The organism is Paraburkholderia sp. J12 (assembly GCF_905220215.1).
Lineage (GTDB): Bacteria > Pseudomonadota > Gammaproteobacteria > Burkholderiales > Burkholderiaceae > Paraburkholderia.
The window spans coordinates 1-57309 of the sequence record NZ_CAJMZC010000002.1 but is presented as its reverse complement, the minus strand read 5'-3'; the positions used below and the strand labels follow the sequence as shown (position 1 = coordinate 57309).

Annotated in this window: 46 protein-coding genes and 1 pseudogene (1 of these 47 only partly in view); 19 read left to right on the top strand and 28 right to left on the bottom strand. The window is 67.5% G+C overall.

What is annotated here, in order from left to right; translation table 11 throughout:
* The 4 genes from U5760_RS05165 to U5760_RS05150 all read left to right on the top strand — a co-directional run.
* Positions 1 to 1044, top strand: the 3' portion of a protein-coding gene (locus tag U5760_RS05165; RefSeq protein WP_322010109.1) for a polysaccharide biosynthesis tyrosine autokinase. It extends 1182 nt beyond the left edge of the window; the window shows 1044 of its 2226 coding nt (coding positions 1183-2226); its start codon lies beyond the left edge, outside the window; the stop codon is at positions 1042 to 1044.
* Between the two features lie 126 nt (positions 1045 to 1170).
* Positions 1171 to 2289: a GDP-mannose 4,6-dehydratase gene (gene gmd, locus U5760_RS05160; protein ID WP_322010107.1), complete on the top strand. Its 1119-nt coding sequence runs from the start codon at positions 1171 to 1173 to the stop codon at positions 2287 to 2289.
* A gap of 5 nt (positions 2290 to 2294) precedes the next feature.
* Positions 2295 to 3257 carry a GDP-L-fucose synthase gene (locus U5760_RS05155; protein ID WP_322010106.1) on the top strand — a complete coding sequence of 321 codons (963 nt, stop codon included), beginning with the start codon at positions 2295 to 2297 and terminating at the stop codon, positions 3255 to 3257.
* A gap of 241 nt (positions 3258 to 3498) precedes the next feature.
* Complete coding sequence (locus tag U5760_RS05150) at positions 3499 to 4839, top strand: glycosyltransferase WbuB (RefSeq protein ID WP_322010104.1); 1341 nt, start codon at positions 3499 to 3501, stop codon at positions 4837 to 4839.
* Positions 4840 to 4852: 13 nt separating this feature from the next.
* On the opposite strand, the gene U5760_RS05145 is transcribed toward U5760_RS05150, so the two are convergent.
* Positions 4853 to 5512, bottom strand: coding sequence for a hypothetical protein (locus tag U5760_RS05145; RefSeq protein WP_322010101.1), 660 nt, complete (start codon positions 5510 to 5512; stop codon positions 4853 to 4855).
* A gap of 217 nt (positions 5513 to 5729) precedes the next feature.
* On the opposite strand from U5760_RS05145, the gene U5760_RS05140 reads away from it, so the two are divergent.
* Complete coding sequence (locus U5760_RS05140; RefSeq protein ID WP_322010099.1) at positions 5730 to 6437, top strand: DapH/DapD/GlmU-related protein; 708 nt, start codon at positions 5730 to 5732, stop codon at positions 6435 to 6437.
* Here U5760_RS05140 and U5760_RS05135 read toward each other — a convergent pair.
* The 3 genes from U5760_RS05135 to U5760_RS05125 form a co-directional block, all read right to left on the bottom strand.
* Positions 6421 to 7650, bottom strand: a complete 1230-nt coding sequence (locus U5760_RS05135) for a polysaccharide biosynthesis/export family protein (RefSeq protein WP_415914045.1) — start codon at positions 7648 to 7650, stop codon at positions 6421 to 6423. The genes U5760_RS05140 and U5760_RS05135 overlap by 17 nt on opposite strands.
* A 61-nt stretch (positions 7651 to 7711) precedes the next feature.
* A complete protein-coding gene (locus U5760_RS05130) occupies positions 7712 to 8983 on the bottom strand; it encodes a glycosyltransferase (RefSeq protein ID WP_322010098.1) in 1272 nt (423 codons plus the stop codon).
* Positions 8980 to 10392, bottom strand: a complete 1413-nt coding sequence (locus U5760_RS05125; protein WP_322010097.1) for a hypothetical protein — start codon at positions 10390 to 10392, stop codon at positions 8980 to 8982. Before U5760_RS05125 ends, U5760_RS05130 begins: the two co-directional genes overlap by 4 nt.
* Before the next feature lie 308 nt (positions 10393 to 10700).
* Between U5760_RS05125 and U5760_RS05120 the strand changes: the two genes are divergently transcribed.
* The gene (locus U5760_RS05120; RefSeq protein WP_322010095.1) at positions 10701 to 11864 is read left to right on the top strand and encodes an acyltransferase; all 1164 of its coding nucleotides are present in this window, start codon (positions 10701 to 10703) and stop codon (positions 11862 to 11864) included.
* 76 nt (positions 11865 to 11940) lie between these two features.
* Here U5760_RS05120 and U5760_RS05115 read toward each other — a convergent pair whose 3' ends face one another.
* Positions 11941 to 13266: a glycosyltransferase gene (locus tag U5760_RS05115; RefSeq protein WP_322010093.1), complete on the bottom strand. Its 1326-nt coding sequence runs from the start codon at positions 13264 to 13266 to the stop codon at positions 11941 to 11943.
* A gap of 353 nt (positions 13267 to 13619) precedes the next feature.
* Between U5760_RS05115 and U5760_RS05110 the strand changes: the two genes are divergently transcribed.
* The gene (locus tag U5760_RS05110; RefSeq protein WP_322010091.1) at positions 13620 to 14867 is read left to right on the top strand and encodes an oligosaccharide flippase family protein; all 1248 of its coding nucleotides are present in this window, start codon (positions 13620 to 13622) and stop codon (positions 14865 to 14867) included.
* 22 nt (positions 14868 to 14889) lie between these two features.
* On the opposite strand, the gene U5760_RS05105 is transcribed toward U5760_RS05110, so the two are convergent.
* Positions 14890 to 16080 carry a glycosyltransferase gene (locus U5760_RS05105; RefSeq protein WP_322010090.1) on the bottom strand — a complete coding sequence of 397 codons (1191 nt, stop codon included), beginning with the start codon at positions 16078 to 16080 and terminating at the stop codon, positions 14890 to 14892.
* Between the two features lie 475 nt (positions 16081 to 16555).
* Here U5760_RS05105 and U5760_RS05100 point away from each other — a divergent pair, with 475 nt between their 5' ends.
* The gene (locus U5760_RS05100) at positions 16556 to 17488 is read left to right on the top strand and encodes a glycosyltransferase family A protein (RefSeq protein ID WP_322010089.1); all 933 of its coding nucleotides are present in this window, start codon (positions 16556 to 16558) and stop codon (positions 17486 to 17488) included.
* A gap of 45 nt (positions 17489 to 17533) precedes the next feature.
* On the opposite strand, the gene aroG is transcribed toward U5760_RS05100, so the two are convergent.
* The 4 genes from aroG to U5760_RS05080 form a co-directional block, all read right to left on the bottom strand.
* Positions 17534 to 18607: a 3-deoxy-7-phosphoheptulonate synthase AroG gene (gene aroG, locus U5760_RS05095; RefSeq protein ID WP_322010088.1), complete on the bottom strand. Its 1074-nt coding sequence runs from the start codon at positions 18605 to 18607 to the stop codon at positions 17534 to 17536.
* Positions 18608 to 19050: 443 nt separating this feature from the next.
* Positions 19051 to 20517 (bottom strand): metalloprotease TldD, encoded by a 1467-nt coding sequence (gene tldD / locus U5760_RS05090; RefSeq protein WP_322010087.1) that lies wholly within the window; start codon positions 20515 to 20517, stop codon positions 19051 to 19053.
* 119 nt (positions 20518 to 20636) lie between these two features.
* Complete coding sequence (locus tag U5760_RS05085; RefSeq protein ID WP_322010086.1) at positions 20637 to 21476, bottom strand: carbon-nitrogen hydrolase family protein; 840 nt, start codon at positions 21474 to 21476, stop codon at positions 20637 to 20639.
* Positions 21477 to 21603: 127 nt separating this feature from the next.
* Positions 21604 to 26055 (bottom strand): YhdP family protein, encoded by a 4452-nt coding sequence (locus U5760_RS05080; RefSeq protein ID WP_322010085.1) that lies wholly within the window; start codon positions 26053 to 26055, stop codon positions 21604 to 21606.
* Between the two features lie 152 nt (positions 26056 to 26207).
* Between U5760_RS05080 and glnE the strand changes: the two genes are divergently transcribed.
* Complete coding sequence (glnE, locus tag U5760_RS05075) at positions 26208 to 29024, top strand: bifunctional [glutamate--ammonia ligase]-adenylyl-L-tyrosine phosphorylase/[glutamate--ammonia-ligase] adenylyltransferase (RefSeq protein WP_322011052.1); 2817 nt, start codon at positions 26208 to 26210, stop codon at positions 29022 to 29024.
* A 53-nt stretch (positions 29025 to 29077) separates the two neighbouring features.
* On the opposite strand, the gene U5760_RS05070 is transcribed toward glnE, so the two are convergent.
* The 4 genes from U5760_RS05070 to U5760_RS05055 all read right to left on the bottom strand — a co-directional run bounded on the left by U5760_RS05070 (position 29078) and on the right by U5760_RS05055 (position 32529).
* On the bottom strand, positions 29078 to 29401 hold the full coding sequence (locus U5760_RS05070; RefSeq protein WP_322010084.1) for a type II toxin-antitoxin system RelE/ParE family toxin: 324 nt from the start codon (positions 29399 to 29401) through the stop codon (positions 29078 to 29080).
* Positions 29398 to 29679: a type II toxin-antitoxin system Phd/YefM family antitoxin gene (locus U5760_RS05065; RefSeq protein ID WP_322010083.1), complete on the bottom strand. Its 282-nt coding sequence runs from the start codon at positions 29677 to 29679 to the stop codon at positions 29398 to 29400. Before U5760_RS05065 ends, U5760_RS05070 begins: the two co-directional genes overlap by 4 nt.
* A gap of 184 nt (positions 29680 to 29863) precedes the next feature.
* Positions 29864 to 31531 (bottom strand): DNA repair protein RecN, encoded by a 1668-nt coding sequence (recN, locus tag U5760_RS05060; RefSeq protein ID WP_322010082.1) that lies wholly within the window; start codon positions 31529 to 31531, stop codon positions 29864 to 29866.
* A gap of 86 nt (positions 31532 to 31617) precedes the next feature.
* Positions 31618 to 32529: an NAD kinase gene (locus U5760_RS05055; protein WP_322010081.1), complete on the bottom strand. Its 912-nt coding sequence runs from the start codon at positions 32527 to 32529 to the stop codon at positions 31618 to 31620.
* A gap of 271 nt (positions 32530 to 32800) precedes the next feature.
* Here U5760_RS05055 and hrcA point away from each other — a divergent pair, with 271 nt between their 5' ends.
* The 3 genes from hrcA to U5760_RS05040 all read left to right on the top strand — a co-directional run bounded on the left by hrcA (position 32801) and on the right by U5760_RS05040 (position 35502).
* Positions 32801 to 33820 carry a heat-inducible transcriptional repressor HrcA gene (gene hrcA, locus U5760_RS05050; RefSeq protein ID WP_322010079.1) on the top strand — a complete coding sequence of 340 codons (1020 nt, stop codon included), beginning with the start codon at positions 32801 to 32803 and terminating at the stop codon, positions 33818 to 33820.
* A gap of 173 nt (positions 33821 to 33993) precedes the next feature.
* The gene (gene hemH / locus U5760_RS05045) at positions 33994 to 35061 is read left to right on the top strand and encodes a ferrochelatase (RefSeq protein WP_322010078.1); all 1068 of its coding nucleotides are present in this window, start codon (positions 33994 to 33996) and stop codon (positions 35059 to 35061) included.
* A 33-nt stretch (positions 35062 to 35094) separates the two neighbouring features.
* Positions 35095 to 35502, top strand: coding sequence for an RNA-binding S4 domain-containing protein (locus U5760_RS05040; RefSeq protein WP_322010076.1), 408 nt, complete (start codon positions 35095 to 35097; stop codon positions 35500 to 35502).
* Here the strand turns inward: U5760_RS05040 and U5760_RS05035 are convergent.
* Positions 35474 to 35635, bottom strand: coding sequence for a hypothetical protein (locus tag U5760_RS05035; RefSeq protein ID WP_169742640.1), 162 nt, complete (start codon positions 35633 to 35635; stop codon positions 35474 to 35476). The genes U5760_RS05040 and U5760_RS05035 overlap by 29 nt on opposite strands.
* A 379-nt stretch (positions 35636 to 36014) precedes the next feature.
* Here U5760_RS05035 and grpE point away from each other — a divergent pair, with 379 nt between their 5' ends.
* From grpE to pabB, 4 genes are all read left to right on the top strand, one after another.
* Positions 36015 to 36611 (top strand): nucleotide exchange factor GrpE, encoded by a 597-nt coding sequence (gene grpE, locus U5760_RS05030; protein ID WP_322010075.1) that lies wholly within the window; start codon positions 36015 to 36017, stop codon positions 36609 to 36611.
* 232 nt (positions 36612 to 36843) lie between these two features.
* Complete coding sequence (gene dnaK / locus U5760_RS05025; RefSeq protein ID WP_322010074.1) at positions 36844 to 38796, top strand: molecular chaperone DnaK; 1953 nt, start codon at positions 36844 to 36846, stop codon at positions 38794 to 38796.
* 324 nt (positions 38797 to 39120) lie between these two features.
* Positions 39121 to 40257, top strand: coding sequence for a molecular chaperone DnaJ (gene dnaJ / locus U5760_RS05020; protein WP_028226592.1), 1137 nt, complete (start codon positions 39121 to 39123; stop codon positions 40255 to 40257).
* Between the two features lie 78 nt (positions 40258 to 40335).
* Positions 40336 to 42234, top strand: coding sequence for an aminodeoxychorismate synthase component I (gene pabB, locus U5760_RS05015; protein WP_322010073.1), 1899 nt, complete (start codon positions 40336 to 40338; stop codon positions 42232 to 42234).
* A gap of 90 nt (positions 42235 to 42324) precedes the next feature.
* Here pabB and panB read toward each other — a convergent pair whose 3' ends face one another.
* From panB to U5760_RS04980, 7 genes and pseudogenes are all read right to left on the bottom strand, one after another.
* A complete protein-coding gene (panB, locus tag U5760_RS05010; protein WP_322010072.1) occupies positions 42325 to 43143 on the bottom strand; it encodes a 3-methyl-2-oxobutanoate hydroxymethyltransferase in 819 nt (272 codons plus the stop codon).
* 47 nt (positions 43144 to 43190) lie between these two features.
* Positions 43191 to 43871: a deoxynucleoside kinase gene (locus tag U5760_RS05005; protein WP_322010071.1), complete on the bottom strand. Its 681-nt coding sequence runs from the start codon at positions 43869 to 43871 to the stop codon at positions 43191 to 43193.
* 40 nt (positions 43872 to 43911) lie between these two features.
* Positions 43912 to 44508, bottom strand: a complete 597-nt coding sequence (gene folK / locus U5760_RS05000; RefSeq protein WP_322010070.1) for a 2-amino-4-hydroxy-6-hydroxymethyldihydropteridine diphosphokinase — start codon at positions 44506 to 44508, stop codon at positions 43912 to 43914.
* An 89-nt stretch (positions 44509 to 44597) separates the two neighbouring features.
* Positions 44598 to 46256, bottom strand: a complete 1659-nt coding sequence (gene pcnB, locus U5760_RS04995) for a polynucleotide adenylyltransferase PcnB (RefSeq protein ID WP_322010069.1) — start codon at positions 46254 to 46256, stop codon at positions 44598 to 44600.
* A complete protein-coding gene (locus tag U5760_RS04990) occupies positions 46253 to 46939 on the bottom strand; it encodes an HAD family hydrolase (RefSeq protein ID WP_322010068.1) in 687 nt (228 codons plus the stop codon). Before U5760_RS04990 ends, pcnB begins: the two co-directional genes overlap by 4 nt.
* Before the next feature lie 593 nt (positions 46940 to 47532).
* Positions 47533 to 48213, bottom strand: a pseudogene (hda, locus tag U5760_RS04985) (DnaA regulatory inactivator Hda); the annotation flags it as partial.
* 34 nt (positions 48214 to 48247) lie between these two features.
* Positions 48248 to 49324, bottom strand: coding sequence for an AI-2E family transporter (locus U5760_RS04980; protein WP_322010067.1), 1077 nt, complete (start codon positions 49322 to 49324; stop codon positions 48248 to 48250).
* Positions 49325 to 49529: 205 nt separating this feature from the next.
* Here U5760_RS04980 and purM point away from each other — a divergent pair, with 205 nt between their 5' ends.
* Positions 49530 to 50591, top strand: a complete 1062-nt coding sequence (gene purM, locus U5760_RS04975) for a phosphoribosylformylglycinamidine cyclo-ligase (protein WP_322010066.1) — start codon at positions 49530 to 49532, stop codon at positions 50589 to 50591.
* 92 nt (positions 50592 to 50683) lie between these two features.
* On the opposite strand, the gene kynA is transcribed toward purM, so the two are convergent.
* The 3 genes from kynA to kynB all read right to left on the bottom strand — a co-directional run bounded on the left by kynA (position 50684) and on the right by kynB (position 53664).
* The gene (gene kynA, locus U5760_RS04970; protein WP_322010065.1) at positions 50684 to 51667 is read right to left on the bottom strand and encodes a tryptophan 2,3-dioxygenase; all 984 of its coding nucleotides are present in this window, start codon (positions 51665 to 51667) and stop codon (positions 50684 to 50686) included.
* Between the two features lie 13 nt (positions 51668 to 51680).
* On the bottom strand, positions 51681 to 52931 hold the full coding sequence (kynU, locus tag U5760_RS04965) for a kynureninase (RefSeq protein WP_322011049.1): 1251 nt from the start codon (positions 52929 to 52931) through the stop codon (positions 51681 to 51683).
* An 85-nt stretch (positions 52932 to 53016) separates the two neighbouring features.
* Entirely contained in the window at positions 53017 to 53664 is a 648-nt protein-coding gene (gene kynB / locus U5760_RS04960) for an arylformamidase (RefSeq protein WP_322010064.1), read from the bottom strand.
* A gap of 132 nt (positions 53665 to 53796) precedes the next feature.
* Between kynB and U5760_RS04955 the strand changes: the two genes are divergently transcribed.
* Positions 53797 to 54303 carry an Lrp/AsnC family transcriptional regulator gene (locus U5760_RS04955; RefSeq protein WP_322010063.1) on the top strand — a complete coding sequence of 169 codons (507 nt, stop codon included), beginning with the start codon at positions 53797 to 53799 and terminating at the stop codon, positions 54301 to 54303.
* Between the two features lie 35 nt (positions 54304 to 54338).
* On the opposite strand, the gene U5760_RS04950 is transcribed toward U5760_RS04955, so the two are convergent.
* A complete protein-coding gene (locus tag U5760_RS04950; protein ID WP_322010062.1) occupies positions 54339 to 54851 on the bottom strand; it encodes a flavin reductase family protein in 513 nt (170 codons plus the stop codon).
* Positions 54852 to 55111: 260 nt separating this feature from the next.
* On the opposite strand from U5760_RS04950, the gene msrA reads away from it, so the two are divergent.
* The gene (gene msrA, locus U5760_RS04945; RefSeq protein ID WP_322010061.1) at positions 55112 to 55672 is read left to right on the top strand and encodes a peptide-methionine (S)-S-oxide reductase MsrA; all 561 of its coding nucleotides are present in this window, start codon (positions 55112 to 55114) and stop codon (positions 55670 to 55672) included.
* Between the two features lie 7 nt (positions 55673 to 55679).
* Here the strand turns inward: msrA and U5760_RS04940 are convergent, their stop codons facing one another.
* Positions 55680 to 56966: a DUF72 domain-containing protein gene (locus tag U5760_RS04940; RefSeq protein WP_322010060.1), complete on the bottom strand. Its 1287-nt coding sequence runs from the start codon at positions 56964 to 56966 to the stop codon at positions 55680 to 55682.
* An 81-nt stretch (positions 56967 to 57047) separates the two neighbouring features.
* The coding region (locus U5760_RS04935; protein ID WP_322010059.1) for a class I SAM-dependent methyltransferase at positions 57048 to 57309 on the bottom strand (262 nt) is incomplete at its 5' end.

The following is a 57309-nucleotide window of genomic DNA, read 5'->3' as shown; positions in this document are numbered from 1 at the left end:
ACCGCGGTGCGCCTGCTGCGCGACGTGCACGTGGATACCGAGCTCTACACGAGCCTTCTGAACAGCGCGCAGCAACTGCGCGTGGCGAAGGCGGGGCAGGTGGGCGACGTGCGCATCGTCGATTACGCCCAGGCGCCGGACGATCCGGTGCGTCCGAAGCGTCTGCTCGTGATCGCGTTGTCCATCGGCGCGGGGCTGGTGGTGGGCATCCTCGTCGCGATCGTGCGCAAGTCGCTGTATGGCGGTGTGGAGCGTCCCGACGAACTCGAAGCGGCGCTCGGCGTGCCGGTCTTCGCCGTGGTGCCGCGCAGCTCGCAGCAGTTGCGCCTGCAACATCATGTTTCGGCGCGCCGGCGCGGCCTGCACGTGCTCGCGCAGCAGGCGCCGCAGGACGTGGCGGTGGAGGGCGTGCGCAGCCTGCGCACGTCGCTGCAGCGCTCGCTCAGCGAAGCGAGCAACAACATCGTGATGCTCACCGGATCGCGGCCCGACATCGGCAAGTCGTTCCTCTCGGTCAACCTCTCGGCGCTCGTCGCTTCCGTGAACAAGCGTGTGCTGATCGTCGACGGCGACATGCGGCGCGGCGACGTGCACTCGCACTTCGGTATTCCGCATCAGCCCGGGCTCTCGGACGTGCTGCTGGGCGCCGACCTGAATTCGGCGATCCAGCGCGACGTGCTGCCGGGCCTCGACGTGCTCGCGAAGGGTACGTTGCACTCGCATCCTTCCGAACTCCTGATGAGTTCGCGCTTCGAGGCGCTGCTCGAAGAACTGAAGGCGAAATACGACATCGTGATCGTCGATACGCCGCCCGTGCTTGCCGTGACCGATTCGACCGTGATCGGGCGCTATGCGGGCACGACGCTGCTCGCGATCCGCCACGGCCGCCACCCGCTTTCCGAGCTCGAGGAAACGGTGAAGCGCCTGCGCATCGGCGGCGTGAACCTGCGCGGCGTGCTGCTCACCGACGTGCCGAAGACCGGCGCGTTCATCGGCGGCGGCTATCGCGGCGGTTATTACGGATACGAAAGCATTCCAGGGTAGTACGAGGACGTGCCGTCCGCAACGGGTCAAGGCAGGACAGAACCGGACACAGCAGGACACAACCGGACACAACCGGGCGGACGGAGAAACCACCGAATCCATTTCGCTACGCGCGAGGAGAGAACGATGGCTCGTAAGGTTGCGTTGATTACCGGCATCACCGGTCAGGACGGTTCGTATCTGGCGGAACTGCTATTGGAAAAGGGCTACGAAGTGCACGGCATCAAGCGGCGCTCCTCGCTCTTCAACACCGACCGGATCGATCACCTGTATCGCGATGTGCACGACCCGGAACCGGGCATCCAGCTGCATCACGGCGAACTCACCGACTCCACGGCGCTCTTGCGCGTGATCCAGCGCGTGGCGCCCGACGAGATTTACAACCTCGCCGCGCAAAGCCACGTGGCCGTCTCGTTCGAAGAGCCCGAGTACACGGCGAACGCGGACGGCCTCGGCACGCTGCGCATTCTGGAGGCGATCCGCATTCTGAACCTCACGAAGAAGACGCGCTTCTATCAGGCTTCGACCTCCGAGCTCTACGGGCTCGTGCAGGAGGTGCCGCAGCGCGAAACCACGCCGTTCTATCCGCGCAGCCCGTATGCCGTTGCGAAGCTGTTCGCGTACTGGACCACGGTCAACTATCGCGAGGCGTACGGCATGTACGCGTGCAACGGGATTCTCTTCAATCACGAATCGCCGCAGCGCGGCGAGACCTTCGTCACGCGCAAGATCACGCGTGCGATCGCGCGCATTGCGGTGGGGCTGCAGAAGGACCTGTACCTCGGCAATCTCTCCGCGCTGCGCGACTGGGGCCATGCGCGCGATTACGTCGATATGCAGTGGCGCATGCTTCAGCAGGACGAGCCCGAAGACTACGTGATCGCCACCGGCGTGCAGTACAGCGTGCGCGATTTCGTGCGCGTGGCGGCGGCCGAGCTCGGCGTGACCGTGCGCTTCGAGGGCAGCGGCCTCGACGAAGTGGGCATCGTGGAGCAGGTGGAAGGGCGCGAGACGCGCCTCGAACCCGGCAACGTGATCGCGCGCGTCGATCCGCGCTATTTCCGGCCGACCGAGGTCGAGACCTTGCTCGGCGATGCCTCGAAGGCCCAGCAAAAGCTCGGCTGGAGTCCGGCGACTTCGTTCCACACGCTGGTCAGGGAAATGGTGCGCGCGGACTATCAGATTGCCCGCCGCGACGCGCTGGTCACGCTGGCTGGCTTCAAGGCTCTCGAACATCACGAGTGAAGAACATGGATACGAATTCCCGCATCTTCATCGCCGGCCACCGCGGCATGGTGGGCTCGTCGCTCGTGCGCGCGCTTCAGGCGCACGGCTACTGGAACCTCGTGACGCGCGCCCACGCGGAGCTGGATCTGACCGACCAGCATGCCGTCGACGACTTCTTCGCACACGAAAAGATCGACGCCGTGCTGCTCGCGGCGGCGCGCGTGGGCGGCATCATGGCGAACGCCACGCAGCCCGCGCAGTTCGCCTACGACAACCTCGCGATCGAAACCAACGTGATCCGCGCCGCGTATCGCGCGGGTGTCGGGCGACTTGTCTTCTTCGGCTCGTCGTGCATCTATCCGCGCGAGTGTCCGCAGCCGATCCGCGAATCCTATCTGCTCACCGCGCCGCTGGAGCCGACCAACGAAGCCTATGCGATTGCGAAGATCGCAGGTCTTAAGTTGTGCGAAGCGTATAACAAGCAGTACGGCACGCATTTCGTATCGTTGATGCCGACCAATCTCTACGGCCCCAACGACAACTACGATCTCGCCAGCGGCCATGTGCTGCCCGCGTTGCTGCGCAAGGCGCATGAGGCGCGCGTGAGCGGCGCGCGCACGCTCACGGTCTGGGGCTCGGGCCGGCCGCGCCGCGAGTTCATGTACGTGGACGATCTCGCCGACGCGACGCTCTTCCTGCTCGAACACGAGGCGGACGATGGCGTCTATAACGTGGGCGTGGGCGAGGACCTGTCGATCCGCGAGCTGGCCGAGCGCGTGTGCGAGGTGGTGGGTTTCGACGGCGAACTGGTGTTCGACTCGAGCAAACCCGACGGCACGCCGCGCAAGCTGCTCGACGTCTCGCGCCTCGGCGATCTGGGCTGGCACGCGCATGTGGGTCTCGGCGAGGGGCTCGCGCGCACCTATGGCGATTTTCTCCAGTCGTCGCATGCGGCGCCGGCATACGAGACGGCTATGAGAGCGTGAGGCCTGCGGACCCGGGCGCTCGAAGTCTAACGAGGCCTCGCGGGTCCGGGTTGCCCACAGAGCATGCGGTTTGTTGGCGGCGAGCGTCGGGAGAGGACCGGCTGGACGGCGCTCGCCTTTTTTTTGCCGCTGCGGCCGGCTTGCAGCCATGCGCATAACCAGAGACGGCGCAGGGTAACGCAAGCCGGCCCGGCCTTCCGTTCGCACAGTTCGATGAAAACTGCGCGAAAAGAGTCCAGCGATGAGAATCCTGATCTATGGATTGAATTACGCGCCGGAGGTGGCGGGCGTCGGCAAATACACATCCGAAATGGCCGAGTTGCTCGCCGCGCGGGGGCACGAGGTGCGCATGGTCTGTGCACCCCCTTACTATCCGCAGTGGCGCGTGCACGACGGCTACCGGGCCTGGCAGTATCGGCGCGAAAACTGGCGCAGCGTGCCGGTCTCGCGCGCGCCGCTGTGGGTGCCCTCGCGGCCGCGCGGGCTCACGCGCATCGTGCATCTGGCGAGCTTCGCGCTGTCTTCGCTGCCGCTGCTCGTTCGGGAAGCATTCTGGCGGCCGCAGGTGATCATGCTGATCGTGCCCACGCTCCTGTGCGCACCGGGGGCGCTTGCGCTCGCGCGCGCGACGGGCGCCAAAGCGTGGCTGCACATTCAGGACTTCGAAGTGGATGCCGCGTTTGGCCTGGGGCTGCTGCAAGGCGGCGGCGCGTCGCGTGGTGCGCGCGTGGCGAACGCCACCGAGCGCATGCTTTTACGCCGCTTCGACGTGGTCTCGTCGATTTCGCCGCGCATGGTGGAGCGGGCGATCGACAAGGGTGTCGATGCGTCGCGCACGGCGTGTCTGCCGAACTGGGTCGACACCAAGGCCATTTTTCCGCTGCCGGTGCCGAGTGCGTACCGCCGGCGGCTCGGCATCGCGCCCGCTAACACCGTCGTTCTGTACTCCGGGAGCATGGGCGCGAAGCAGGGCATCGAGATTCTCGCGGATGTCGCGGCGGCGTTGGCGGGGCGGCCCGATATCAGCTTCGTGTTCTGCGGCGACGGCGCGGCGAAACACGAACTGCTTGCGCGCTGCACACCGCTTTCGAATTGCCACGTGTTGCCGCTGCAACCCGCCGAGGCACTGAACGAACTGCTCAACGTTGCCGATATCCACGTGCTGCCGCAACGCAACGATGCCGCCGATCTCGTGATGCCGTCGAAGCTCACCGGCATGCTCGCGAGCGGCCGCGCGGTCGTCGCCATGGCGCGGCCCGGCACGAGCCTCTTCGATGTCGTGACGGAAACCGGAATCGCGGTGCCGCCCGAGGACCGCGATGCGCTCGCGGCCGCCATCGTCGAACTGGCCGGCGATCCGGAACGGCGCGCGGCGCTCGGTGCGGCCGCGCGCCGTTACGCGCAGCAAAGCCTCTCGCCCGAGGCGATCTTTGGGGCGTTCGACGCGAGGCTGGCCGTGCTCGCGGGGACCGCCGAGGTCGCGGCGGAGGCGGTGCAAAGTGTGGCCGAGGGCGCCGCCGCACCGGATCGCGCGGGCACACGCCAATCGAGATTGCGCGAGGCTGAGCAGTCGGACGGGTGAGGGGCGACCTGGCCTACCAGGGCGAACGGTACAACTGCGCGGCAGCCGAGCGTTGCGACCCGGTGTACGGGTTGCCATAAACGGGCGCGGTGGGCGACGTTGCGCTCGCACCGTAGTCATAAGCTGCCTTCGTGCTGTCGCCGGCCGATTGCGCGTTCTTGACGGCCGACGCGTGCCCGAGACTGCGGCGGATGCCATCCGTAGCGGTTCCAGCGGCGCTTCTTCCGATGCCACCCGTAGCACTGCCGCCGCGCGGGCTCGTTCCCGCCGCGCCGCTCGCTGCATAAAAATCGGACGGGCTGATGATGCGCATGCGCGCCTCTTTCGTGAGCGCGTCTTCCTGCGCGGCGGGCGAGGCGCCGTCGCTGCTGTAGGCGCCGCCTCCGTACGGATTGTCCTCGTCCGAAGGGCCGCCGAGCATGCCGTCCTCGTCGGACTGTACGCGGTGCGTAGTGGGGGGAGCGCCGGTGCCGTTCTGCTCGTCCTGGCTTGCGCTGTTGCCCCGATCGTCCGAAGAGGCAGGCGAGGCCGGCACCGTATCTTGCTGTGCATGGGCGGCAGGCGGCCACGCGCAGCACGTGACGTACAGCGCGAGGGCGAGGATCGAAGGCGCCGTGCCGCGCGCCATACGCAGCACGGCGGCGGCAGCGGGCGAAGAGGCGGTCATGGACATGATTCGAAACCTGGCATGCAACGCTCATTTGACGCCTGGCGCGGCGATGCCTTCATGGTGCGCACATGGCGTCGCGCAGCCGCGCCAAAACACCGGCGGTGTCGGCCATCCGTGCGAAGCGGCAGGAGGCGCGCCGGATAATCGAGCCGGATAGCACCTGACGTGACCCGCGGCCGTGTCATCCGCCGGTGGGGCAAGAATATGCGAGGGAGCGCTTATGTCGGAAGCAGTCGATGTCATCGGTGGCCGGGGTGTTGCAGGGCGGGCGAACGGAGAAAGCGAAGCGGCGCCGCAGGCGCCGGCCACGGGTGCGCGCGCATCGGCATTCCCGTCGGCGGATGCGCAAATCCCCGTGATCGACCTGAGTCTCGCCGGCAAGGGCAACTACACGGCGCGCCGTGGAAAGCTCGTACAGGCGCTCTGGTACGTGGTGGATGCCTGCGTACTCGACAACCGTCTGCTGCCCTTCTCGGGGCTGCGTGTGGCCTTGCTGAGGCTGTTTGGCGCGAAGGTGGGCAGCGGCTGCCGCCTCGTGCATCCGATGCGCGTAAAGGCGCCCTGGAATCTCGAACTCGGCGACCACTGCTGGATCGGCGTGGACGTGTGGATCTACAACCAGGCGCCGATCCGGATCGGCTCGAACGTGTGTCTTTCGCAAGGCGCGTTTCTGAGCGCCGGCTCGCACGACATGCGCACGAACATGGACCTGCGCGTCGCGCCCATCGTGATCGAGGACGGCGTGTGGGTCTCGTCGAAGTGCGTCGTGCAGATGGGCGTGACGATCGGGCGCTCGGCCGTCGTCACGCCGCTTTCGGTCGTGCATCGCTCGCTCGAGGCGGGCGGCGTGTATGGCGGCAATCCCTGCCGCTTCATTCGCTGGCGCTTCGAAGAGCGCCAGCCCGTTAGCCCTAATAGCCGTAGCTGACCACGCGTCCGGCTTCGGCGGCTTCCGTGCTCGGCAGGATCAGGCTCACGACCCGGCTCCACTTGACGAGCGACGAAGCATCGACGAACACGACGTCGCTCGGCTTCAGTTCGAACTCGTCGGCCGTGGCCATCGCCTCCGGCGACGAGGCATTCAGATGGAAGACCGTGCGGTGGCCTTCCTCCTGGCCGCGCACGACATAGACCTGCGATGCGTCACCCGATCCCTGGCTGATGCCGCCTGCCGAACCGAGCGCCTCGTTCAGCGTGAGACGTCCGTTGTTCAGCACGACGCTGCCGGGGTGTCCCACTTCGCCCAGCACGTACACCTTGCTGTCGTTCTGCGAATAGACGCGCACCAGATCGCCGTTCTGCAGAATGATGTTGTCCGGGTTCACGCCTTTCTTGATCATGTCGGGAATGTTCACGAACACCGTCTGCTTGCCGCGCGTGATGCTCACCCGCGAGCGGTCGCCCGCCGCCGTGAAGCCGCCCGCGCGGTTGATCGCCTCGGGCAGCGACATCGTCATGTCGTTGAGCACGAGCAGGCCGGGCGTGCGCACTTCGCCGTCCAGATACACGCGGCGGCTGCGATAGGCTTCGATCCTGAGCGTCACCTGCGGGTTGTGCAGGTAGTAGCCCAGCTTGCCCGCCACGAGGTCGCGCGCCTGCAGCTCGGTCAGGCCGGCCACGTGGATCGGCCCCACGTAGGCCACCTGGATCACGCCCGCCGAATCGACCGTATAGCCCGAAATCACCTGGCTCGTACTCTGGTCTTGCTGGCCGGCCATCGGCGTCGTCGTGGGCAGGTTCATTTCGGGGTGGTCCCACACCACGATGCTCAGCACGTCGCCGGGCCCGAGCGTATAGGGCGCGGGCGTGCCGAACAGCTTCTCGACGTCGGTTGGCACCACGGTCGGCCTCGCTGCCTGTTCTTTTGCGATCAGGCCGTTGTCGATCTCGACGAGCGCGCCGGCGGGCGGCTGATCGTCCGTTGCCTCGGTGCCCGAGGCGTGGGCCTTGTCGCTTGCGGCCTTCGCCTGCGACACGCTGGGCGGCGCGTACGACATGCCCGGCGCCATCCCGCAGCCCGCGAGCAGAACCGTCATGGCCACCATCGCCACCATTGCCGCCATCGCCGCCGTTGCCGTGGCGACGGCACCCGCGCGGCGTGTCCTTGCCGCGCTCGAACCAACAGGTACGTTGTGTAACATGGCCTTGCCCCTTCAGTCTCAGGTCGGCTGCGCTGGATAGCACCGGGTGCTTCAGTTGTCCTCAGTTGCGCACGGACGCCGTGTGCTCCGGCTGCTCCGATGACGGTTCGATACGCATCGCCAGTCCCGCGCGCGTGCGTGCCGCCGGCACTGCCGCCGCCGCGGATTGCATGGCACCCCCCGCCGGCGGCTCGTGCAGCAACGCGGTGAGCGAGCGCACCATGCCGTCCATCGCGAAGCGCGCGTCAAAGGTCCGGCGCGCCTGGACCCGCATGGTGTTGCGCGTGCTCTCGTCGAGCGAGCGCCACGTGGCGAGCAGGCGCTGCGTGCCCGCCACCGTATCCGGCGCGACGAAGCCCGCGCCGTCCGATTCGATCTCGCGCCACACGTTCACCTTGTCCGAGACCAGCACGGGCAGCCCGCACGCCAGCGCTTCGGCTACCGAAACACCGAAATTCTCCTGATGCGAGGGCAGCACGAACACATCGCTCGCGTAGAACGCGCCCCACTTGAGATTGCCCTGCAGCATGCCCGGCCAGCTGATGCGGTGCGCGATGCCGTGCGACTGGGCGATCGCCTGCAAGGCGCCCTGCCAGTTGCCCTGATCGGGGCCGGCCATCAGCAGATGCGCGTCGGGCGTTTCGCGCGCATGCTCGGCGAAGGCGCGCACCAGCATGTCGCAGCCTTTCTTCGGATGAAGTCGCCCGAGAAAGAGCACGATGCGCTTGTTCTGCAGATGCGGCGAGGCACGCAGGAAGGCTTCGCGCAGCACCGCGGGCTCGTCGCGCGGCGCATTGGTGCCGAACGGCACGACGCGCTCGTTCGCGCGATAGAGCCAGAACGATTCGCGCGCGAGCAGGCGTTCCTCGTCGGTCGTGAAGATCACGGCGGCCGCGTCGCGCAGCACGCGGTATTCGGCCCACGGCCAGTAGGTCCACTTCTTCAGATGCTTGAGCGGATAGGTGAGCCGGAACCACGGGTCGAGCATGCCGTGCGCGTACACGTAGTAGGGCACGTCCATCTTGCGCAAGGCGCGCCACGCGCCGTAGCCGTGGTACTGCCACAAGCCGTGAACGATCACGGCGTCGAAGCGCGCCGCATGCGCGCGCAGCCACGGCACGTAGTCGGCGCAATAGCCGTAGTGCCCGCGGGCGGGGCCCAGCACGTGCAGCGGCAGCGGGAAATCGCGCACGTAGGGGACGTCGATGGGATCGAGCGTCGCCACTTCGATCTGATGGCCCGACGCCGCCATGGCGAGGCCGCTCTGGCGCACGCCTTCGATCGGGCCGCCCGAGCGCGGATCGACGGTCGAAACGAGGTGCAGGATCTTCATCGGGGCTCCGGGGTCGCGTACGTGTTGAGCGGCGCCGCTGCCGGCGCCGGTGGCCGGAAGGTCGGCTCGATGGGGGGCCGCACGAAGGGTTCGCGCAGAACGGGTTCGAGGGGTTCGCGCCGGCGCGCGAGGTCCAGCCGGTAGTGCAGCCGTACATATAGCGACACCACGAGGCCGAGCGCGACGCCGTACACGAGGCCCGAGAAGCGCGGCCCGAGCGGGTTGCCGCCGATCGAGGCGCCCGGCAGCGCGGCGAGCACGAGGAGCGCCATGCTGAGCGGCATCAGGAGCGGCTCGCGCGGCGCGATGCGGTGCCAACGCCTGAACGCGGCGCCCCCCCACACCAGCGCGACGATGACCGCAAGCGGCATGCAGGCCCCGAACACGAGACCTTCGGCGTAGAACTGGTACACCCAGAAGTTGTGGCCGGCCACCCAGTCGCTGATCGCGAAGTAATCCTCCTTGCTGAAGGTTTCCTGCACGTACGGGTAGTAGATCGGCGAGTAGCGGTACTCGTGGCCATAACCCTTGCCGAACAGCAGCGATTCCGCCGAGGCGCTCACCTGGTCGTACTGGTCGCGTATTTCGGCGATCCGCGTAACGGTGGTCGGATCGCGGTCGGAGTCGCTGTTTTGCGCGGCGTCGATGCGCTGCGTCCAGTGGTTGGTGATGGCCGGGAAGAGCCAGGCGGTCCCGGCACCGAGCGCGGCCACGCACAGCAGCGCCGCGGTGACGCGCATGATCGCGCGCAGCATGTGGCGCAGCGAGGGCGCCGCGAGCCAGGCGGCGAAGAGGGCGAGCAGCACGGTGGCGAGCAGGAGGCTGCGCGTGACGCTCAGCAGTTCGACCACGAGCGTGCCGATGAACACCGCCACCATCGCCGGGGAAAAGCGCCGCGCGACGATGAACTGATGCAGCAGCATGCCCTGCAGCGCGAGCATGGTCGGCGAGACGATCCGAAAGCGTATGTCGGAGAGCGGACCGCCCACGGCCATCAGGCCGAAGAAGAACGTGAAGACGAGCCCGATCACGTTCGCGTAGTACAGCGCGTGCTCGATCTGCGCGAGACGATGCGGGTGCCACGGCCGGCACATGGCCGCATAGCCGAGCCCGAACAGCAGGAACGGCAGCAGGACGCGCAGATAGTTGCCGAAGGGATTGTGCTGCAGCAGCTGCGCGACCAGGCTGCCGCACAGGCTCAGCACGAGTGCGCCCGTCACGAACGTGCGCAGCCGCGACGCGCGCGTGAAGCGCGGGCCGATCATCGCGAGGACGATGGCGCCTGCGAGTGCCGGAAAGACGACCGCCCACTGTGCGCTGTGACCGAACTGCGAGTCGGGCGCCTTGTAGTCGAATGCGAGCGGCAGAAAGCACACCCAGATCCACAGGACGGCAGTTTTGTTGCGCATCGGCGTTTCTCCCGGTGCGGTGCGTCGATTCGCAGGCAGCACCACGCCGCATGCGAAGGTTCGATTCACTATAAAACGCGGGAAGCGGGGGGCGGGCAGGGGTGGCGCGAAGCACCTGGGTTGTGGCGGCAAAAGGCATAAGGATGCGCGGCGAGCCCTGTCTCGCCGCGACCTTGCGCACAGGTGGGGCCGGCCTTTGCGGGCTGTCCGAGAACGCTGGCAAGTTGGCGTGCGCAGACAGGCGGGGATGCGCATGATGAGGACGGCATCGGTATGATTTGCCGCCGGCTAAAAACGAGGTGGGCGTCATGAACTTATTGCACGGCGCGCGATCGACGGCGCGTGGGCGGTCCGTCGAGCTCGACTTCGTGCGGGGCATTGCGATCCTCGCGGTGATGGGCTTTCACTTTCATACGGTGAATACCGGCCATGCCTGGGTGTCGGTCATCGAGTACCCGCTTAAAAGCTTCGGCCATGAGGGCGTCAATCTTTTCTTTACGTTGAGCGGTTTTCTCGTGGGCGGCCTGTTGCTGCGGCAGTATGCGCAAACGGGCCAGATTGCGGCGCGGCGCTTCATCGTGCGGCGGATCTTCAAGATCTGGCCCGCGTACTATGTGCTGATCCTCTTTCATGTGATCGCAGGGCGCCATCCGCGCGACACGTTCCTCTGGCAAAACCTCACGCACCTGCAGAACTATTTCGGCACCTCCATTACGCAGACATGGAGCCTCGCCGTCGAAGAGCACTTCTATCTGTTCCTGCCCGCGTTCCTGCTCGTGCTCGCGCACTTCCGGCTGCGCGCGAATGCGCTGATCGGCGTGATGGGCGTGATCTGCGCGCTGGTGCTCGGCGCGCGCTGCGCCGCCGTGCTGAGCGGCGATCTGGAAGCGGCGTTCGCGTTCACGCAGTACCGCATCGACAGCCTGCTGATCGGAGTCGTGCTCGCCACCGTCTACTGGATGAAGCCCGAGGTCTGGCGCAGTCTCGCCACGAAGCGCAACTGGCTGATCGGCGCCGTGGCGCTACTTGTCGCGTGGCTCGCGCTCGCGACGCGCGACGTCGCGCTCGATGAAAGCGTCGGCTTCACGCTGCAGGCCATCGGCTTTTGCGCGCTGATCGTGCTCGTGGTCGAACATTCGGGGAACTTGCGCACCTCGTGGGTGTATCGCGGAGTTGCGTGGCTCGGGCTGTACTCGTATGGAATCTACCTCTGGCATTCGCTCGCGCTCGCGCCCGGCGACTATCTGATCCACAAGACCAGCGCGCTTGGCGTGCCGCCGCTGCTCGCGTGGCCCGTCGTGCTGGGCGCGCAGTACGTCATTGCCGTGGTGCTGGGCTACGCCACCACGCGCGCGATCGAGTTTCCGTTCCTGCGCCTGCGCGATGCCGTGTTTCCGGATCGCCGCGCACCGGTCATCGTGCCGCCGGCGCCGGCCGACGATGTTCCCGCCGTCGATGGCAAGGTGGCTTGAGTGGCTTGATCCGGCCTTCGATCTTCGACTCGTCTTTCGTCAGCTCTGCCTGGTATCGACGCTCAATCATCGACGCTCAATCGAGCGTTGCCTGCAACGTGCGCTTGAACTGCAGGAGCGTGTTGCGCGCGAGCAGATGGTCGCTCGGGAGCGAAAGCGGTGCCGCGCCGCTGCGCCAGCGCTCGCACAGGGTATCGATCGCGTGTGCGATCGAGTCCGGCTCCAGGTCGTCGAGCAGCGGGCCGAGCGAACCGTCGCGGCAGAACCAGCCGATCAGTCCGCCCGCGATCGCGATCACCGGCTTGCCGAAGCGATAGGCCTGCACGAGCACGCCGCTCATGCCGTAGTGCTGCCGGTAGCCGAGCCAGACGGCATCGCAGGCCGAAAAGAGATCGCGCTCCATGTCCTCGGGCACGAACCGGTCGAAGATGACCGGCGCGGGCGAGAGGTGCGGCGCGTGCGCGTCGATGAACGTGCGCGTCTCTTCGTCCTGTTCGCCCGCAATCACGAGGCACGGTGCATCGCCCTTGCGCATGAGCGCCTGCATCAGCTCGCGTATGCCCTTGCGTTCGCTGATCGCGCCGTAGACGAGCAGATAACGCGTGCGTGCATCGAGTCCCAGCCGCCTGCGTGCGAGCTGCGTATCGGCCGCGGGCGTTTCCGGAAAGGGATCGGCGACGTAGGTGAGCGGTGCCGCGTGCGCGGGTTTCGTGCTCGCGAACCAGTCGGGCAGCGTGGGGTCGATGGTGAAGAGCGTGCGCAGTCCGCGCGCGCGCATGCCGAGCCTGAACAGCATCGACTTCACCGGATCGATGAGCGGGCGGCGCGGCGTGCGCAGCCCGATGCCCGCGTGATGGAAAGTCATGCCCATGACGATGGCGATCCACGGTGTCTTGCCGAACGGCGAACCGAGGCCTGCGAGCGTATAGAAGAAGTAATCCGCGTAGGGCGCCACGACGAGCCGCACGTTCGTGGTGCGGTTGAGTTCGGCGAGTGCGCGTGCATAGAAGTTGTGAAAGCGCGCATAGACGCTCAGGTCGCGCAGCAGTCCGCGCGGGACCGTATGCAGGTCGAGCAGCGCGATGGCGAGCTCGGGCCGCGCCTCGCGCGTGACGCGCTGGACGAGCGGATGGGCCGCGTATTCCGTGTCGGTGACGATGACACAGCGATGCCCGGCTTCGACGCAAGCCTGCGCGATCCACTCGACGTAGCGCCAGCGGTGGCCGGTGAAGTTCGGCTCGATGATGGCGATCCAGCCGTCGCTTGCCGCGTTTGTCGCGTCTATCGCACACGGCGTTGCGGGCGCTTCGGCGAGGGTCGCCGGAGCTTCGCCGGGGAGCGCGGTGGCGTCCGGGGAGGCGGGAGCGGTGCGGCGGTATCCGGGGATCGACGCAGTTTCCATGGCGGCAACGAGGCGTTGGGCGTTGCGACCAACATAGCAGCGCGGCATGCGCGATGCGCGCCAATTTGCGCTTGGGGCTGGCTGAAAATGCCTGGCGTGGACATAGCCGGCTCTCGACCCGGGTCCCGCGGACAGCCGCCCTGACCGAATCCGCCTGGCAGATGGCGCTTCGTGACATGCCGGCCGCGGTAACGTGCAAAACGCGGGCTGGCTGCGCGCTGCCCTGCGCGGGCGGGCGCCGCACAGCGCTCGCGCCGGTGGCCGCGCTCGAGGCCGCGGCGCGAGTTCGAGCCAACGGCTGCGACCCAACCGCTGCGATCCAATGCCGGCGATCCAACCACGGGAGGCCCCGATTGCGCGCGATGCGGCTGCCGGCATGGCCGGCGAAAGCGGGCTTCGGCCCCGGCGCGGCGACCTGGGTGTTGCTGCAACAGGTCATCGTGCGCGGTCTCGTGGCCGTGAAATTTCTGCTGATCGGCCGGATCCTCGGTCCTTCGGCGATCGGACTCGCGAGCGTTGCGCTGCTCGCAGTCACGATTGCCGAAGCGCTCTCCGACACGGGACTCGCGCAAGCCGTGATCCAGGGGCCCGCGCCGCCCACCCGCGATCAGTTCGGCGCGGTGTGGACCACGCTCGCCACGCGCGGGCTCTTGATCGCGCTCCTGCTCGTCGCTTGCGCGCCGCTCATGAATGCGCAGTTCCACCTGGGCGGGGCGCTCGGGCTCGTGCAGCTCGCGGCATTGCTGCCGCTGCTGCGTGGGCTTGCCTCGCCGGCTTACTTCATCGCGCAGCGCGAGCGGCGTTTTCAGCACGTTGCGGGTATCGAGATTTCGGCCGCCTGCGTGGATTGCGGCGTGGGCGTCGGGCTCGCGCTCGCCGGGGCGGGGCCTTATGCGCTCTTGCTGGGCATGATGACGGGCGAGGCCTTCAAGGGCGTGCTCACGTGGACGACGCTTTCGCCGCGTCCGCCGGTGCGGCTCTCGTGGGCCGGGATTGGCCACTACATCGGCTTTAGCCGCTGGATCTGGGCGAGCAGCGTCATCATTCTCGTGACCAACCAGTTCGACAAGGTGGTGGTCGGCAAGCTGCTCGGGCCCACGCAACTGGGCGCCTGGCAGATGTCGTCGAAGCTTGCGCAGATGCTGCTCGCCGATGCGGCGATCGCCATGTCGCAGTATCTCTTTCCCACCTTCGCAGCACATCATCGCGGTGGCCCGCAGGCGGCCGCGCGCCTCTTCCGGATCTATCTGGCGGTGGCGGCGCTGGGGCTGGCCGCCGTGGTCGTCGTGCTGCGCCTCGTCGCCGAACCGCTCTTTCTCCTCGTGCTCGGCGCCGCGTGGCTGCCGGCGGTGCCGCTCTTTCGCATCTTCGTCATCAACATGGCGGTGGCCGCGCTGAACACGGTGCTGGCTTCGTATCTGCGCGCGGTCGGCGATGCGCGCGCGGTGACGGTGGCTTCGCTGATCCAGGTGGTCGTGCTGCTCGCCGCCGTGCCGCTCGCGATGCATCGCTGGGGTGTGATGGGCATTGCGTGGGCGATGACGCTCGGGCTTTTCTCGGGCGCCGGATGGATGCTCTATCGCGTGTGGAAGCAGCGCTGAACGCCGGTCCGCACGCGAGGCGTCACGATGCGCGCCGTGGCGCGGGGCGCGGACGCAGCGAGGCTTGCACGATCTCCGCGAGTTGATGCCCGAGCGTCGGCGAGTTGAGCTGGCAATACACCGCATGGGCGGCCGCGGCTGTGGCGCGCATGGCCTCCGGCGGCATGGCCCAGACTCGCCGCAGTGTCTCGGCGAGCGCGTCGGCGCCGCCGTCGCGGCCGAAGTAAAAACCCGTGCGCCCGTCTTCTACGTAGCCCGGCTCCGGTCCCATGTGCTGCGGCAGCCGGTCGTGCACGACGGGCGGCAGGCTCAGCGCGAACAGATGCACGACGGAGAGTCCCGCCGAGCCCGGATAGCAGCCGACCCGGCAGCGCAGGCTGATGGCCGCGATGGCGTCGTCGTCGAAGAGGGCGCCGTACCAGGTCACGTAGCCGAGGTGCCCGTACTCGCGCTTCAGGCGCTCGCCTTCTTCGCCGTCGCCGATCACGTGCAGCGTGATATCGCTGCCTTCGCGATGCAGGCGGCCGACCACATCGATGAGCCGCTCGATCTGCGAGTCTTCGCGCAGCCTGCCGATGAAGAGCACGCCGTTCTCGGTGCCGGTCCTGGCCTCCGGTTCGACCGAGCACGACACGGTCAGCGAGTTGTTCGCCACCACGAGCTTGCGCGCCGGACAGCCGATACGCTCGAGCGAGCGTCGCGACGCTTCGGTATAGCAGACGTAGCGCACGGCGAGCGCCACCGCGAGCCGGTAGCAGACGGTGCGCATGAGACCGGCCGCCTTGTGCCGGTAGAGTCCCTGACCGTGGATCAGCACGGGCACGTGCAGCAGGCGACCCGCGACGAGCGCGAGCCATAGCGAAAGATAACGGACGTCTGCAAAGATCAGGACTGCATCGGGACGCTCGCGCACGATGCGCCCGAGCACGCGGCTTTGCATACGGATACGCCGCGACGGCAATCCGCCGATGCGGGTTTCGACGAACTCGTCGCAGCTCGGCTTTTCGCGCGAAAAACCGCTTGCCTCCACGCCTTCGGAGCACGCGAATACCTTGACGCAGAAAAGGCGGTTGAGCGACTCGACGACTTCGATGCGATAGCGCGCAATGAGCGGCTGCACGTAAAAAACCACGGGCCGGCTGCGCGGGTTGCCGCCCGCACCGTAATCGTTTTCGCGCTCGGGCGTGCCGGAAGAGACGATCCTGTTTTCCACTGCCTCGCTCCGACTGAAAACGCCGTCATGTTAGCGCAATACGCCTGTAGCAGTTTTAGCCGAGGCGCGGCAAAAACGTAACCCCGCAATTTCTATTGAACGAATGGCGTTGGTCGCACCGCGCTATGAGCGATGCGGATTGCATCGCTCGCGAAGCCCGTTACGTGACAGGCGCCGTTTTCGCCAAGGGCGGCGCATGCACTTCGAGTGGGCATGCGCTTTCACGAAGCGTTCATGCCCGGTTCGCAATCGTTGCAATGTGGCGGATCCGATCGTATCAATCAGTCGATGAATAGATTGTTTCGGACATCTGAATCGATTGCGGCGGGATGCTTGCATCGGCCGTGCTAACCTCGATGCGTGCTGGAGTGCTACTCGACGTGCCGCGGATGTGCCGCGGATGTGCTGCGGACGTGCCGCGCGCGGCGGACGAAGGTCGGGCACGACCGGTGCGCACAGGAACGCGGAGAAACCGATGACGACTCTCGCAGCCGATGATCGACCGTCAACCGCGGCGGCACCTCAGAAGACACCCTTGCGCGTCGCGGTGGTGATCGCGACGAAGGGGCGTCCGGCGGCAACCGCATGGGCCGTGCGGCTGCTCGCGCAACAAACGCAGCGGCCCGATCAGGTTCTGCTCTCGGCGACGAGTGCGGCCGACCTCGGCCCCTACGACGCCGCCGGCCTTCGCATCGACGAGCTGGTGGGCACCGCGGGGTCGAGTGTGCAGCGCAATCGCGCACTCGATGCGCTCGCACCGGACATCGACGTCGTGATCTTCTTCGACGACGACTTCGCGCCCGAGCGCCACTGGGTCGAACAGTGCGCGGCCCTCTTCGAAAACGATGCCACGCTGATGGGTCTCTCGGGCCGCACGTTGCGCGACGGCGCAACGGGGCAGCCGGTGGCATGGGAAGAAGCGGTCGCGCTCGTGGACGGCGCGCAGCATGCCGCACACGAAGCCACGCCGCTGCGCGCGGGCATCGATCTCTACGGCTGCAATATGGCGTGCCGCGCCAGGGCGATTGCCGATCTGCGCTTCGACGAACGTCTCGTGCTCTACGGCTGGATGGAAGACAAGGACTTTTCGCGGCGGCTTGCGCGGCGCGGCCGTCTCGCGTATAGCGACAGTCTGCTGGGCGTGCACCTCGGGATGCAGGGCGGGCGCGTGTCGGGGCGCCGCTTCGGTTACTCGCAGGTGGTCAATGCGATGTATCTGTGCCGCAAGGGTGTGATGTCGAAGAAGGAAGCGGCCAGCAACATCGTGCGCGCGCTGTGCATGAACTGCGTGAAGTCGGTGCGTCCGGAAGCCCATCTCGACCGGCGCGGACGCCTGATCGGCAACGTGATCGGAATTGCCGAGATGTGCCTCGGATCGGTGAAGCCGGAGCGCGCCGCGCGGCTTTAGGCCTGCGGCGCGCTCGTCAAGCGCGGCTCAGTTCGACAACCCGGTTCAGTTGCCGCTGCCGCGCGCGACACGGCGCTGCTTGACGCTTTCCGCGAGCCCTTCGAGCACGCCCACGCTCTCGTCCCAGCCGATGCAGCCGTCGGTGATGCTCTGGCCGTAGGTGAGCGCGCAACCTTCCTTGAGGTCCTGGCGGCCCGCCACGAGATGCGACTCGACCATCACGCCGATGATGCGCTCGTCGCCGGCGGCGAGCTGGCGGCCGATGTCGGCACACACCGGAATCTGGTTCTCGGGCTTCTTCTCGCTGTTCGCGTGGCTCGCGTCGATCATCAGGCGCGCGGCGAGGCCGGCCTTGCCGATGTCGGCGCACGCGTCGTTCACGCTTTGCGCGTCGTAGTTCGGCGTCTTGCCGCCGCGCAGAATTACGTGGCAGTCCTCATTGCCGGCGGTCGAGACGATGGCCGAGTGGCCGCCCTTCGTCACCGAGAGGAAATGGTGCGGCTGCGAAGCGGCCTTGATCGCATCGACGGCGATCTTCACGTTGCCGTCCGTGCCGTTCTTGAAGCCCACCGGGCACGAGAGGCCCGAGGCCAGTTCGCGGTGCACCTGCGACTCGGTCGTGCGTGCGCCGATGGCGCCCCACGACACCAGATCGGCGATGTACTGCGGGCTGATCATGTCGAGGTACTCGGTGCCGGCGGGCAGGCCCAGTTCGTTGATGGCGACGAGCAGCTCGCGCGCGGTGCGCAGGCCGTCGTTGATCTTGAAGCTGTTGTCGAGGTACGGGTCGTTGATGAGACCCTTCCAGCCCACCGTCGTGCGCGGCTTCTCGAAGTACACGCGCATCACGATTTCGAGCTCGCCCGCGAAGCGCTTGCGCAGCGGCTGCAGCTTCTGCGCGTAGTCGATTGCGGCTTTGGTGTCGTGGATCGAACATGGCCCGACGATCACGATCAGGCGGTCGTCCATGCCGTGCAGGATGCGGTGCAGCGCCTGTCGCGTTTCGTAGATCAGCGTCGAGGCGGCTTCCGAGCACGGGAATTCGCGGATCAGGTGCGCGGGCGGCGTGAGTTCTTTCAGTTCCCGGATGCGGACATCGTCGGTATTGTGCGGGGGCATGGTGGTTTTCTCCTGATCCTGTCGTGTAGCGTGTCGGCGTCGATCAATGGTGGCGGCGCGGACGGTGCCTCAAAAGCGGTTAGATGAAAATTGCGGCTCGAAAGTCGGTGTGGTCGGTAAGGACGAAAAAAAACCGCCAGACTTGGCTGGCGGTTTCTCGTGTATTCGGGGTCCTGCGCGTGCTATCAACCCTCTCGATCCGCCAGCGGTCTGAGATACCAAAAGAAGTAAAAGTAAAACTTCGTGGCGAACATGGCGGATACGATGACCGAAAGTCTCTGGAAACGTGCGTTTCGTCGAAAAGGGTGATTGCCTTTATAACCCGATCAAGCCGGCGCTGGCAAGCGCTGCGCTGCAAAAACGCGTGACATCCGCGCAAAAAATGACCTGGATGCAGAAAACCTGCATGCCGATGCGGAATTTCCGCATCGGCATGCACGAAATCAGACGGTGCCGCCCACGGTCATGCGGTCGATGCGCAGCGTCGGCTGGCCCACGCCCACCGGCACGCTCTGCCCCTCTTTCCCGCACACGCCCACGCCGGAGTCGAGTTTCATGTCGTTGCCGATCATGCTCACGTACTTGAGCGACTCGGGGCCGCTGCCGATCAGCGTGGCGCCCTTCACCGGATACGAGATCTTGCCGTTCTCGATCATGTAGGCCTCGGAGGCCGAAAACACGAACTTGCCGTTCGTGATGTCGACCTGGCCGCCGCCGAAGTTCACCGCATAGAGGCCGTTCTTGACCGACGCGATGATTTCCTGCGGATCCTTGTCGCCGTTGAGCATGTACGTATTGGTCATGCGCGGCATCGGCAGGGCGGCGTAGGACTCGCGGCGCGCGTTGCCGGTCACGGGCATCTTCATGAGGCGCGCGTTGAGCGAGTCCTGGATGTAGCCCTTGAGAATGCCGTCCTCGATCAGCGTCGTGCACTGCGTGGGGTTGCCTTCGTCGTCGATGTTGAGCGAGCCGCGGCGGTTGGGCAGCGTGCCGTCGTCCACCACGGTGACGCCCTTCGCGGCCACCTGCTCGCCGATGCGCCCCGCGAACGCTGACGAGCCCTTGCGGTTGAAGTCGCCCTCGAGACCATGGCCGATCGCCTCGTGCAGCAGCACGCCGGGCCAGCCCGGCCCGAGCACGACGGTCATCGCGCCGGCGGGGGCGGGGCGCGCCTCCAGGTTGACGAGCGCCGAGTGCACGGCGTCGTCGACGTATTTCGAGAGCACGTCGTCGGTGAAATAGCCGTAGTCGAAGCGGCCGCCGCCGCCGCCGTTGCCGATCTCGCGGCGGCCGTTCTGCTCGGCGATCACCGTGACCGAAACGCGCACGAGCGGGCGGATATCCGCGGCGAGCGCGCCGTCGCTGCGCGCGACGAGCACGACGTCGTATTCGCCGGCGAGCGCCGCCATCACCTGGGTGATGCGCGGGTCGCGGCCCTTGGCCATCTGCTCGATGCGCTCCAGCAGCTTGACCTTTTCGGTGGCGTCGAGCGAGCTCAGCGGGTCCGAAGGCAGATACAGATCGCGGCCGGCGATGCCCTTGAAGGCGCTTGCCACCTTGATCTTCTGCTTGCCGCCGCCGGCACTCGCGATCGAGCGCGTGGCGATGGCCGCCTGGCGGATCGCCTCGGGCGAGAGGTCGTCGGAATAAGCAAACGCCGTGCGCTCGCCGGATACGGCGCGCACGCCGACACCCTGGTCGATGCTGAAGCTGCCCGACTTCACGATGCCTTCCTCGAGGCTCCAGGCTTCGCTGCGCGTGGTCTGGAAGTAGAGATCGGCGTAATCGACGCGGTGCGTGAAGATCTCGCCGAGCGTGCGCGTGAGCACTGCCTCGTCGAGGCCGTAGGGCGCGAGGAGCAGGTCCTTCGCGGTCGCCAGATTGCGAATGCCGGGTTCGATGATGTTCATGCGTGCAGTAGGGAGAGTCCGTGGGTGCTGTTGGTGCTATGGAGTACTGCTGGGTCGTGTCGGGTCGTGTCCGGTAGTTTCGGGCGGCCCCGCGCTTTATCAAGGCGCGGCCCGCCCGCTCAGCCGCAGTCGAGCACGCGATGCCGCCACGCGGGCAGGCTCGCGCGCACGGAGGCGATGCGCTCGGCTTCGATTTCGCCGGCCACCACGCCGGGGCCTTCGTCGCGCACGTCCATCACTTCGCCCCACGGGTCGATCAGCATGCTGTGGCCCCAGGTGCGGCGGCCGTTTTCGTGCTCGCCGCCTTGCGCGGCGGCCAGCACGTAGCACTGGTTCTCGATCGCCCGGGCGCGCAGCAGGATCTGCCAGTGGGCGCGGCCGGTGGTGTAGGTGAACGCGGAGGGCACCACCATCAGCGCGCAGTCGCCCATGCGGCGGTAGAGCTCGGGAAAGCGCAGATCGTAGCAGACCGAGAGACCCACCCGGCCGAACGGCGCCTCGAAGGTGCGCACCTCGGTGCCGGGGCGGATCGTGCGCGCTTCGTCGAACGATTCCGCACCTTTTTCGAAGTTGAAGAGGTGGATCTTGTCGTAACGCGCGACTTCTTCGCCGCGCGGATCGAACACGAGCGTCGTATTCAGGACGCGGTTTTCCCCGGCCGCGGGGTCCGGCACGAGCAGCGGCAGCGTGCCGCCGATGATCCAGACATCGTGTTTGAGCGCCGCTTCGGCGAGAAACCGCTGGATCGGGCCGTCGCCGTAGGGTTCGCGGATGGCGAGCTTGTCGCTGTCCTTGTGGCCCATGAAGCAGAAATATTCGGGCAGTAACACGAGGCGCGCGCCGTCGCCGGCGGCTTCCTCGATCAGGCGCCCGGCTTCGGCCAGATTGCGCTCGCGATCGGGCGTGCTCACCATCTGCAAGGCGGCAACGCGAAAGGGCGTGTTCGGGGAATCGCTCATCGACGGATCGTGAATTGGCTCGGAATGCGGGGCGCGGGCGGCGGGTTCAGGCCAAAAAGGGCCAAACGCGTCCAGATGCGCTTGAACGCAGCAAAACGCAACAAAGCGCAATAAAACGCGCGCGCGCTCAATGCGCCGCGGCCGGCGCCTGTGCGTCCATCTTACCCTGATCGCCGTGCAGCCGCTCGACGTGCGGTTTGGACCACGAGCCCGTGATGGCGTAGTCGAGTGCGAACGCCGATTCGACGGTGTGCGAGAGCGCAAAGTCGGCGACGAGGGCGCCCAGACCCAGCAGCGGATTGATCACGGCCGCGGCGATCACGCCGGCGCCGGCGCTGAGCGTCGGCACCACGTGCACGTGCAGGTCCTGGCTTTCGTGGGCGAGATCGACGGTGCCGGTCATCTGCGCGCGCGCGGGGGCGGTGACGAGCTTGAAGTCGTTCGTGCGGGCGAGGCCGTCCACGATCTGCCCCGTGCCCGTGATGCTCGTGAAGGGCAGCCCTTCGCCGATCACGTCGCGGAAGTCCATGCTCGCGTAGCGCGCGAGGCTTTGCAGGCTCAGCACGCCGAGGAGCTTCGCCACGCCCGGATCGACCTTGAGGATCTGGCCGTGGTGCAGGTCGACGGCGAGGCTGCCGTTGAGCGTCGGGTAGTCGAGCTTCGTCGGGCCGCCGTGCCAGTCCATCTTGCCCGAGAGCGTGCCTTCGCCGCCCTTGAGCGTGCGCGGCATGCCGGCGCGCTCGAGCAGCGCGCCCGCGTCCTGGATGTCGAGGCGGAAGTCGAGCGCCGTGCGGCGCGGCGTGGCCGATTCGTCGCCGGGGCCGACGTCGCCGATGGTGCGCCAGTTGCCCGTGGCGCTCAGGTGCGCGGCCGGGTTGCTGATGTCTAGCGCGTCGAGCTGCCAGACCGGCACGCCGTTCTCGTCGAAGTTGTGCGCATTGACCTGCAGCCGGCCGAAGTCGCGGCCCCGCACGATCAACTGGTTCACGACGAGGTCGATGGCGGGCATGTTCTGCACCGGCTGCGAAATGGCCTGGCCGAGCAGGTCGTTTTCGGTGGCGGCGGGCACCACGAGGCGCGCAAGACGCGCTTCGAGCGTGCCGGGCGTGCCCGGAACCGCACCCGGCTTCCAGGAGAGATGGCCCGACACCTGGCTCGACGCGAGGTTGGCCTGCCAGTCCTTGCCGCTGCGCGTCGCGCCGACGACCACGTTTTCCCAGTGTCGCTTGAGCAGCGTGAGCGTGCCGACGTGGACCGCGAAGCGCGACGGCAGGTATTGGGCGAATGCGCCGCCGGGCATGACTTCGGCTGCGGCTGCGGCCGAGGCCGTGTCGGTGGGGGCGGCGGCTGTCGCGCTCGAGGCGCTCTGGGCCGGTGCCGCGGCGGTGGCGGCTGCGGTGGCCGACGCGCCCGATGCCGCGGCGGCGTTGGCCGGAGCCCCGGATGACGACACGGACGAAGCCACGGACGAAGCCGCGGATGAGGCCGGCACCGCCGCGACCCGCGCGTCCGATGCGCCCGGCGCCGAAGCCGCCGCCACCGCGCTGGCCGCCGCACTGCCGCGGATCTCCTGCACGACGCGCCGCCACGCATCGGCGTCGAAGGTCGGCATCTCGATGGCGGCCGTCACGCCCTCGGAGGGCAGGTCGGCCGGCCGGTTCATCGCGATCGCGCCGCGCACCACGTCGGGCACGTGCCCCGGCTGGCGCCGCAGCACGTAGCGCGCCGTGAGCGGTCCGAGCGTCATGTCCGCATGCTGGAAGGCGCTCGCGTCCGCTGCGGATGGGCCGGTATCGCTGCCGTCGCCCGCGCCCGGCTGGATCTCGAAGCGCAGCGGCATCGGCGTGCCCGCGGTCTTGCCGAACGGAGCGGGCAGGTCCAGCGCGAGGTCGGTGAGGTCCGAGGACGCCTTCACGTCCGGCAGGTGGCCCTTCGTGCCGCGCACCGAGAGCGAGTAGGGGGCTGCGCCGCCCATGCGGCCGAGCACGGCCGCCGCCGTGCCGTGCAGATTGAGCCCGCGCGCCGCATCGACGGCGACGTTGCCCGAGACGTCGAGCGCATAGCGGCCGTCTTCGCTCAGTCCGCCGTTGGCGCGCAGCGCCCCGCCGAGAAAGGTCGCGCCGAGCTGCTGGACCTGCGCGCTGCGGTTGGTGAAATGGACCTTGCCGGTCAGGTTCGAGACGGGCGGCACGTTGTCGGCCACGAGCCGGTCGCCCTCGAAGCCGATGGTGCCCGCCAGTTGCACCTTGGGCTTGGGCACGCGCGGGATCGTGAGCTTGAGCGCGAACGTGGCCGGTCCTTGCGCACGCACCTTCGCCGTGGCGTGCTTCGACACGTAGCCGATCGAGCTGTTGTCCGCGTAGTCGAGCAGGTCCGCGAGCGGCCCGCGGCCGGCGCCGCTGATGAAGAGGTCGGAGCCCTTCGTGCCGAGGTCGTCGATGCGGCCGCTCACGTCGTGCAGCACGAAGTCGCGGTAGTGGCCGCGCGCGACGTCGAAGCGCAGCTTGTTTTCCTTGAGCGTGAACACGCCGTCGATTCCGTCGAACGCGGGCCAGACATTCGGCGCGCCGTTCTTGAGCGTCTTGGGCGGGAACGGCGACGGGTCGAAGCGGCCGCCCGTGAACGGCGCGACGATGCGGAACTGCCCGGCATCGGGCGCGCGCGAATAGGGGAAGAGCGTGAGGTCGCCGTGGATCTCGATCGTCGCGCCCTTCGAGATGCCGGCTTGCAGCCCATGGCCGAGGTAGGTGCGGACTTTTTCGGACAGGCTCGTCGGCAGGTAGCGGGGGATCGCCTTCACCTGGGCCGACTCGAAGTTCGCCGTGAGGTCGAGCGCGCCGCGTCCGTGTCCCGGGTTCGAGTAGCGGGCCGTCATCTTCGCCCGGGCATCCTCGTTGGCGATGCCCAGCTCGCTGACATCGACTTCGAAGGCCTTGTGCGTGTCGCCCGGCCCGCGCTTCGCCGCCACGGTCCACTTGCCGGCGCCGTAGAGCCGGTCGAAGGTGAGGCGCGGGTTGTCGAACACGCCCGGCAGCGTCACGGCCGCTTGGGCCGTGTCGAACTGGATCGTGCCGTGCGCCTCGTCCGCGTCGATGTGGCCCCAGAGGTTTTCGAAGCCGGGCAGGCCCGCGCGCGGGTGGCCGCGCGGCGTGAGGCCCGGCCCCGGTTCCTGCGCGGCCACGCTGATGCCCTGCAGGTCGCCCTTGAAGCGGTAGTGAATGACCGGCTCGGCAACGGGCGTGCGCTGCTCGGTGGCCGCTTCGCCGGCTTCGGGCGCCGCGCGCTCGAGCGCCAGTTCGTAGTTCGCCACGAGGCCTTGCGGATTGAAGCGCACGAGCGCGCCCAGCGCGCGGCCCGGCAGCGGCAGCGCGCGCATGAATTCGGCGAGGATGCCGAGGTCGATGCGGTCGCCCGCCACGCTGAAAAGCTGGCCGTGCTGGAGCGACTGCTGCCTGAAGCGCGCGTCGAGCGTGGTGAGCGCGAGCGTGCGCGTGAGCGGCGTGCCGTCGTCGAGCGGCGGCTCGCCGAGCTCGGCGTGAAAGTCGCGCAGCGCGAGCGTGTAATCGCCGGGCTGCACGCCCACGCGCCATTGGAAATGCGCGACGGGCAACAGGAGGCGCGGCTGCGTGGGCCGCACCTGCAGCGCGATGCGGGTGCCGTCGAGCACGCCGTTGGCCGAGAGCAGGCGGCCCGAAGCGAAGTGCGCCCAGATCGCGTTGTCGATGCGCCCTGCATAAGTGGCGATCGGCAGCTTCACGTAGCGGGCGAGCGTCGGCAGATCGACGGGACCTGTTGAGAGATACGCGTTGCCGCTCCAGTCGGCGGGCTTGCCGGCCTGCGAGAAGCGCGCATGGGTGAAGTGCGCGCGGAAGTCGAGCGGGCCGTCGAGCACCGTGCCTTCGCTCGGCGCCTGCAGCGCGACGCGGTGGTCGTAGCCGTCGTTGAGGATCGCGAGGCGGATGTCGTGGAGCCCGAGATCGGGCACGTCGCGGGTGGCGTCGTGCCAGCGCAGCGTGCCGCCGCGCAGCACGATGGCCTGCTGGCGCATGAGCCAGGTCGTGAAGGTCGCGTTGCCCGTGTGGGTGGTGGGCACGGGCACGCCGGCCACCGTGAGCGTGCCGTCGTCTTCGCGGGCGATCAGCACGTCGGGGCGTTCGACGAGCACGCTCGAGAGCAGCAGCTCCCACGAGACGAGCGAGCGCCAGGAGACCGTGGCCGTGGCGTGCGGCACGTTCAGCGCGAGATTGCCGTGGCGGTCGCGGATCGTGAGGCCGGTCACGTCGATGCCGGGCTGAAAGCCGAGCCAGTGCGGCGCGAGCTTGCCGATGCGGAACTCGGCGTGAATCTTCGAGGAGACGAGTGTTTCGATGCGCGGCCGCAGGTCGTCGATATGCGGCAGTACGACATAACGCAGCCCGAGCAGGAGGGCGGCGACGATGAAGTAGAGGATCAGCGCGAAGACCGCGAGCACACGCAGCGTGTGGCGCAGCACCGGGTGGTGGTGCCCGGGCGCATCCGGGGCTTCCCGGGTGGCATGTCCGGCTGGATGCGGACCGGCGGGATCGTTTCGCTCGGACATGCTGCTGCGGGTGGGGTATGGTAGCGTTGCGTTCTGACCACGAAATGTATCACATGGGGCCGCGGCGCCGGCCATCGGGAGATGCCTGGATGGCCGGCGCCGCGCGTCTTGCGCGTGCCGCAGACACCACGCCCCAAGCGAGCCAGGCCTTCATGACCGACGACATTCCTCTCCTCAGTTCCCGTTATTCCCGTTATGCGGCGCGCGCTTATGCGGCGCGGCCCGGTCTTGCCCAGCAGGTCGCGGCGCTTGCCGCCGCGCCGCTCACGCGCGAGCGCATCGTCGCGCGGCTCGATGCGCTGTGTGCGCAAGCAGGTGGCGTACCTGACGCAACCGCATCCGTTGCGCTGACCGACGACCAGCTCAAGAAGGCACTGCGCCAGCTGCGCGTGGAAGCGATCTGCGCGGTGATGGAGCGCGACCTCGGGCGCGTGGCGGATGTGGCCGAAGTCACGGGCGCGATGACCGATCTCGCCGAAGTCGCAATCCAGCGCGCGCTCGCCGTGGTCACGGCGGACCTCGAAACGCTCTACGGCGAGCCGCGCGGCCCGAACGGCGAGCGTCTCACGCTCGGCGTGGTGGGCATGGGCAAGCTGGGTGGGCGCGAGCTGAACGTCTCCTCGGATATCGACCTGATCTTCGTCTACGAGGACGACGGCGAAACCGCGGGCGGCCAGCGCTCGCCGATCGCCACGCAGGACTTCTTCACGCGCGTGGGCAAACGGCTGATCGCGGCCCTGAACGACGTGACCGCCGACGGCTTTGTGTTCCGCGTGGACATGCGGCTGCGCCCGAACGGCGACTCGGGGCCGCTCGTGGGCAGCCTCGGCATGCTCGAAGAATACTTCTACGTGCAGGGCCGCGAGTGGGAGCGCTACGCGTGGATCAAGGGGCGGCTCGTCTCCGAGGAAGACAGCGAGAGCGCGCAGCGCCTCGCCGCCCAGCTCGACGCGCTCGTGAAGCCCTTCGTCTATCGCCGCTATCTCGACTTCGGCGTGATCAGCGCGATCCGCTCGCTGCACGTGCAGATCCGCCACGAAGCGCAGCGCCGCGCCCACATGCGTCCCGACAAGGCCGACGACATCAAGCTCGGGCGCGGCGGCATCCGCGAGATCGAATTCAGCGCCCAGGTGTTCCAGCTGATCCGCGGCGGCCAGGACGCGGGCTTTCGCGTGCGGCCGACGCTCGCCGTGCTCGGCTACGCGGCGGCGCGTGGCCTGATCGCGCCGGACGTGTGCGCGGACCTCACGCGCGCCTATGACTTTCTGCGCGAACTCGAGCACCGCCTGCAATACCGCGACGACGCCCAGACCCACGCGATGCCCGTCGATCCGGCCGAGCGCGCGGCGCTGGCGGACGCGATGGGCTTCGACGACTACGCGGCGCTGATGGCGACGCTCGAAGGGCACCGCGACAGGGTGGAGCGCCAGTTCGACCAGATCTTCGCCGACAAGGCGGGCGTGGACCGCAGTTGCACCGCGCGCGAAGACGGTGCGGCTGCGTGGGTGTGGAGCCCCGTGCTGGCGGAAGAGGGCACCGACGACGAACTGCTCGAACGTCTCTCGGAGCTCGGCATCGACGACCCGGCGCCGCTCATCGCACGGCTGCGCGGGCTGTGGCAATCGTCGCGTTATGCGGGGCTGCCCGAGAAGAGCCGCCAGCGCTTCGACCGCGTGGCGCAGCGCGCGCTCGAAGCGGCGCGCACGCTGGAGCCGCGCGCCCGCCGCGGCGACACGCTCGCACGCATGTTCGACCTGCTCGACGCGGTGAGCCGGCGCGGCGCCTATCTCGCGCTCCTCACGGAATACCCGGATGCGCTCAGCCGCGTGCTGAAAGTGCTGGGCGCCTCGCGCTGGGCGGCGGGCTACCTGATCCGCCATCCGCAACTGCTCGACGAGCTGCTCGACGACGAAGCCATCGCCACGCCGTTCGACTGGCCCGAGTTCTCGCGCCTGTTGCGCGCGCGCCTCGCGGCGGCGGCCGACTTGGAGCAGCAGATGGACCTGCTGCGCCACGCGCATCAGGCCGAGGTCTTCCGCATCCTGCTCAACGACCTGGCGGGCCGCCTTTCGGTCGAGCACGTGAGCGACCGGCTCTCGGAACTCGCGGACGCCGTGCTCGACGTGACCATCGAAACGGTCTGGCAGCAGTTCGCGAAGCGCCACCGCGAGGTGCCGCGTTTCGCGGCCATCGCCTACGGCAAGCTGGGCGGCAAGGAGCTGGGCTACGCCTCCGATCTCGACCTGATCTTCCTCTACGACGACGACCACGAGAGCGCCGCCGAGATCTACGCGATGTTCGCGCGCCGCCTCATCACGTGGCTCACGACGGCCACCGGCGCGGGCACGCTCTTCGACGTCGATCTGCGGCTGCGGCCGAACGGCGAGTCGGGGCTGCTCGTCACCGATCTCGATTCGTTCCGCCGCTACCAGCTGCGCGAGGGCGACGCGGCGAATACGGCGTGGGTCTGGGAGCACCAGGCGCTCACGCGCGGGCGCTTTTCGGCGGGCGACGCGGCGATCGGCGCCGCCTTCGAGGCGATTCGCGTGCAGGTGCTCACCACGCCGCGCGATGCGGCGCCGCTCGCGAAGGAGATCGTCGAGATGCGCCAGCGCGTGGAGGACGGCCATCCGAACCGGACCGAGCTGTTCGACCTCAAGCACGACCGCGGCGGCATGGTCGATATCGAGTTTCTCGTGCAGTACTGGGTGCTGCTGCACGCGGCCCGGGATCCCGAGCTGATCCGCAACACGGGCAACATTGCGTTGCTGCGCGAGGTGTCGCGCTTCGGGCTCATGAGCGAGGAGGAGGCCGAGACGATCGGTTCCGCGTATCGCCTTTATCGCAAGCTGCAGCATCAGCTGCGGCTGGACGGCATGGAAAAGGCGCGCGTGGAGCCCGAGCGTGTGGAGGGCGAGCGAGCGGCGGTGCTGGGGCTGTGGCAGCGGGTGTTTGGGGAGCGGGGCTGAGAACGCGGGGGCTGGGCCCGATTGCCCGTGGGGGGCGCCGCAAGCTGCAACGGCTACAACTGGAAGAGCCGTTGCGCGAGCACGGCTTTGAGATCGCGGCGCGTATCGACGATCAGGTGCAGATAGACCACCTTGCCGTCGACCTGATAGACGATACGGTTCATGCCGCAGATCACCTGGTAGTAGTCGGTCATCCCCAGGTCGCGCAACTCCGGGGGCGTATGACCTTTGAGCGGGAATGCCTCGATTTGCGCCACGGCGCCTTCGATCGTCCTGCGTGTTTCAAGCCAGCTTTGCGCACCGAATTTCGCGATAAGGTAGCGCCTCAGTTCGAGCAGCTCGGCGCGCGCGGACTGGAGAAACACCACCTTCTTCATTCGAGCCCTTCGTCGCGGTCCATGCGCTCGAGTTCGGCGAACACGTCGCTCGCGGGTGTGAGCTTGCCGGTTGTGATCTCCTGGCGACCCATGGCGAGAATCTTCAGGAGTGCGACAGTCTGCTGAAGGTCCTCGTAGGCCTGCGCATCTTGCACGACAACTTTCGCTTCGCCGTTCTGCGTAATCAACATGGGTTCGCGGCTCTCCGTAATGTCGCGGACGATTTCCGCTGCATGGCTCTTGAGATAACTGATGGGCTTGACCTGGCTGGGCTTCATGGCCGTGTCCCGTTCCGTCCGGTAACTTGATGGGTCTAAATATAGACCTAAATTCGGACTGGCGGGGGCAAATTGAAGGGCTAAATTAAGGGGGCGAATGGAGTCGAATGGGGCGAATGGGGGCGAATAGTTCGAATAAAGGGCGTGAAAGCCGCGCAGCCCTCTTGCCCCGCTTCTCCTTTCCTCACGCGGCCAGCATTTCCTTCGCATGCCGCCGCGTGGTGGCCGTAATTTCGAGGCCGCCCAGCATGCGCGCCACTTCCTCCACACGCCCCGGCTTGTCGAGCGGTGTGACGACCGAAATCGTGCCGCCGTTGCCGTCGCCGGACTTCGACACCTGGAAGTGGTGATCGCCGCGCGCCGCCACCTGCGGCAGGTGCGTGACGCAGAGCACCTGGCGCTCGCGCCCGAGTTGATGCAGCAGCCGGCCGACCACTTCCGCGACGCCGCCGCCGATGCCGGTGTCCACTTCGTCGAAGATCAGCGTGGGCGTCGGGCTCGCGGCGCTTGCGATCACGGCGAGCGCGAGGCTGATCCGCGCGAGTTCGCCGCCCGACGCGATCTTCGCGAGCGGCCGCAGCGGCACGCCCGCGTGACCGGCCACGCGAAATTCGATCTGCTCCAGCCCGTGGGCGCCGCCGCTTTCGCCGTTGCCGATGGGCATGAGCGCGACTTCGAAGCTGCCGCCCGCCATCGAGAGTTCCTGCATGCCCTGCGTGACCGCCGCGCCGAGCGCCTTCGCCGCCTTTGCGCGCGCCTTCGATAGCTGCTTCGCTTCGACGAGATACGCTTCGTGGGCACGATCCGCGGCGGCGCGCAGGCCGTCGAGGTCGGCCGCGGCGTCGAGCTGCGCGAGTTGCATGCGCCGCGCCGCGTGTTCTTCGGGCAGCGTTTCCGCCTTCAGACGGAATTTGCGTGCCGCCGAATGCAGTGCGTCCAGGCGCTTTTCGACCTGCGCGAGACGCTCGGGATCGAGTTCGAGCCGCTGCGCATAGTGCGACAGCGAATACGCGGCCTCTTGCAGCTGAATCGCGGCGGGTTCGAGCGCGGCGAGCGCGTCGCCGAGCGCGGGATCGATTTCCGCGAGGTCGCGCAGTTTCGAGACGACGCCGTTCAGGTGCGAGATCATCGCCTCGTCGGATTCGGAGAGCGCGGCGAGCGCAGCCTGCACGCCTTCGATCAGGTTGGCCGAATGCGAGAGCCGGTTGTGCTCCGCGTTGATCTCTTCCCATTCGCCCGGCTGCGGCGCGAGCTTGTCGAGCTCGGCGAGCTGCCACGCGAGGCGCTCGCGCTCGAGCTGCAGCTCGCGATCGCGCGACTGGGCGGTTTCCACCGCCTGGCGGGCGTCGCGCGTGAGGCGCCAGGCGCGCGTGGTCGCGGCGGCGAGTTCGGTGAGGCCCGCGTGGGTGTCGAACAGTTCGCGCTGGGCGTCGGGCCGCATCAGCAACTGGTGCGCGTGCTGGCCGTGGATATCGACCAGCATTTCGCCCACTTCGCGCAACTGCGCGAGCGTGGCCGGCGTGCCGTTGATGAACGCCCGCGAGCGGCCGCCGCTGTCCACCACGCGGCGCAGCATCGCGGTGCTCTCCCCGTCGGGGCTGGCGAGGGCCTGCTCGTCGAGCCAGGCGAGGACGTGGGGCGGAACGTCGAATTCGGCGGTGATGTCGGCGCGCGCCGCGCCGGTGCGCACCACGCCTGCATCGGCGCGGGCGCCGAGCGTGAGCGCGAGCGCGTCGATCAGGATGGACTTGCCCGCGCCGGTTTCGCCGGAGAAGACGGAAAAGCCGTTGTCGAATTCGAGGTCGAGCGCCGCGACGATCACGAAGTCGCGAATCGAGAGATGGCGGAGCATGGGTGCGGGAGTCGGGCTGCTGGCGGTTGGCGTGGAGGCGGGGCGCTGGATACGGGGCACAGGGCGTGGCGGGCGCGCTCGCCTGGTCAGTCTTCGGGGTCGCCCTGCAGCGACGGGTGTTCGTTCCAGTGCAGCTTCTTGCGCAGCGTAGCGTAGTAGCTGTAGCCCACCGGATGCAGGAAGGGCACCGTGTGGCGCGAGCGGCGCACCTCGATCACGTCGCCGAGTTCGAGCGAGGTGAACGACTGCATGTCGAAGTTCACGTTGACGTCGCGGCCCGCGACGATCTGGATGCTGACCTTGCAATCGTCGGGCAGCACGATCGGGCGGTTCGAGAGCGCGTGCGGTGCGATCGGCACGAGCACGATGCCCTGCAACTGCGGATGCAGGATCGGCCCCTGTGAAGAGAGCGCGTACGCGGTGGAGCCGGTGGGCGTCGCGACGATCAGGCCGTCCGAGCGCTGGTTGTACATGAAGCGGCCGTCCACGTTCACGCGCAGCTCCGGCATGCCCGAGAAGCCGCTGCGGTTCACCACCACGTCGTTGAACGCGAGTGCGTGGTAGATCGGGTCGCCGTCGCGCGTGATGCGCGACTCCAGCAGCGTGCGTTCTTCGCGCTCGAACGAGCCCGCGAGTAACTGCGGCACGACTTCCTGCATGTCCGAGAACGGAATGTCGGTGATGAAGCCGAGCCGGCCGTGGTTGATGCCGATGAGCGGAGTGCGGTAGGGCGCGAGCTGGCGTCCGATGCCGAGCATCGTGCCGTCGCCGCCCAGCACCACGGCCACGTCCGCGCGCGCGCCGATCTCGGCGGCCTGCAGCGCGGGGTAGCCGGCGGCGCCGATCTCCTGGGCCGTCTGCGCCTCGAACACCACGTCGAAGCCGAGCTTCGAAATGGTCTGGGCGAGCGACATCAGCGGCTCGCCGATGCCTTGCGTGTTGCTGCGCCCGACAAGCGCGACAGTCTTGAACTGGCTCTGGATCTTGTGGATTTGCATGCCGGCATTACACCATAGTCAGGTCGCGAAAAGAACCTGGCGCCTGCCGCTGCGGCCTCTGGCGTGCGGGGCCGCCCGGGAGCGGCGGCGCCTCGCGCATTTGCCGATAAAATCGGTGACGCGGTGATGACAGCGGGGGTGATGACAGCGCCCCGGATTGCCACCCCCGACGACCTCCGGCCGCTCCCGCCGCCCGCGAGCACCGCCGCAGGCCGCCGATGGCCCGGGGCGCACTCGCGGCCGGCCCGCCATTAGGCTAGAATTTTCAGTCATGCTAGATCCCCGCGCACAAACCCTCCTCAAAACGCTGATCGAGCGCTACATCGCCGAAGGTCAGCCGGTCGGCTCGCGCACGCTGTCGCGCTATTCCGGCCTGGAGCTGAGCCCGGCGACGATCCGCAACGTCATGTCGGACCTGGAGGAGCTGGGGCTCGTGTCCAGCCCGCACACCTCGGCGGGGCGCGTGCCCACCCCGCGCGGCTACCGTCTTTTCGTCGACACGATGCTGACCGTCGAGCCCTCCGCCGACGAGGACGCGGTGACCCGTGCCGTCAAGACCACGCTGCGCCCGGGCGAGACGCAAAAGGTGGTGGCGGCCGCGGCGAGCGTGCTGTCCAATCTTTCGCAGTTCGCGGGCGTGGTGCTGACGCCGCGCCGCAGCCACGTGTTCAAGCAGATCGAGTTCATGCGCCTGTCGGACAAGCGCATCCTGCTCATCATCGTGACGCCCGAAGGCGACGTGCAGAACCGCATCATGGCGACGCAGCGCGACTTTTCTCCGTCCGAGCTGATCGAAGCCTCGAATTACATCAACGCGCATTTCGCGGGCCTCTCGTTCGACGAAGTGCGCCAGCGCCTGCGCGAGGAAATCGATGCGCTGCGCGGCGACATGACCACGCTCATGCACGCCGCGGTCACGGCCAGCACCGACGAAGCCGATACCGGCGAGACCGTGCTGATTTCGGGCGAGCGCAATCTGCTCGAAGTGGCCGATCTGTCGTCGGACATGGCGCGGCTGCGCAAGCTCTTCGACGTGTTCGACCAGAAGACGAGCCTCCTGCAACTGCTCGACGTCTCGAGCCACGCGCAGGGCGTGCAGATCTTCATAGGCGGCGAATCGAATCTCGTGCCGATCGAGGAAATGAGCGTCGTGACCGCGCCGTACGAGGTGAACGGCAAGATCGTAGGCACACTGGGCGTGATCGGCCCGACCCGCATGGCGTACAACCGCGTGATTCCCATTGTGGACATCACCGCGCGCCTCCTTTCGCTCACGCTCAGCCAGAACTGATCGCGCCTCCATCATCGGGCAAGCGCGTGCGGCGCGCCATTGGCCAGATGGCCAGTCGCGGGGTCAGCTGCGTGGTCAGCCGAACGGCCAGGTGGGCAGACACCCCCCGCCCGCTATAATGATTCCCTTGTGCAACCGTTGCTGCGCGTGAAGCGCGGCGCCACTGATCGCCTATGCGTTTCGATCTGGAGCGGCCCCTTCAGTCTGCCGTCGCGCATCGCGTCGCGGTGCTGCTGATCAATCTCGGCACGCCGGACGCGCCTACGCCGCGCGCGGTGCGCCGCTATCTGGCGCAGTTTCTCTCGGACCCGCGCGTGGTGGAGATCCCCGCAGCCATCTGGCAGGTGATCCTGCGCGCGCTGATCCTGCCGCTGCGCGGGCGCTCCTCGGCAAAGAAGTACGCGGCCGTCTGGACGCCCGAAGGCTCGCCGCTGCGCGTCCATACGCAGAAGCAGGCCGATGCGCTGCGCCATCTGCTGCACGCGAACGACTACGCCGTGATCGTCGATTACGCCATGCGCTACGGCACGCCGGATATCCCCGCGATGCTCACCCAGCTCAAGCTGGCGGGCGCGGAGCGCGTCCTGCTCGTGCCCATGTATCCGCAGTACTCGGCCTCCACCACGGCCACGGCGTTCGACGCCGCGTTCGCCGCGCTCGGCCGCATGCGCAACCAGCCGGAAGTGCGCACGGTGCGTGCGTACCACGACCATCCGGCCTATATCTCGGCGCTCGCGGCGCAGGTCCAGCATTACTGGCAGGCGCACGGCCGGCCCGATTTCGCGGCGGGCGACCGCCTCGTTTTGAGCTTTCACGGCGTGCCGAGCCGCACGCTCGACCTGGGCGACCCTTATCACGACCAGTGCCAGCAGACCGCCTCGCTCCTCATGCACGCGCTCGAACTCAGCCCGGTGGAGTGCCGCGTGACGTTCCAGTCGCGCTTTGGCCGTGCGCAGTGGCTTCAGCCCTACACCGCGCCCACCCTGCGCGAGCTTGGGCAAGGCGGTGTGCGGCGCGCCGACGTGTTTTGTCCCGGATTCACGGCGGATTGCCTCGAAACGATCGAGGAAATCGGCATGGAGGTGCGCGATGAATTCGTGCACGGCGGCGGCAAGGAGTTTCACCGCATCCCGTGCCTGAATGCCTCGCCGGCGTGGATTGCGGCGCTTGGCGAAATCGTGGCGCAGAACCTGCAGGGCTGGCCGGTGCAGGCGAGCGTGCCGGCGGGCGCGCTTGCCTGAGCCGCGTACCGGCCGCGAATCATCCTCCGACCCATGAACTACAAGATCTCGACCGACCCGTCCGCGCGCCTGCGCATCGACAAGTGGCTCTGGGCCGCGCGCTTTTTCAAGACCCGTTCGCTCGCCTCGGACGCCGTTGGCAAGGGCCACGTGCGCATCGGCGGCGAGTCGGTCAAGGCTTCGAAGGACGTGCGGGTGGGCGACCTCGTCGAAATCGAGATCGATCATGTGCTCTGGGAAGTGGAAGTGCTGGGGCTCTGCGACGTGCGCGGCCCGGCCAGCATTGCGCAGACGCTCTATGCGGAAACAGAGCAGGGGCGCGCGCGACGCACGGCGGAACAGGAGCGGCGGCGTCTCTTTCGCGAGCCTGCCGCCGTGCTGCACGGGCGGCCGACCAAGCGCGATCGCCGCACTATCGACAAACTTGGGCGTGAGGATTGAAGAGCGCTTCCATGGTGGCATGAATGCCGCCATATTCCGTCGTGTTGTCGTTGACGGCGCCCGACATGCAGATGGTGGTGGTTCCCGCAATGAGTACCAGCGCGACCACCGATATTGCAAAGGTCAGTTTCACGGTACTCCCCCAGGGAAATTGCACGGCGAAAACGGCCAGCTCGGTGTAGTGCGGGTACGGCGCGCGGGTAGTGAGCCGGTTGTCAAGCAGCTGTAAGGGTTAACGCGCGCTGAGCAGCACTTATTCCTGAGTGTAGGTCAGTGGCGTGCCGCACTCAATTTCATTTTTGCGGCGCCGCAGTAATGGTTGTAACCGGTGGTTTCCCAAGCTGCCGGGCTGTTAAAAAAGCCGCGGGAAGCCCTTGAATTCGGCGATCCGGCGCCCATGTGCAATGCCGATGCGCAAAGCGGGTGTCGCGCCGGAGCAACGGTGCGCGGATGGCCGGGCGAGTCGCCCGGCGCTTTGCTCCCTTTTTGATTATCCAACCACGTTCAGCGACATGGAAAACACGCAAGAGAACCCGACGAGCCAGAACCCCACGCCGGCGGACGAAACGTCGCAAACCGGCACGGCGGGCGCCCCGGGCGCGCAGCCCGAAGCGGCGGCCGAAGCCGCTGCTCAGGCGGGTCAGGCGGCCCCGGCTGGCGCCGACGCGGCGCTCGCCGAAGCGCAGGCGAAGATCGCCGAGTTGCAGGACGCGTTCGTCCGCGCGAAGGCGGAGACCGAGAACGTGCGCCGCCGTGGCCAGGAAGACGTCCAGAAGGCCCACAAGTTCGCCATCGAAACGTTCGCCGAGCATCTGCTGCCGGTCGTGGACAGCCTCGAGGCGGCCGTCACGCACGGCTCGGACGACCTGGCGAAGGTGCGCGAGGGCGTCGAGCTCACGCTCCGGCAACTCACCGGCGCACTGGAGAAGGGCAAGGTGCTGGCCGTCAACCCGGTCGGCGAGAAGTTCGACCCGCATCGCCACCAGGCCATTTCGATGGTGCCTTCGGAGCAGGAGCCGAACACCGTCGTCGCCGTGCTGCAAAAGGGCTATGTGATTGCCGACCGCGTGCTGCGTCCGGCGCTCGTCACGGTGTCCCAGCCGAAGTAAGCCAAAGCGAAAGCGGGATGAAAGTGCGCGCCGTATCGGCTGTGTCAAATGGGCTGGCGGCGCGAGTGATTGAAAAAAATTAATGACCGGATAGCCCCCGGGGTCTTGAAAACCTCGCAATGGCACTTATTTGGGCAGCAGTTCCGGATTGAAGCGGATGGCCCGCGTGACAAGGCGAACGCCTCGCGCGAGCGGCGGTCCGCACAGCGACCAAAAATTGGAGATTGACTAAATGGGCAAAATCATTGGTATCGACCTCGGCACCACGAATTCGTGCGTGGCGCTGATGGAAGGCAATCAGGTGAAGGTGATCGAGAATTCCGAAGGCGCCCGCACGACGCCGTCGATCATCGCCTACATGGACGACAACGAAGTGCTGGTCGGCGCGCCGGCCAAGCGCCAGTCGGTCACGAACCCGCGCAACACGCTGTACGCGGTCAAGCGCCTGATCGGCCGCCGCTTCGAAGAGAAGGAAGTGCAGAAGGACATCGGTCTGATGCCCTACAAGATCGTCAAGCACGACAACGGCGACGCATGGGTCGAGGCGCACGGCCAGAACCTTGCGCCTTCGCAGGTTTCCGCTGAAGTGCTGCGCAAGATGAAGAAGACCGCTGAAGACTACCTCGGCGAGCCGGTCACCGAAGCCGTGATCACGGTTCCCGCGTACTTCAACGACAGCCAGCGTCAGGCCACCAAGGACGCCGGCCGCATCGCCGGTCTGGAAGTGCGGCGCATCATCAACGAGCCGACCGCAGCCGCACTGGCGTTCGGTCTGGACAAGGCCGAAAAGGGCGACCGCAAGATCGCCGTGTTCGACCTGGGCGGCGGCACGTTCGACATTTCGATCATCGAAATCGCGGACGTGGACGGCGAAATGCAGTTCGAAGTGCTCTCGACCAACGGCGACACGTTCCTCGGCGGTGAAGACTTCGACCAGCGCATCATCGACTACATCATCGGCGAGTTCAAGAAAGAGCAGGGCGTCGACCTCTCGAAGGACGTGCTCGCGCTGCAACGCCTGAAGGAAGCCGCTGAAAAGGCCAAGATCGAACTGTCGTCGGGCCAGCAGACCGAAATCAACCTGCCGTACATCACGGCGGATGCCTCGGGTCCGAAGCACTTGAACCTGAAGATCACGCGCGCCAAGCTGGAAGCGCTGGTCGAAGACCTGATCGAGCGCACCATCGAGCCGTGCCGCGTGGCGATCAAGGATGCAGGCGTGAAGGTCAGCGACATCGACGACGTGATCCTCGTCGGCGGCCAGACGCGTATGCCGAAGGTGCAGGAAAAGGTGAAGGAGTTCTTCGGCAAGGACCCGCGCCGCGACGTGAACCCGGACGAAGCCGTGGCCGTCGGTGCCGCGATTCAGGGCCAGGTGCTCTCGGGCGACCGCAAGGACGTGCTGCTCCTCGACGTGACGCCGCTCTCGCTCGGTATCGAGACGCTCGGCGGCGTGATGACGAAGATGATCAACAAGAACACCACGATCCCGACCCGGCACGCACAGGTCTACTCGACGGCGGACGACAACCAGGGCGCCGTGACGATCAAGGTGTTCCAGGGCGAGCGCGAAATGGCGGCCGGCAACAAGCTGCTGGGCGAGTTCAACCTCGAAGGCATTCCGCCCGCACCGCGCGGCGTGCCGCAGATCGAAGTGAGCTTCGACATCGACGCGAACGGCATCCTGCATGTGGGCGCGAAGGACAAGGCCACGGGCAAGGAAAACCGTATCACGATCAAGGCGAACTCGGGTCTTTCGGAAGCCGAGATCGAGAAGATGGTGAAGGACGCCGAAGCGAACGCGGAAGAAGATCACCGTCTGCGTGAGCTGGCCGACGCGCGCAACCAGGGCGACGCGCTGGTGCACAGCACGAAGAAGGCCGTGGCCGAGTACGGCGACAAGATCGACGCCAGCGAGAAGGAAGCGATCGAAGCCGCGCTGAAGGACCTCGAAGAAACGCTGAAGAGCGCGTCGACCGACAAGGCGGCGATCGAGGCGAAGGTCGAGGCACTGTCGGCCGCCTCGCAAAAGCTCGGCGAAAAGATGTATGCCGACATGCAGGCGCAGCAAGCCGGCGCGGCCGGTGCAGCGGGCGCGGCAGCCGGTGCAACGGCCGGCGGCCCGGACAGCGCCCAGGCGGACGACGTGGTGGACGCCGAGTTCAAGGAAGTCAAGAAGGACTAAGTCGTTCGATCCGGGCTTGCGCCGGATGAACCGCGGCGGCGAAATGCATCTTAAGCGGACCTCGCAGGAGGTCCGCGCCGCCGCGGGGCAGTTCCCCGCAAGACCGGCCGCATCGGTTACGATGCGGGCAGCATTGCTTAACGCCTGGTGAGCCTTCCGGCTCTCCGGGCACATTTGTTTTATGGAGGCCGTTCCCGACAGGGGCTGCCGGCGACGTTGCAACGGCGTTTTCCGGTGGTGCGAGGGACGGCATACGGGTCACGAGATCCAGCATTCATGAGGAGCCGGCACGGGCGTCACGTGCGTAGCCGGCGGTGAACCGATATGGCGAAACGGGATTACTACGAGGTTCTGGGCGTCGCGAAGAACGCGAGCGACGACGAAATCAAGAAGGCGTATCGCAAGCTCGCGATGAAGTACCACCCCGACCGCAATCCGGATAACAAGGATGCGGAAGAGCATTTCAAAGAGGTGAAGGAAGCCTATGAAATGCTGTCGGACTCGCAAAAGCGCGCGGCCTACGACCAGTACGGGCATGCGGGCGTCGATCCGAACATGGGCGGCGCGGGCGCGCAGGGTTTCGGCGGTTTCGCGGATGCCTTCGGCGATATTTTCGGCGACATCTTCGGCCAGGCGGCCGGCGGTGCCGCACGCGGCGGCCGTGCCGGCCCGCAGGTGTATCGCGGCGCGGACCTGCGCTACAGCATGGAAATCACGCTGGAGCAGGCGGCCCACGGCTACGAGACGCAGATTCGCGTGCCGGGCTGGAGCACCTGTGACATCTGCCACGGCTCGGGCGCGAAGCCCGGCACCAAGCCGGAAAGCTGCCCGACCTGTCACGGTTCGGGTTCCGTGCGCATGTCGCAGGGCTTTTTCAGCATCCAGCAGACCTGCCCGAAGTGCCACGGCACGGGCTCTTACATCCCCGATCCCTGCACGCACTGCCATGGCGCGGGCAAGGTGAAGGAGACCAAGACGCTCGAAGTGAAGATTCCGGCGGGCATCGACGACGGCATGCGCATCCGCTCGGCCGGCAACGGCGAGCCGGGCATCAACGGCGGGCCGTCGGGCGACCTGTACGTCGAGATTCACATCAAGTCGCACCCGGTGTTCGAGCGCGACGGCGACGACCTGCACTGCCAGATGCCGATTCCGTTCACCACGGCGGCGCTCGGCGGCGAGATCGAAGTGCCGACGCTCGCGGGCCGCGCGACCTTCCCGGTGCCCGAGGGCACGCAGTCGGGCAAGACGTTCCGCCTGCGCGGCAAGGGCATCAAGGGCCTGCGCTCGAGCATTGCCGGCGATCTGTACGTGCACGTGCAGGTCGAAACGCCGGTCAAGCTCACCGACCAGCAGCGCGACCTGCTCCAGCAGTTCGAGAAGTCGCTCGTGGAAGGCGGCTCGCGGCACAGCCCGCAGAGCAAGAGCTGGTTCGACCGCGTGAAGAGCTTCTTCGACTAAAGCGGTGTGAGCCCGGCGGCGTGTCTTCGGAGCGCCGCCGGTTTGCATCACGTGGCATCAGGTAGCACCAGGTAGCTTATGGCAGTCAATGACGGCGGCGCGGTGTTCGCGCTGCTCGACGACGGCGGCGCGACGGCCGCGCGCCGGACGAGTCGCCTCTACACGAGGTTCGTGCGCGAGCGCGCATGCAGCCGGCCGCAGGATCTCGACGCGGTGTGCCGCGAAGTCGATTGCGACCTGCGCGGGGGGCTGCATGCCGTGGTTCTGGGCGACTACGCCTTCGGGCGCGATCTCCAGTTCGCGAAGCACCGCACACCCGCCGCCGATAGTTTGGGAACGCAGCCCGGCGAAGCCGCGCTGCGTTTTTTATTGTTCGAACGCTGCGAGCGCTTTTCGCGCGACGACGCCGATGCCTGGCTTGCCGCGCAGGAGGGCGCCGTGGCGCCCGCACCGGCCGGCATTGCGGGCGTGGTGCTCGGCGTCGATCGCACGCAGTTCGAGCATGCCATCGAGGCCGTACACGCGGCGCTGCGCGCGGGCGAGTCGTATCAGGTCAACTACACCTATCGTCTGCAGTTCGAGGCGTTCGGGGCGCCTCTGGCGCTCTACCGGCGGCTGCGCGAGCGCCAGCGCGTGCCGTTCGGCGCGCTGATCGCGCTGCCCGGCGACCGCTGGGTGCTCTCGTGTTCGCCCGAGCTCTTCGTCGAAAAGCACGGCGACACGCTGCGCGCGCGACCCATGAAGGGCACGGCCGCGCGTTCGGCCGATCCCGCCGCCGACCGTGCCGCCGAACAGTTCCTCGCCAACGACCCGAAGAATCGCGCCGAAAACGTGATGATCGTCGATCTGCTGCGCAACGATTTGTCGCGCATCGCGCAGACAGGTTCGGTGCGCGTGCCGGCGCTCTTCAGCGTGGAGCCCTATGCCTCGGTCTGGCAGATGACCTCGACCGTGGAAGGGAAGGCGCGCGAGCGCACCTCGTTCGCCGAGGTCATGCGCGCGCTCTTTCCGTGCGGCTCGATCACGGGCGCGCCGAAGCACCGTACGATGGAACTGATCGATGCGATCGAACACGGTCCGCGCGGGCTCTATACGGGCACCATCGGCTGGCTGGATGCGCCCCACGGCCCACCGGGCCCGCACGTCGATGACCCCTGCGGCGACTTCTGCCTGTCGGTGGTGATCCGCACGCTGACGCTCGAAGCCGCTGGCGCCCCCGGCGCTGCAAGGCGCGGCGAGATGGGCGTGGGCGGCGGCATCGTGCTCGACAGCGTCGCCGCCGACGAATACGAGGAGACCCGCGTGAAGGCTCGCTTCCTGACCGGGGCCGACCCCGGCCTCGAACTGTTCGAGACGATGTATGCCACGCGCGAGCAGGGCGTGCGTCATGTGGAGCGCCATCTTGCACGCCTTGCGGCCGGTGCCGCCTGGCTCGGCTTCGCCTGCGATGCGGATGCGTTGCGCGCGCGCCTTGCCGCGACCTGCGCAGCGTTCCCGGAGGGTGCGGCTCATCGCCTGCGTGTGGCGCTCGGCAAAGACGGCGACGTGCAGTTGACCAGCGCGCCGCTCGCGCCGTTGCCCGAAGGACCGGTGGGCGTGATGCTCGCGCCTGATCGCGGTTACGCGCCGGTGGCTTCGGCCGACGTTTTGCTGCTGCGCAAGACCACGCGCCGCGCCGACTTCGACCGCGCATGGCGCGAGGCCGAGGCCGAAGGCGCCTTCGACATGCTGTTCTTCAACGAGCGCGGCGAGCTGACCGAAGGCGGCCGCTCGAACGTGTTCGTGCAGCTGGAGGGCAAGTGGTGGACGCCGCCGCTTTCGTCGGGCGTGCTGCCGGGCGTGATGCGCGGCGTGTTGCTCGACGACGAGACCTTCGGCGCCGAGGAGTGCGTGCTCACGCGCGAGGACGTTCTACGTGCGCAGGCGCTGTTGTTGACCAACGCGCTACGCGGAGCCGTACCGGCGCGACTCGTCTGACGACGCGACAGACGGCGAGCCAGCAGCCGCAAAAACAAAAAGGGCGCGGCGCCGCACACACGTGAGGCCCGCGCCCTTCTTCACTTACGCTTACTGGAACGCGTGCTCGGGCGCCGGGAACGAGCCGTCCTTCACGGCCTTCACATACGCGGCGACCGCAGCTTCGATGCCCGGCTGGCCGGCCATGAAATCCTTCACGAACCTGGGCCGCTTGCCCGGGTAGATGCCGAGCATGTCGTGCAGCACGAGCACCTGGCCCGAGCATTCGACGCCCGCGCCGATGCCGATCGTCGGAATATGCAGATGCTTCGTGACCTGCGTGCCGAGCGCGGACGGCACCGCCTCGATCACCACGAGCTGCGCGCCGGCGTCTTCGAGCGCCTTCGCGTCGCGCAGCATCTGCGCCGCGCCGCTTTCGGTCTTGCCCTGCACCTTGAAGCCGCCGAACGCATGCACGGACTGCGGCGTGAGACCGATGTGCGCACACACGGGCACCGCACGCTCCACGAGCCTCTTCACCGTGGGCGCGAGCCATTCGCCGCCCTCGATCTTGACCATCTGCGCGCCCGCGCGCATGAGCTTCACGGAGCTCGCGAACGCGTCTTCGGGCGTGCCGAAGGTGCCGAACGGCAGGTCGGCCACGATCAGCGCCGAGGGCTGCGTGCGGGCGACGCAGGCCGTGTGGTAAGCGATGTCTTCGAGCGAGACGGGCAGCGTGGTCGTGTGGCCTTGCAGCACGTTGCCGAGCGAGTCGCCGATCAGCAGCACGTCCACGCCGGCACGGTCGCAGAGCGCCGAGAAGCTCGCGTCGTAGCACGTGAGCATCGCGATCTTTTCGCCGGCGTCGCGCATGGCCTGGAGCTTGGGCACGGTCACGGCGCTGCGGCTCGTTTCCTGCAGGTAAGTCATGGGAAATCCGTAGGGAAAGAGAAAACGGGGAGGGGCCGGCCGCGCGTCTAGCGCGGCGTGCCCTTGACGAACGACTCCTTGCGCCCGCGCATCGTCTCGATTCGCTCGGCGATCAGCGCAAGGTCCGCGTCGGAGTCGAGCGGGTTCAGATGTTCGGCGCCGACGGTCAGGACCGGCGCGTGGTCGTAATGATAGAAAAATTCGTTGTAGCTGTCGCAGAGGGCACGCAGGAAGGCGTCCGAAATGGGCAGCTCGGCGGGATTCGCGCGCTTCTGGATGCGCGCGTAGAGTGCTTCGGGGCTCGCCTGCAGATAGACCACGAGATCGGGACGCGGCGCGTTCGCCGCGAGCCGGGCGGCGAGGGCGCGGTAGAGCGGCAACTCGTCGTCGGCTAGCGTGAGGCGGGCGAACAGGTCGTCGCGTCCGGCGAGGAAGTTCGTGACGAGCGGCTTGCCGGCGGCCCGCAGTGCCGCGACGTCGTGCGAGAGCCGTTCGCGCTGCAGCGCAAAATGCAGCTGCGCGGCGAGGCCGTGGCGCGACGGATCGCGATAAAACCGCTCGAGAAATGGGTTGTCCGCGTTCGATTCGAACAGCGTCTGCATGGCCCAGCGGTCGGCGAGACGCGTGGCGAGCGCGGTCTTGCCCGCGCCGATCGGCCCTTCGATGGCGATGTGCGCAAGCGGCGGGCGCGCTGCGCGAGTGACCGGAGCGAGCGGTGGCGTGCTCATGAGCAGATCGGCGGGTTGGCCAGCGTGACCATCGGCGCGATCACCGGCAGGTCCGGCCCGGCGCCGCGCCATCCGGCGTGCCCGGGTCGTTGTCCGAAGCGGCGGTTGGGGGGGCGGCCGGGCTGGAAGTCGCGGGTGCGGCGCCCATGCACTGGCACATCGGCTTGACCTTCTCGATGCGCTGATCGGCGACGGCGGCGAGAAAGGCGCTCGCCGGGCCGCGGCCCGGAATCTCGAGATCCGCTTCGATCTCGACGGCCGGCACGAGCACGAATGCGCGGCCCGTCATGCGCGGATGCGGCACGCTCAGGTCGGGTTCGTCGATCACGGCGTCGCCGTACAGCAGGATGTCGATGTCGAGCGTGCGCGGCGCGTTGTGAAAGGGACGCTCCCGGCCGAAGTGATGCTCGACGCGCTGGCACAGCGCCAGCAGCTCGTGCGCCGAAAGCGGCGTTTCGAGCTTCACGACGCAGTTCAAATAGTCGTCGCCGCCCGCGTCGATGGGCGCGCTGCGGTAGAGACTCGACTTCGCGAGCACGGTGAGGGTGTGCTGTTGTGCAAGGCACACCACCGCGTCTTTGAGGGTCTGGCGCGCATCCCCCAGATTCGCGCCGATTCCCAGCCAGGCAACCGTCATGGCTTCACTTCCTGCGACTGTCGTTTCCGGTTCGTTCACTTGCGTCACGTCTCGCGGGGCTTGCAAGGCCCGCAGGCCTGGCCGTACCGTTACTCCTCGTCGGGGCCGCCTTCGTCCGCGTGCGCCGGCGTCCCTGCGCCTTCACCCTCGGACGGCTTGCGGTTCTTCGCCCCGCCGCGGCGGCGGCGCTTGCGCGGAGCGCGCTCCCTGCCGCCTTCGGAGAGGAGCGATTCGCGCGCGGCGCCGTCGCCATCGATGAAATCCGTCCACCACTGGCCTACCGCGGCATCGAGCTCGCCCGATTCGCAGCGCAGCAGGAGGAAATCATACCCTGCTCTGAAACGCGGGTGTTCCAGCAGCTTGATCGCGCCGCGGCCGCGTTTTTCGAGGCGCTGCTGCAGACCCCAGATCTCGCGCATGTCCGACGAGTAGCGGCGATGGATCGCCAGCTTTTCGGTTTGCGCGTCGATCACGTCGTCCATCGCGCGATGCAGCGCGGGCACGGGGTATTCCTCCGCGGCCGTGTACTGCTGCCAGCGCTGCTGCACGTCGTGCCAGAGGAGCGTGGCGAACAGGAAACCCGGCGAGACCGGCTTGCCCGCGCGCACGCGCGCGTCGGTGCTGGAGAGCGCGAGCGAGATGAAGCGTTCGCCCTGCGGCTCTTCGAGGACCACGTCGAGGAGCGGCAGGAGGCCGTGATGCAGCCCTTCCTTGCGCAGCCATTTGAGGCATTCGAGCGCGTGGCCGGAGAGCAGGAGCTTGAGCATCTCGTCGAACAGACGCGCGGCCGGCACGTTGTTGATGAGGTCGGCGAGTTCCTGGATCGGCTCGCGCGTGCGCTCCTCGATCTCGAAGCCGAGCTTCGCCGCGAAGCGCACCACGCGCAGCATGCGCACCGGGTCTTCGCGATAGCGCGTGGCCGGGTCGCCGATCATGCGCAACAGGCGCGCGCGCATGTCGGCCATCCCGTTGTGATAGTCGAGCACCGTCTGCGTGGCCGGGTCGTAGTACATCGCGTTGATCGTGAAGTCGCGGCGCGTGGCGTCTTCGTGCTGCTCGCCCCACACGTTGTCGCGCAGCACGCGGCCGCTCGCGTCCACCGCGTGGGTCTTGCGGTCGAGCTCTTCGCGGCGCATGCGCCGGCCGCCTGAAGCACCGGCGGCGGCAGCGGCGGCAGTCGGGGCGGCGCCGGCCTCCGTGGCCGGCGGCGGATCCACCAGCGCGCGGAAGGTCGAGACTTCGATGATTTCCTGGCCGAACTGCACGTGCACGATCTGGAAGCGCCGGCCGATGATGCGCGCGCGGCGGAACAGCTTCTGCACTTCGTCGGGCGTGGCGTCGGTGGCCACGTCGAAGTCCTTCGGCGCGACGCCGAGCAGCAGGTCGCGCACCGCGCCGCCCACGATGAACGCCCGGAAGCCCGCCTGCTGCAGGCCTTCGGTTACGCGGACCGCGTTCCTCGAGATGAGCGACGGGTTGATGCCGTGGACGTCGGCGGAGAGGATGACCGGCGCCGTGGGTTCGCCGTTTCTGGCGCCGCCGCCTTTGGCTTTGGCCGGCGCGCGGGATTTCGGCCCGCGTATCGTTCTGTCGTCGCCGGCGGCTTCGGGCTTGCGGCCGTTCTGGGCGGCAGCGCGGGGCGCACGGGCGGGGGCGGCCGTCTCGGCGGACGGGGGCGGCGTGTCGCCGCTGGCCGCGTCGGAGGCGCTGTCCTGGCCGAACAGCTTGCGGATGAATTTCTTGATCACGAGGCCTGGAACAAATCGAGGATGGGCCAGCCAGCTGCTTGCGCATGGGCGCGCAGGGTGGCGTCGGGGTTGGTCGCGATCGGGTCGGTGACCTTCTCGAGCAGCGGAATGTCGTTGTGCGAGTCGCTGTAGAAGTAGCTGTGCTCGAAGTCGGACAAGTGCTTGCCGAGCGAGGCGAGCCACGCTTCGGTGCGCACGATCTTGCCTTCGCGGTAGCTGGGCGTGCCCGTCGGGCGGCCGGTGTAGGGGGAGCCTGGCTGGCCGTCCACGGTTTCGACCTCGCACGCGATCAGCTTGTCCACGCCGAACACCTCGGCGATCGGACCCGTGATGAATTCGTTGGTCGCGGTGACGATGCAGCAGAGGTCGCCCGCGTCCTTGTGCTTGCGCACGAGCTCCATCGCCGCGGGCACGATGGCCGGCTTGATGACTTCGTGCATGTACTGGTCGTGCCAGATCTTCAACTGCGCGCGCGAATACTTCGCGAGCGGCGTGAGCATGGCGACGAGGTAAGCGTGGATGTCCAGCACGCCGGACTTGTAGTCGGCGAAGAAGCGGTCGTTCTGCTTCGCGAAGCTCTCGGCATCGACAATGCCGAGCTTCACCATGAAGCGGCCCCATTCGTGGTCGCTGTCGGTGGGGATCAGCGTGTGATCGAGATCGAAAAGTGCAAGGTTAGCCATGGGCGCTCATTTTACTTGAAGCGGGTGATGCCGTTGCCGGTGCCGGCTTCGGGGCTCGGTGGTTGCTCTTCGGCGCGAGGCGCCGGACTGCCTGCGGCGTCGGGGGAAGGGGCGGGCGCGGCAGGTGCGGCGGGCGCCGTGGGCGCGCCTGCCGCGCCGGCGTCGAGGTCGCCGCCGAGTTCGCCGTTCTGCTCGCCGCTGACGTCGGCTTCGACTTCGCCCTTCAAGGCGGCGCCCAGCTCGCGATCGACGACATCGCGAAACGGCGCGCCGAGCTCGCCGTCGACGTTGTCGGTGGGGGTGACGAAGGGCGCGGGTTCGCTCGGGCGCGCGTGGGCGGCGGGCGGACGAGGGGCTTCGTAGGGCGTGTCGGGGGCGGCTGGGCTGCCGGTTTCGTTTTGCGGCTGCGCTTCGGGCTCGATGGACGTTTTCGGCGCTTGAACCGGCGCTTCAACCGGCGATAGAGCCGAAAAACCAGTTTCGCCGGTTTCGTCAGCGGTGCCGAAGTCCAGTTCGCCGCCTGCATCGGCGGTCTCGCCTGCGCCGGCGTCGTCCCCGGGCGGCTCCGCTGCGCCGCCCGCCACGGGCAACCCGGCCGCCAGCATCGTGCGCAGGAGCGGCAGCGTCACCGCGCGCTTCTGTTCGAGCGAAAAGCGGTCGAGCGCGTCGAGCAGCGCCATCAGGCTCGGCATGTCGCGGCGGTAGTGCGTGAGCAGGTAGGCGGGCACGTCGTCGGCGAGCGCGATGCCGCGCTCGCGCGCCGCGCGCTTGAGCACGGCGGCCTTGCCTTCGTCGGTCAGCGGCGCGAGGTGGAACACGAGCCCCCAGCCCAGACGCGTGCGCAGGTCCTCGCGCACGGCGAGCCCCATCGGCGCCGTGGCGCCCGTCGCGACGAGCGCGCAGGTAGGGTGCGCGCGCACCTCGTTGAAGAGGTTGAAGAGCGCGATCTGCTGGGCGCCGGAGAGCGCGTCGCAGTCGTCCACGGCGTAGATCGCCACGCGCGGGTCGAAGCCGAACGCCGCGAGCGCGCTTTGCGGCCCGAGGTAGCGCGCATGGCCGGGCGGCGCTTCGTGGACGAGCGCGTGCAGCAGATGGCTGCGCCCGTTGCCGGGTTCGCCCCAGATGTAGAACGTGCGGTCGGCGACCGGGCCGGCCGCGAGCGCCGCGTCGAGCCCGCGCAGGCGCGCGACCAGCTCGGCGTGGGCGCCGGTATGGAAGTTGTCGAAGGTCGAAGGCGGCGGCGTGCCGAGATCGAGCGTTAACTGTCGCTGCACGGTGGGGTCAGGCTTGAATCGGTCAGTTTCAGTTCTAGTTCTTGTAGAGCGAGCTGTCGAGGTAGCTGCGCCGCAGCTCGCGCAAGGCGACCGAGAGGATCGCGCTCGCCGGCAGCGCGAGCAGCACGCCGAAGAAACCGAACAGCTGCCCGAACGCGAGCAGGGCGAAGATCACCGCGAGCGGGTGCAGGCCGATGCGCTCGCCGACGAGGCGCGGCGTCAGGAAGAAGCCTTCCAGGACCTGGCCGATGCCATAGACGAGGGCGACGGCGCCCAGCCCATACCAGTTGCCGAACTGCAGCAGCGCGGCGACGAGCGCGAGCACCAGACCCGTGGCGTAGCCGAGATACGGGATCAGCACGGCGAGCCCGGTGAAGACGCCCACCGGCAGCGCCACCTCGAAACCGGCGATCGACAGCGTGACCGCGTAGTAGGCCGCGAGGATCGCCATCACGAGCAACTGGCCGCGCAGGTACTGCGCGAGCATGGCGTCCATCTCGCCGGCCAGCTCCAGCGTGCGCGCGACCCAGCGGCGCGGGATGAAGGTGGCGAGGCGCGCGAGCATCGCGTTCCAGTCGTAGAGCAGATAGAAGAGGACGAGCGGCACCAGCACGGCGTTGCTGATCACGGTAATCATCACGTCGCTGCTCGTGCGCAGCGACGCCCACGCGTAAAGCGCGACCGACTGGGCGCTGTCTTCCAGCTTGCTCGTCGCCATGTCGCGCAGGCTCTGGAAGTCGAGCGTGTCCTGCATGCCGAACATCGCGAGCTTGGGCTGGAGCCAGTCGTGCAGGTGCGTGAACATGACGGGCACCTGCTGCTTGAGCTGCGGCCCCTCTTTCTGGATCACGGCGAGCAGCAGCACGACGAGCATCGTGACCACGCCCGCGAACAGCAGGATCATCACGAGCGCCGCGAGGCCGCGCGGCACGCGGTGACGCACGAGCCAGGCCACGCCCGGCTGGAGGATATAGGCGAGGATCGCGCCGAGCAGGAACGGCGTGAGGACCGGCCGCAGCAGCCAGAGCACGATGCCGAAGGCGATCGCAAGCGCGGCCCAGATGAAGGCCTGGCGCTGATACGGCGTGAAAATCGGTGTATTCGGCGACAAAACGTGGGTTTCCGGTCGTAGGGCGCGTGGGTTTTCGGTGTTCGGGCGGCCCGATTGGGGGCAAAGCGGGGCGGCAAAGCGGGCCGACCGACGCCCCGCGCCACACCTTGGGCGCCGCGGCGGACACTTTTCTCGGCCTGGACGCGGCGGCGGGGCGCCTTCAATCGGTTAAAATCGCATTTTACCGACCTTCTGGCACTTCCCCATGAATCAACCGAAATCCGACCAGGGCGCCGGCGCCCAGGGCCTCTCGTACCGCGACGCCGGCGTGGACATCGACGCGGGCGACGCACTCGTCGACCGCATCAAGCCCTTTGCGAAGAAGACCCTGCGCGACGGCGTGATGGGCGGCATCGGCGGGTTCGGCGCGCTCTTCGAAGTGCCGAAGCGCTACAAGGAACCGGTGCTCGTGTCGGGCACGGACGGCGTGGGCACCAAGCTGCGCCTCGCCTTTCATCTGAACAAACACGACACGGTGGGCCAGGATCTCGTCGCGATGAGCGTGAACGACATCCTCGTGCAGGGCGCCGAGCCGCTCTTCTTCCTCGACTACTTCGCCTGCGGCAAGCTCGACGTGGACACGGCGGCCACCGTCGTGAAGGGCATCGCCTACGGTTGCGAGCTGGCGGGCTGCGCGCTGATCGGCGGCGAAACGGCGGAAATGCCGGGCATGTACCCCGACGGCGAGTACGATCTCGCGGGCTTCGCGGTGGGCGCGGTCGAAAAGAGCAAGATCATCGACGGCAGCACGATCGTCCCGGGCGACGTGGTGCTGGGTCTCGCCTCGAGCGGCATCCACTCGAACGGCTTCTCGCTCGTGCGCAAGATCGTCGAGCGCGCGCAGCCGGACCTGAACGCCGACTTCGACGGCCGCACTCTCGCCGACGCGCTCATGGCCCCCACGCGCATCTACGTGAAGCCGCTGCTCGCGCTCATGCAGCAGGTCGCGGTGAAGGGCATGGCGCACATCACGGGCGGCGGCCTCGTGGAGAACATTCCGCGCGTGCTGCGCGACGGCCTCACGGCCGAGCTCGACCACCGCGCGTGGCCGCTGCCGCCGCTCTTCTCGTGGCTGCAGAAGCACGGCGGCGTGGCCGATGCGGAAATGCACCGCGTGTTCAACTGCGGCATCGGCATGGCGGTGGTCGTGTCCGCCGATCAGGCCGATCAGGCGCTCGAACTGCTAACGGCTGCCGGCGAGCAGGTCTGGAAGATCGGCGCGGTGCGCGAAACCCAGGCGGGCGAAGCGCAGACCGTGGTGGTCTGAGGCGGATTTCAGGCGCTATGCAGTCAGTAGCGCCAAAAAAGATACGGCCAGCGCAATGCTGGCCGTATTCGTTTGTGCGCCGCGCCGGCGTGTTACAGCACGGTCCGCACGTGCCACAGCTCGGGGAACAGCACGACGTCGAGCATCTTGCGCAGATATGGCGCGCCGTTGGTGCCGCCCGTGCCCTGCTTGAACCCGATGATCCGCTCGACGGTCGTGACGTGGCGGAAGCGCCATTGGCGGAACGCATCTTCGAGATCGACGAGCTCCTCGGCCATTTCGTACAGATCCCAGTACTGCGAGGGATTGCGATAGACCTCGAGCCAGGCCGCTTCCACCGTCGCATCGTGAACCGTGGGCTGCGACCAGTCGCGCGCGAGCCGCTCCGGCGCGATCGCAAAGCCGCGCCGCGCCAGCAGGCGGATCACTTCGTCGTAGAACGAGGGGGCTTCGAGCGTGGCCTTGACCTGTTCGAGGATCTCGGGCCGGTGCTCGTGGGGCTTGAGCATCTGCGTGTTCTTGTTGCCGAGCAGGAACTCGATCTGGCGGTACTGGTACGACTGGAAGCCCGACGAGGCGCCCAGATACGGCCGCATCGCCGTGTATTCGGAGGGCGTGAGCGTCGAGAGCACGTTCCACGCCTGCACCAGCTGTTCGAGAATCCGCGAGACGCGCGCGAGCTGCTTGAACGCGGGCGGCAGCGCGTCGCGATGCACGTTCGCGAGCGCGGCGCGCAGCTCGTAGAGCGCGAGCTTCATCCACAGTTCGCTCGTCTGGTGCTGCACGATGAACAGCATTTCGTTGTGATCGGGCGAGAGCGGATGCTGGGCGTTGAGCACCGCGTCGAGCGCCAGATAGTCGCCGTAGCTCATCGACTTCGAGAAGTCGAGCTGGGCGTCGTGCCAGCCGGGCTCGCCGGGGGCCTTCTCCTGGGCCGGCGCGCCCGCGGGCGCGGCGGAGCCGCCGAACGGGCACCCGCCGCGCGGTGCGGCTGCGGCTGCGGTTGCGTCGACTGCATGGGCTTCGGGGGCGGCGCCCGCATCCGGGATGCCGGGAATCTGCATGTGATCGGTCATGGCGGGGGCCTCCTCAGGTCACCGCGCCGCGTGCGGCGAATTCGGGCGCGCGCCAATGCTCGCTGGCGAGCACGTCGCGCAGCGTTTCCACGGCGTCCCACACATCGACGAAGCGCACGTAGAGCGGCGTGAAGCCGAAGCGCAGCACCCGCGGCTCGCGGTAGTCGCCGATCACGCCGCGCGCGATCAGCGCCTGCATCACCTCGTAGCCGTGCGGATGCTCGAAGCTCACGTGCGAGCCGCGTTCCTTGTGGTCGCGCGGCGTGACGAGCGTGAGCTCGAGGCCCGCGCAACGGCTTTCCACGAGTTCGATGAAAAGATCGGTGAGCGCGAGCGACTTGCGGCGGATGGCCTGCATGTCGGTCTGCAGGAACACGTCGAGACCGCATTCGACGAGCGACATCGACACGATGGGCTGCGTGCCGCACAGGAAGCGACCGATGCCGTCGTCGGGACGATAGTCGGGGCTCATCTCGAAGGGCTTCTTGTGGCCCCACCAGCCCGAAAGCGGCTGCGAGAACGCGTTCTGATGACGTTTCGGCACCCAGACGAAAGCGGGCGAACCGGGGCCGCCGTTCAGGTACTTGTAGGTGCAGCCCACCGCGTAGTCGGCGTTCACGCCGTTCAGGTCCACCGGCACCGCGCCTGCCGAGTGCGCGAGGTCCCACAGCGCCAGCGCGCCGCGCGCGTGGATCAGTTCGGTGACGGCGCGCATGTCGTGCATGTAGCCCGTGCGGTAGTTCACGTGCGTGATCATGGCGATGGCCACGTCGTCGGTCAGCGCGGCGGGCAGGTCGGCGGGATCGTCGATCAGGCGCAGCTCGTAGCCGCGGTCGAGCTGCTCGATGAGGCCTTGCGCGATATAGAGGTCGGTCGGGAAGTTCGAGCGTTCGGAGACGATCACGCGGCGCTTCGGGTCGCGTTCGTTCTGCACGCGCAGCGCGGCCGAGAGGGCCTTGAAGAGATTCACCGAGATCGTGTCGGTGACGACCACTTCGTTTTCGGCGGCGCCGATCAGCGGGGCGAGCTTGTTGCCGAGGCGCCGCGGCAGCGCGAACCAGCCGGCGGTGTTCCAGCTGCGGATCAGGCCTTCGCCCCATTGCTCGCCGATTACGGCCTGGGCGCGTGCGGCGGCTGCCCTGGGCGGCACGCCGAGCGAGTTGCCGTCGAGGTAAATGGTGTCGGGCGCGAGCGCGAACTGCTCGCGCAGTGCGGCGAGCGGGTCGGCGCGGTCCAGCGCCTCGGCTTCGGTACGGTGGTTCATGGCGGTCATGGGGGTGGGTTCTGCGGTTCGGTATCGGTTCGGTATTGGGTCGGGTCGGCTCGGGCGGTTTGCCGGGCGCGGCCGTTCAGGTCGTACGCGGCGTCTCCGGCAGCGCGCGCAGCACGGCCCGCACGGGGCTTGCGTCGAGCGTCGCGAATTTGAGCGGCAGGGCGATCAGCTCGTAGTCGCCGGGCGCCACCGCGTCGAGCACGATGCCTTCGAGGATCGCCATGCCGTGCGCGCGGATGCGGTGATGCGCGTCCATCGTCTTCGATTCCTGCGGATCGAGCGACGGAGTGTCGATGCCGATCAGGCGCACGCCGTGCGCCGCGAGCAGGTCGATCGTTTCCGGCGCGACGGCGCAGAACGCACTGTCCCAGCGCTCCACGGGCGCCTTGTCATAGGTGCGCAGCAGAATGCGGGGAGGCGCGTCCGCGAGCGCATGCGCCACGTGCTCCGGCCGCACGAGCGGCGCGGCGCCGATGCAGTGGATCACGCGGCACACGCCCAGGTACGCGTCGAGCGGCACCGCGCCGATGGGCGCACCGTGTGCGTCGTAATGGAGCGGGGCGTCGGTATGCGCGCCCGTGTGGGGAGAAAGCGTCACGCGCGCCACGTTCACGGGCGAGCCGGCTTCCATGCGCCAGACGCGTTCGATGCCGACTGGCGTGTCTCCGGGCCAGACGGGCGTCTCAGACTGGATGGGCGGGGTGATGTCCCAAAGGTCGTTCATGTTTTTGATCCGCATTCGCTGCTTGTGCTTCGAATGATAGGCAAGCTAGAGTGAAATGTGCTTGCGAAAAAAACGCCGCGGACCACGGTTGTTGGCACATAATTTAAGTCAAGACGGGAATGGAGACCAAATATGAATGCAATCTCGCTCGATGCCACGGATTGCCGGATTCTCGCCGTACTGCAGAACGAGGGGCGGATCAGTAACCTCGACCTGGCGGAGCGCATTTCGCTCTCGCCGTCGGCTTGTCTCAGGCGCTTGAGGTTGCTGGAAGAGCAGGGGGTGGTGGAGCGTTACCGCGCGAGCCTGAACCGGGAGATTCTCGGTTTCGAGATGGAGGCGTTCGTGCAGGTATCGATGCGCAACGACCAGGAGAGCTGGCACGAGCGGTTCGTGGCGGCGCTACGGGACTGGCCGGAAGTGGTGGGCGCCTATGTCGTGACAGGGGAAACGCACTACCTGCTGCGCGTGCTCGCCCACAATCTCAAGCACTACTCGGACTTCGTGCTCAACAAGCTCTACAAGGCGCCGGGCGTGATGGACATCCGCTCGAACATCGTGCTCACGACGCTCAAGATCGAGGCGGGCGTGCCCGTCGATCTGATCCAGCAGAAGGAAGTGAAGAGCGCCATTGCCTGAGCCTGAGCCTGAGGCCAGGGCGGCGCACGGGGCGCTCAGAGCGATTGCAGCTGATGGAACCCGCCGCCGTGGAACACGAGCGGCGTGGCGTCGGCTCCGTCTTCGCGCACGCCGCAGCGCTCCACCTCGCCCACGAAGATCACGTGGTCGCCTTCGTCGTAGCGGCTGCGGTTGTGACACTCGAACCAGGCAAGCGCGCCGTCCAGCACGGGCATGCCCGAGTTGCCGGCCGCGTGCGAGACGCCTTCGAAGCGGTCGCCCTTCACCGTCGCAAAGCGCTTGCACAGGTCGAGCTGCGAGGCGGCCAGCACGTTCACGACGTAGTGGCTGTTGGTGCGGAATACGGGGAGCGAGGCCGAGCGCGTGGCGAGGCTCCACAGCACGAGCGGCGGATTGAGCGAAACGGAGTTGAACGAACTGGCGGTGATGCCGACCAGCTGGCCATCGGGAGCGCGCGTCGTGATGACGGTGACGCCGGTGGCGAACTGGCCGAGCGCGCGGCGAAAGGCGGCATCGTCGAAATTGGGCGGGCTGGCGCGGCGGCTCATCGGCGGGTGGCTCCGCTCGCGCGGCGGTACGGCGCGAGACTGGACGCGAAGAAGGGGTGAGTCGGGATCGGTGTCATGTGGAAAACCGGCGTATCGTCACAATTTTAACGGATGCGGCTGGCTGAGGTGCCTGCGGCCCTGGTGCTTGCGCGGGGTTACGGACGCAAAAGCGGTCGCAAACGCGGCCGTAAAATCGGACGCAGAAAGCGGCGATCGGCGGATCGTCGCCGGGAACGAGTCAAATTCAAGGAGCGAGCAGCATGAGTCAGACAGTGGGAACGGCAACCGAAGTTGCGACACTGGGCGGTGGGTGTTTCTGGTGCCTCGAAGCGGTGTACCTGCGCGTGCAGGGTGTGCTCGCGGTGGAGTCGGGCTACGCAGGCGGCCACGTCGAGAATCCGGGCTACGAGCAGGTCTGCGACGGCGACACGGGCCACGCCGAAGTGGTCAACGTGACGTTCGACCCGGCGAAGATCGGCTACCGCGAGATTCTCGACATCTTCTTCGCGATCCACGATCCGACCCAGCTCAACCGCCAGGGCAACGACGTGGGCACGCAATACCGTTCGGTGATCTTCACGCACTCGGAAGCGCAGCGCGAGACGGCGCTGCAGGCGATTCGGGAGCTTGCCGCCGAAGGTGTCTACGACGGGCAGATCGTCACCCAGGTGCTGCCGCTCGACGGCAACTACTTCCCTGCCGAGGCCTATCACCAGAACTACTTCGCGCAGCACCCGAATCAGGGCTATTGCGCGTTCGTGGTGGCGCCGAAGGTGGCGAAGTTCCGGCAGAAGTTCGCGCACCGGCTCAAGCCGGAGTAACGCACTCTCAATCTTCCAGTGCTTCCCCGGCGGCGTCGTTTATCGGCGCCGCGTCTCCTTCTTCCCCGCCTTTCTCGCTCTTTAGCCGAAGAAATGCGTCCGCAATCGCGCGCGCGAGCTTCGCGCACGAGAGCGGCGCCGACCCTTCCGCCTTGTTGTTCGTCGTGATCAGCACGGGCTGCCCCGCGAGCGCATAGCGGGCGGCTAGTTCCGTGAGCGCTTCGCGGGTGTGCGGGTCTTCGTCCACCAGTTTGTCGAACGGCTCGTAGCGCGCCTTGGCCTGCTCGTAGCGAAATCCGCTATGCAGACTCCAGCGCACGATCAGCGGCCCGGCCGGCGTTTCGCCGTCCATCAGCGCGAGTGCCGCCGCCTGACGCAACGGATCGGGCATGCGCGCGTGCAGGCCCACGCAGTAACGCACGCCCGCCGCGCGCAGCGCGCGTACGAACCGCGGCGTCAGCAGGATCGCGTCGCGGATTTCGACGGCGTAGCACGGGCCGTCGGGTCCGGCGGGCAGCGGCGGCAGCGCCGTCAGGAACGCGTAAAGGCGCTCCACGAACACGGCCGGATCGGCCAGCAGCTGATCGGGTAGCGGCGGGAACTGGAACACCAGCGCGCCGGTTTTATCGCCGAGGCCCGCGAGGCACGGCTCGACGAACTCCGCCGTCGCGAGTTGCGGATTCAGGAAACAGGGGTTCGCTGCAATCGGCTCGCCGCGCTCGCCCCGCACGCTGGCGTCGGTGATCGACGCCGGGGCTTTTACGATGAAGCGGAAATGGTCCGGCACCTGCTGGGCATAACGCAGGTAGTCGGCAATCGAGAGCGGTGCGTAGAACGAACGGTCGATGCTGACCGAGCGCAATAGCGGATGGACGCCATAGGCCGAAAGACCGTCGCGCGCGAGCTTTGCGTTGCTGTAATCCTCGCCGTAGACGATGCCGCGCCAGCCCGGAAACGACCACGACGACGTGCCTAAACGCACCTGTGCCGGCAGGTCGGCGGCGAGGTCGAGCGTGAGCGGGTCGGCGACCATGGGAAGCACGCCGCGGCCGCGGCGCTTCGGGGCTGCGGCGGGCTCGGGGCGATTGGGTTCCGCGGCTTCGAAGCCGTCCAGGTCGGGCGTGGCGGGAGGCGGTGCGGCTGCTTCGGCGCCGGGGTCACGCTTTGCGCGCGGTGTTTTGGTCCCGGCGGGTTTGGCCGGCGGTTCCGGGGCGACAAAGCCGAACAGGTCGGTCTGGTTATCGTCGGGAGTGTCCGGTGTGTCCGGCGTGTCCGGGGCGTCGCGATCGTTCATGCGGGTGCGGTCGTGCGGTTTCGGTCAGCCGCCCCGCGCGTGCAACGGGGCGGCGCGCGCGGCGCCGCGCCCCTTGCCACGTCAGAGCGGTCGTTCGTACATGTAGCGGCGCGACCACGGCAGCGTCGTCGCACTGCGGCCGGCCTTGCGGCAGACGATCTGGTAGATCGAGACGTCGTCGTGCTCGAACGCGTAGGCGCAACCCGCCAGATACACGCGCCAGATGCGGAACTTCTCGTCGTCCACGAGCTTTTTCGCTTCCTCGGCGCGCGCCTCGAAGTTCTCGGCCCAGAGGTCGAGCGTGTGCGCATAGTGACGGCGCAGGCTCTCCACGTCAACCGCT

What these genes read in the sequence shown, in the direction of transcription:
- gmd (WP_322010107.1), top strand. Translation starts at nt 1,171, where the DNA reads ATGGCTCGTAAGGTTGCGTTGATTACCGGCATCACCGGTCAGGACGGT.
- U5760_RS05155 (WP_322010106.1), top strand. Translation starts at nt 2,295, where the DNA reads ATGGATACGAATTCCCGCATCTTCATCGCCGGCCACCGCGGCATGGTG.
- U5760_RS05150 (WP_322010104.1), top strand. Translation starts at nt 3,499, where the DNA reads ATGAGAATCCTGATCTATGGATTGAATTACGCGCCGGAGGTGGCGGGC.
- U5760_RS05145 (WP_322010101.1), bottom strand. Translation starts at nt 5,512, where the DNA reads ATGTCCATGACCGCCTCTTCGCCCGCTGCCGCCGCCGTGCTGCGTATG.
- U5760_RS05140 (WP_322010099.1), top strand. Translation starts at nt 5,730, where the DNA reads ATGTCGGAAGCAGTCGATGTCATCGGTGGCCGGGGTGTTGCAGGGCGG.
- U5760_RS05135 (WP_415914045.1), bottom strand. Translation starts at nt 7,650, where the DNA reads ATGTTACACAACGTACCTGTTGGTTCGAGCGCGGCAAGGACACGCCGC.
- U5760_RS05130 (WP_322010098.1), bottom strand. Translation starts at nt 8,983, where the DNA reads ATGAAGATCCTGCACCTCGTTTCGACCGTCGATCCGCGCTCGGGCGGC.
- U5760_RS05125 (WP_322010097.1), bottom strand. Translation starts at nt 10,392, where the DNA reads ATGCGCAACAAAACTGCCGTCCTGTGGATCTGGGTGTGCTTTCTGCCG.
- U5760_RS05120 (WP_322010095.1), top strand. Translation starts at nt 10,701, where the DNA reads ATGAACTTATTGCACGGCGCGCGATCGACGGCGCGTGGGCGGTCCGTC.
- U5760_RS05115 (WP_322010093.1), bottom strand. Translation starts at nt 13,266, where the DNA reads ATGGAAACTGCGTCGATCCCCGGATACCGCCGCACCGCTCCCGCCTCC.
- U5760_RS05100 (WP_322010089.1), top strand. Translation starts at nt 16,556, where the DNA reads ATGACGACTCTCGCAGCCGATGATCGACCGTCAACCGCGGCGGCACCT.
- aroG (WP_322010088.1), bottom strand. Translation starts at nt 18,607, where the DNA reads ATGCCCCCGCACAATACCGACGATGTCCGCATCCGGGAACTGAAAGAA.
- tldD (WP_322010087.1), bottom strand. Translation starts at nt 20,517, where the DNA reads ATGAACATCATCGAACCCGGCATTCGCAATCTGGCGACCGCGAAGGAC.
- U5760_RS05085 (WP_322010086.1), bottom strand. Translation starts at nt 21,476, where the DNA reads ATGAGCGATTCCCCGAACACGCCCTTTCGCGTTGCCGCCTTGCAGATG.
- U5760_RS05080 (WP_322010085.1), bottom strand. Translation starts at nt 26,055, where the DNA reads ATGTCCGAGCGAAACGATCCCGCCGGTCCGCATCCAGCCGGACATGCC.
- glnE (WP_322011052.1), top strand. Translation starts at nt 26,208, where the DNA reads ATGACCGACGACATTCCTCTCCTCAGTTCCCGTTATTCCCGTTATGCG.
- U5760_RS05070 (WP_322010084.1), bottom strand. Translation starts at nt 29,401, where the DNA reads ATGAAGAAGGTGGTGTTTCTCCAGTCCGCGCGCGCCGAGCTGCTCGAA.
- U5760_RS05065 (WP_322010083.1), bottom strand. Translation starts at nt 29,679, where the DNA reads ATGAAGCCCAGCCAGGTCAAGCCCATCAGTTATCTCAAGAGCCATGCA.
- recN (WP_322010082.1), bottom strand. Translation starts at nt 31,531, where the DNA reads ATGCTCCGCCATCTCTCGATTCGCGACTTCGTGATCGTCGCGGCGCTC.
- U5760_RS05055 (WP_322010081.1), bottom strand. Translation starts at nt 32,529, where the DNA reads ATGCAAATCCACAAGATCCAGAGCCAGTTCAAGACTGTCGCGCTTGTC.
- hrcA (WP_322010079.1), top strand. Translation starts at nt 32,801, where the DNA reads ATGCTAGATCCCCGCGCACAAACCCTCCTCAAAACGCTGATCGAGCGC.
- hemH (WP_322010078.1), top strand. Translation starts at nt 33,994, where the DNA reads ATGCGTTTCGATCTGGAGCGGCCCCTTCAGTCTGCCGTCGCGCATCGC.
- U5760_RS05040 (WP_322010076.1), top strand. Translation starts at nt 35,095, where the DNA reads ATGAACTACAAGATCTCGACCGACCCGTCCGCGCGCCTGCGCATCGAC.
- grpE (WP_322010075.1), top strand. Translation starts at nt 36,015, where the DNA reads ATGGAAAACACGCAAGAGAACCCGACGAGCCAGAACCCCACGCCGGCG.
- dnaK (WP_322010074.1), top strand. Translation starts at nt 36,844, where the DNA reads ATGGGCAAAATCATTGGTATCGACCTCGGCACCACGAATTCGTGCGTG.
- dnaJ (WP_028226592.1), top strand. Translation starts at nt 39,121, where the DNA reads ATGGCGAAACGGGATTACTACGAGGTTCTGGGCGTCGCGAAGAACGCG.
- pabB (WP_322010073.1), top strand. Translation starts at nt 40,336, where the DNA reads ATGGCAGTCAATGACGGCGGCGCGGTGTTCGCGCTGCTCGACGACGGC.
- panB (WP_322010072.1), bottom strand. Translation starts at nt 43,143, where the DNA reads ATGACTTACCTGCAGGAAACGAGCCGCAGCGCCGTGACCGTGCCCAAG.
- U5760_RS05005 (WP_322010071.1), bottom strand. Translation starts at nt 43,871, where the DNA reads ATGAGCACGCCACCGCTCGCTCCGGTCACTCGCGCAGCGCGCCCGCCG.
- folK (WP_322010070.1), bottom strand. Translation starts at nt 44,508, where the DNA reads ATGACGGTTGCCTGGCTGGGAATCGGCGCGAATCTGGGGGATGCGCGC.
- U5760_RS04990 (WP_322010068.1), bottom strand. Translation starts at nt 46,939, where the DNA reads ATGGCTAACCTTGCACTTTTCGATCTCGATCACACGCTGATCCCCACC.
- purM (WP_322010066.1), top strand. Translation starts at nt 49,530, where the DNA reads ATGAATCAACCGAAATCCGACCAGGGCGCCGGCGCCCAGGGCCTCTCG.
- kynA (WP_322010065.1), bottom strand. Translation starts at nt 51,667, where the DNA reads ATGACCGATCACATGCAGATTCCCGGCATCCCGGATGCGGGCGCCGCC.
- kynU (WP_322011049.1), bottom strand. Translation starts at nt 52,931, where the DNA reads ATGAACCACCGTACCGAAGCCGAGGCGCTGGACCGCGCCGACCCGCTC.
- kynB (WP_322010064.1), bottom strand. Translation starts at nt 53,664, where the DNA reads ATGAACGACCTTTGGGACATCACCCCGCCCATCCAGTCTGAGACGCCC.
- U5760_RS04955 (WP_322010063.1), top strand. Translation starts at nt 53,797, where the DNA reads ATGAATGCAATCTCGCTCGATGCCACGGATTGCCGGATTCTCGCCGTA.
- U5760_RS04950 (WP_322010062.1), bottom strand. Translation starts at nt 54,851, where the DNA reads ATGAGCCGCCGCGCCAGCCCGCCCAATTTCGACGATGCCGCCTTTCGC.
- msrA (WP_322010061.1), top strand. Translation starts at nt 55,112, where the DNA reads ATGAGTCAGACAGTGGGAACGGCAACCGAAGTTGCGACACTGGGCGGT.
- U5760_RS04940 (WP_322010060.1), bottom strand. Translation starts at nt 56,966, where the DNA reads ATGAACGATCGCGACGCCCCGGACACGCCGGACACACCGGACACTCCC.